The sequence below is a fragment of the Streptomyces violens genome (assembly GCF_000717745.1).
Lineage (GTDB): Bacteria > Actinomycetota > Actinomycetes > Streptomycetales > Streptomycetaceae > Streptomyces > Streptomyces violens.
This window is the reverse complement of sequence record NZ_JOBH01000009.1, coordinates 288,358-346,028: the sequence shown is the minus strand read 5'-3', so window position 1 is coordinate 346,028 and position 57,671 is coordinate 288,358. Positions and strand designations below refer to the sequence as shown.

The following is a 57,671-nucleotide window of genomic DNA, read 5'->3' as shown; positions in this document are numbered from 1 at the left end:
TTCCGGCCGCTGTCCTTCCCCGGTGCCGCCGCCACGGACTGCCGGCTCGCCGCCGGTCCCGTCGTCAACTTCAACGTGATGGTGCGCGACGGGCGGTGCGCCGCCGAGGTGGCGATGGCCCGCGGCCGGTACGTGGTGCGCCCGGCGCCGGACCCGGACGGCGCGGTACTGGTCGCCGCGGTGGCCGGCGCGGTGCTGCTGACGCCCGCGGGGAGCGCCGAAACGGTACCGCTCGGCCGGTACGACGCCGCGCTGCTGCCCGCCGGGACCGGGGCCGACCTCGACGCGGGCCCTGACGGCGTCGCCGCCGTCGTCACGTTCACCGCGGGCGGCTGATTTCCGTACCCCCGCGCCGCCCGTAGGTGATCCTGTGCTCAGGAATGGCGAAGGGTACGGCCGGGGGAACCACCCGCTCGCCAGCGGGACTTCAGCACAGAGGCGGACATGGTCATACGGCAGCGACGCGCGCCCTTTTTCCCTTCGGCAACGGCAGGCGCGGCGGGCCGGCGGCGCACCGCCCGCAGGGCGGCCGGGCTGGCCGCCGCGCTGGCGCTGACGCTCACCGCGTGCGGCGGCGCGGGTCCCGCGGGCGACGCGGACGTCACGCTCGACCTGGTGGTCGCCGACTACGGCAAGCGCACCGCCCGGTCCTCGGCCGACTACTGGAAGCGCGTCGTCGACGCCTTCGAGAAGCGGCACCCGGAGATCGCGGTGCACATGGACCCGGTGCCGTACAACCGGCTGGACAAGACGGTCGCCGCGCGGGTCGCGGCCGGTGACGCGCCCGACATCGCACAGACCGGCGTCTTCGCCCCGTACGTGGCGAAGGGGAAGCTCTACAGCGCGGACGAGACGCTCTCCATCGGCACCCAGGCCGACTTCGTCCCCGCGCTGGCCAGGGCGGGCGAGATCCACCACGTGCAGTACGGGATGCCCTTCAGCGCCAGTACGCCGCGCCTCTTCTACAACAAGAAGCTCTTCAAGCGGGCGGGGATCGAGCGCCCGCCGGTTTCGTGGGCCGGGATCGAGCGCGCCGCGGCCGCGCTGAAGGACGCCGGAGTGCAGACGCCGTACGCGCTGCAGACCGGCCCGGAGGCCGCCGAGGACGAGACGCTGAGCTGGCTGCTCGGCAACAACGGCGGCTACGTCGGCATGAGCGGCGGCTACACCCTGGACTCCGCCGAGAACACCGCGGCGCTGACCGCGGTGCGCGACGGCCTGGTCGCCCCGGGCCTGACCGGCCCCAAGGGCTCCGCGCTCAACCGCACCGAGGCGTACCGCGGCTTCGTCGCCGGCAAGGTCGGCATGGTCCTCGCCCACCCGGTGCTGATCCCGATGGCCGAGGCGGCCCATGTCCCGTACGGAACGGCCCCCTTCCCCCGGCGCTCGGGCGGCGCGGCGACGTCCGCCGGGCTCTCGGACTGGCTGGTGGCCTTCAAGCAGCACCACCACGCCCGGCAGATCGGCACCTTCCTGGACTTCCTGTACGGCACCGACAACGCGGTGCACTACGCGGGCGGGCAGGGCACCCTGCCGGTGACCGTGCCGGCCGCGGAGAAGATGCGCGCGGACGCCGTGTACCGGCCGTTGTGGCCGTTCGTGGACCAGCTCCCGAAGGTCCAGTTCCAGCCGATGGCCACGCGGAGCTGGCCGCGGGTCCGGGCGGCGCTCCAGGAGAAGATCGCCGGCGCACTCTCCCGGGGCGGCGACCCCGCCGCCGTCCTGGCCGGCCTGCAGGACGAGGCGGACCATCACGCGGCCGGCGTCCACTAGTACGCGACGCGGATCGTGCTGATGCCCAGGGTGGTGGTCTTCGGGAGGTGGCCGGACTCGAAGACGGCGGTCAGCAGCGGGGTGATCAGCTGGGCGAGGCGGTCGGCGCGGGCGCGGCCCAGCGCCCGCCACGGGCCCGCGGCCAGCTGGTCCGTCAGCCGCTCGACCGCCTCCCGGCCCTCGCGGGCGCGGTCGGTGGCGCGGCCGTCGGGCGCGATCCAGCCGCGCGCGGCCAGCCGGTCGCGGGCCTCGTGCCACTCCTGCGGGGACCAGCCGCGGCTGCGGAAGTGCTCCTCCGGCGCCGCGCCCACCGCCGCGAACGAGACCAGCGACTCGCACGGGTCCAGTCCCGCGGTGAGCAGCGCGGCCAGGTGCCCGTCGCCGCGGTGCTCGCGCAGGACGGTCAGCGCCTGCCACAGCTCCAGGTGCGGCTCGGCAGGCCAGGGCAGGTCCAGATTGGCGGCGGCCAGCGGCCGGGCGGCCGGTATCGCGTTCTCCGCGGCCTGGCGGGCCAGCCGGGCCGCCTCCGCGAGCTGCTCCTTGGTCAGCCGGTCGCCGATCAGCCGGCGCAGTACGCGGTCCATCGCGTGCAGCCGGGCCTCCAGCACCTTCGCGGGCGCGGCCGTCGACCAGATCAGCGGCACGTACTGCTCGACCATCCGCGGGCTGAAGCTGTAGTACGTGGCGGCCACCAGCTCAGGCCCGGCGGCGCCCAACGGGGCGGTGCGCCAGGCGAAGTAGCTGGGCCAGCGGGTTCCGACGTCGTACCCGAGCGCCGCCGCCTCCTCGAAGGCCTCGGGAGCGAAGTAGAGGGTGGCGTGCAGCGGTTCGAGGTGGTGCCACAGCCTGCGGGCAACCGCGGGATACTCCGACATCGCATACCTCATGGCCTTCAAGTGACTTATGAATAAGGAGAGTTGAAGTCAAGCGTGGGCAAGGCCATGGGTCGGCGGAACGCCGCGGCCGGTCCGAGTACGGACGGCGGCCCTGCGAAGGGCCGGGTTCCCCGATTACCTGGGGTGAACCCGGCCCTTCGAAAAATAACCGTGAGTGATTACTGAGGGGGGCGTCGCAGCAGCGCGCCGATGTGTGCGGCGGCCGTCGCGAGGTGCTGCCGGGCCGCCGCCAACTGGGCTTCGTCCACGCCGTGGTCGCGCGCCGCGTCCCGGAGGTCGTCGCGGAACCGGTCCAGCAGCCGGTCCAGATCACGGGCCGGATCGCCGGTGGCCGGTTCGTGCACCCAGGCCGGCTCCGGAGGCGCGGAGTCGGCTGTACCGGACGCCGCGGATTCGGTGGTACCGGACGCCGCGGATCCGGCGGTACCGGATGCCGTCGGCCCGGAGCCACCGGACGCCGCCGCGAAGCCCTCCGTGAAGCGGCCGACCTCGCGCGAGACCTCGGACAGCACATCGCGCACCGCGCCCGGCCAGTCGCCCGAGCGCACCTGCTCCTGGGCCCGCTCCTGCACCCGGCGGATGACCTCCTGGACCTCCTCGCGCGCCGAGTCCTTGGCGTTCTTGGCCTGCTTACGGGCGCGCTGTGCCTCCTGCTTGGCCCGCCGGCTCTCCTCCTTCGCCCGCCGGGCCTGCTCCTTCCACTCCTCCTTGGCGCGCCGGAACTCCTCCTTGGCGTACCGCCACGCCTCGGGGTCGTCGGGGCCGCGGTCGAACGCCTCGGAGGGGCCCGGGAAGCCGGGGAAGTCGGGGCCGCCCGGCCTGCCGTTGCGCCCTGCCTGCCGGCGAGTGGCCTGCGCGGCCTCGCGCATCTCGCGGCGCAGGTCGCGCGCCGAACCGCTGACGTCCTCGCGGATGTCGGAGGCCAGCGCCGCGACGGACTCGCGGATCTCCAGCTCCAGTTCGGCCAGTTCGCCGCCGCGGGCCGCCAGTTCGGCGCGGCCCGCCTCGGTGATGGAGTACACCTTGCGGCCGCCCTCGGTGGCGTGCGTGACCAGGCCCTCGTCGGAGAGCTTGGCGAGGCGCGGGTAGACGGTGCCGGCGGAGGGCGCGTACAGGCCCTGGAAGCGCTCCTCCAGCAGCCGGATGATCTCGTAACCGTGGCGGGGCGCCTCGTCCAGCAGCTTCAGCAGATACAGACGGAGGCGGCCGTGCGCGAAGACGGGGGGCATGGCTCTACAGCACCTTCTTGTCGGCGGGCGGGTCGGCGGGGGCGTCCTCGGTGCGCGGGCGGCGCAGCAGGGCCAGTGAGCCGGAGACGGTGGTGACCTTCAGGCGCCCGGTGCCCGCGCCGAGCCGTCCGGTGATGTTCTTGGCGCCCCACTGGCCGCCGACCCGCAGGTCGTCGAAGGCATTGGAGACGGCGCCGCTGGTGGTGCTGGCCTCCACCTCGGTGTCGGCCGGTTCCGGCAGCCGGATGGCGACCTCGCCGGAGACCGTCGTGAGGTGCACGTCGGTGCCCTCCGCCGCCGGGTCCAGGTCCACGACCATGTCGCCGGTGACCGACTCGGCACGTACGGAACTGCCGCCGCCGTCGATGATCGTCAGATCGCCGGAGACGGAGTGGAACCGCAGGTCGCCGGTGACGGCCTGGGCCTCGACCCGGCCGGTGACGGTCTCGGCGCGCACCGGCCCGGTCAGCCGGACCAGGGTGGCGTCGCCGGAGACGCCGCGCAGCTCCGTACGCCCGGTGATGCCGGAGAGCACCGCGCTCGCGCCGACCGTGCCGACCTCGACCCGGGCGGCGGCCGGGACGGTCACCGAGACGACGGCGCTGCGCTGCCAGCCCTTGCGGTCGAGGAACTTCAGCAGTCCCCGCCAGGGGAGGTCGTCATAGCCGACGGTGAGCGTGCCGCGGTCGTGGGAGACGGTGAGCGGCGGGCCGTCGATCTCGGTGATCTCGACTCGGGTGCGGTCGGTCGTCGTGCTGCCGACGACATTCACCGTGCCGCCGTACACCCGCACCTGCAGCGTGTTCACCGGCGCGTCGATGTCGAGCGTGCGCGGCTCGGCCACCTCGGCCGGGCCGTCCGGCCACTCTTTGCTGGCTGACATGACGTGCCTCCCCTGTGTACGACAACGCAACATATCGTGTTCGTTGAGAACACGATATATCGCGGTACGGGGAAGTCAAGCGCCCTGCGCCGGCAGGTAGGCGCCCCTCGTCACTCGTCGTCGTCCTCGTCGTCCAGCCGCGCCAGCCAGGTCGCCAGCCGCTCCACCGGCACCTCGAAGTCGGGGTTGAGGTCGACGAACGTCCGGAGCTGCTCGGCGACCCAGCCGAGGGTCACCTCTTCCTCGCCGCGCCGGCTCTCCAGCTCCTCGATACCTCGGTCGGTGAAATACACGTGAGTGCTCCGCTAAGGGGGTAGGGGTAAGGACATTCCAGGTCAGGATAGGCAGCGGCGGTCCGGGACCGCGCATCGGCACCGGGCACGGGCCGGCCTCCTGGCGCAGGGGGCAGCGGGGGGTGGCATGAGCGAGGACGCGACGCGTGTCGCACGGATCGAACTGCCGGACGGCACGCCCGTCTGGGCCCGGATATCCGGCGCCGAGGATACGGAGGACTACGCCGACAGCGGCTTCTTCAGCGACCGCGTCGTCGGGCGGCTGGAGAGCCTGGACGGGCTGGTGCACGGCGTCGCCCGGTCGCTGGCCGGGGCGCTCCAAGGGCTGCGGCCCGACGAGGTCAGCGTGCAGTTCGGCATCGAGCTGAGCGGGAAGTCGGGGACCCTGGTCGGACTGCTCGCGGACGGCGAGGCCAAGGCCGCCATCAACGTCACCCTCACCTGGCAGGGCGGCCCGCCCGCCGACCTTGCGGAGGGCGGGACCGGGGGCGGCGCATGACCGGGGCGCACGATCCGGACGCGTACTTCTCCCGGCGCTTCGCCCCGCTCGTCAAGGCCGCGACGGTGCGCATCCACGCCGCCCGGGACGGGTATCCCCACGGAGGGCAGTCCGAGCCGCCGCTGTGGGGGAGCGGCTTCTTCGTCGCCCCCAACTGGGTGCTCACCTGCGCCCATGTCGCGCTGGAGGGCGAGGGGGGCGAAGTGGGCGTGAGCTTCGAAGGGGGCAGCGCGCGCGGCCGCGTCGAATGGGCCGAGCCCGCGGTGCGCACCGATGGCCTGCTGCCCGCCCCCGACCTCGCCCTGATCCGGCTGCTCCAGCCCACCGCGCACCCCTGCTGCTGGCTCTCGCCGCGCACGGTGCGGGCACACGGCGGCGAGCGCGTCGCGTACTTCGGGTACACGGAGATCGCCGGGACGGTCGGCGCGTTCGACGGACGGTGCACCGTGCGCGGCGAGTTCGGCGGCGAGGGCCTGCTGCGGCTCGGCAACGAGGACGAGATGCCGGAGGGGCTCTCCGGCGGCCCGCTGGTCGACGTCGAGCGCGGTGAGGTGATCGGCGTACTGAAGGGACGGCGCGGCGGTGCGCGCGACGGCGGGCTCGGCATCGCGCTGGCCCAGCTGCGCCGGATCGGCGTCCCCGGCACCCCGATCGGCCGCGAGGAGGACGACCCGTACCACCGTGTCCTGCACGCCCACGACCGGTACCACGCCGACCGGCACGCCGACGTCAGCGAGGCCCGGGACACCTGGACCGAGGCGCAGAGCGGGCTGCCCGCCTCGGCCGCCACGGTCGCGGCGCTGACCCCCAAGCGCCGGGTGGTGCTGCACGGCCTGCTCGCGCAACTGCCGCCGCCGGCCGGCACGCCCGCGCTGGTGGCCCTGGTCGACGAGCTGCTGCCGCGCCGCGGCGAGGGGCTCTCGCCCGCGCCCCGCGGCTGGCGCGAGGGGCTGGAGGTCTACCTCGACCGCCTCGAACTGCGCGATGAACACAGCGAGTTGGAGGCAGTGCTGCGGTACGCGGTGTACGCCGCGACCGCCGAGCATCCGTATCCGGCGACGACCGAGGCGGCGGACGCGGTCTGGGACTGGGTGCGCGATCTGGCCATGACCGAGCTGCCGCCGCTGGCCCGGAACCGGCTGGGCGCCGAGTGGCACGCCCGGGTGCGGGCCCGCGCGGTCGGCCGGGGCCGCCGCACCGGCGAGCACGCGGCCGCGGGCGGCCCACTGCCGTCCGTCCTGCTGGAGATCACCGAACGCGCCTGGGAGCAGGGCCGGTTCGACTGGTACCTCACCGCGAGCAGACCCTCCGGCGACCTGCCGCTGGGCGAGGGCCGGCACGGCACGGCGCTGGCCGACCTGCCCGCCGAGCTGGCCGGCCCGCTGGGCGAGGCGTTCCGCCGCAGCGACGAGCCCGGCCGCCCGGCCGTCCTCGAAGTCGCCCTCAGACAGGCGCTGCTGGACCTGGACGTGGACACCTGGCGGATACCGCCGGGCAGCAGACCGATAGGGGAGCTGCGGCCGGTGGTGGTGCGCTGCGCGGACCGGCCGCCGGGACCGGCGTGCGGCGAAGGGGACGGTACGGACCCGGGGACCGGGCCGCAGGAGCGCTGGACCCGGCTGCACGAGGACGGCATGGAGCACACGTGCGTCGACTGCGACGAGGGCCGCCCCGAGGAGGTGACGGCGGACCTGCTGCGGGAGCTGGGGCCGCGGTCCTTCCCCGTGCTGTGCCGGGTCCCCGGGGGCGACGGCGGGGCCGCGACGATCCGCCGGATCGTCGGCAGCGGCCACCCGGTGGCACTGTGGCGCAGGGAGCGCATGGACCCGGTGTGCGGGGAGTACCACCGCGGGATACTGCGCACGGTCAAGAGCGGCACGACCGCCCACCGGCTGCCCCTCGCCGTCCGTGAGCTGCGCGCCGGCATCGGCGCGGCGGAGCCGGAAGCGTACTGGTCACGCGGGATCACGCTGCTGTACGACGATCCGGGACGGCCGTTGCCGGGCGCGGACGATGTGCTGGAGACGCCGTGAGGGGCACCCGGTTCCGGGCGTGCTCCCACCGGTTTCCGTGTGCTTCTACCGGGTCGCGGTCCGTCCCGATACGGTCGGAGCGTGGCCGGTGCGCTACCGCCGATGACCCACCACCGACGAGGAGTTCGCAGTGAGCGGACCGAACGAATGGCTCATCTACCGCGGCACGGGCGAGCCCCACGACGGCATCGCCGCGCTCCCCGACCCGCCGCCCTGGCGGGACTTCGACGGCGGCCCGCTCGTCGCGCCCGGCCCCGCCACCGACAGCTCCTCCACCCGGCGGCTCGGCGAGCACGTCGCGGAGATGCACCGGCCCAGCGCCGAGGAGCTGGAGATCGTCAACGCCGCGCTGTACCTGCGCCGTCCGCTGCTGGTCACCGGCAATCCCGGCACCGGCAAGAGCACCCTCGCGCACGCCGTCGCCCACGAGCTGAAGCTCGGCAGGGTACTGCGCTGGCCGGTGGTGAGCCGGACGACGCTGGGCGACGGGCTGTACCGCTACGACGCGATCGCCCGCCTCCAGGACGTACAGATCGCCGCGAGCAGCCGGGCGGCCGGCGGGCCCGGCGCGCAGGCCGCGACGCCCGGCGGCATCGGCAGCTACATCCGGCTCGGGCCGCTGGGCACCGCCCTGCTGCCCACCGCGCAGCCGCGCGTCCTGCTCGTCGACGAGCTCGACAAGAGCGACATCGACCTGCCCAACGACCTGCTGAACGTCCTGGAGGAGGGCGAGTTCGCCATCCCCGAGCTGGAGCGGCTGGCGGAGCGGGAGCCCGAGGTGGAGGTGCTCACCGACGACGGGCAGAAGGTCCGCATCCGCGACGGGCGGGTGCGCTGCCACGCCTTCCCGTTCGTCATCCTCACCAGCAACGGCGAGCGGGACTTCCCCGCGCCGCTGCTGCGCCGCTGCATCCACCTGGAGCTGGGCCAGCCCGACCACAAGCGGCTGGCCACGGTCGTCCGGGCGCACCTCGGCGAGGAGGCGGCCCGCGCGGGGGACGACCTGATCGCCCGCTTCCTGGAACGTTCCCGCAGCGAACTGCTCGCCGCCGACCAGCTCCTGAACGCCATCCACCTCACCCACCAGGCCGCCCCCACCAGTCGCGACCGGCTCGCCGACCTGCTCATCCAGCGCCTCGACCGGCCGAGGTGAACGCGTGATGCGGGACCGTGCAGGACGCCCCACCGCCCCGCAGAGCTGGGCCGACGTCGTCGCGGCGCTGCGCGGCGCGGGCCTGGACCCGGATGCCGGGGAGCTGGCCGACGCCCTGTGGCTGGCGCAGTGGTGCCGGCCGCACGGGGCCGCCGCGGAGCAGGAGAGCGGCGGCGGCACGGCGGACGCCAAGGGCCGGGCGCCGGGCGCGCGGACGCCCGCGCCCCCGCGCACCGGCACCCGGCAGGACGCCCCCGGCGCCGACCGGGAGCCGCCCGGCAGCGGGTCCGCCGGGCCGCCCGGCGCCACCCATGTCGCGCTCTACCCGGCGGGCCAGGAGCTGCCCGGCAGCGGTGCGGGCGCGCCCGCCGGTCCGTACGGCAGCGGCCTGCCCGTGGGCGTGCCCGCCGCGCCCGCGCTGCCCGACCTGCTCGCCCTCCAGCGCGCCCTGCGCCCCCTCCAGCGGTACCGCAGCGCGGCACCCGCCGTGCACCACGTCCTGGACGAGACGGCGACGGCGGAGCGCAGCGCGCGGTCGGGCGGGTTGGTGATGCCGGTGTTCCGCGCGGTCCCTCGGGCCGAGGCGTCGCTCCAGCTGATCATGGACGCGTCCTCCTCGATGTGCGTCTGGGAGCGGCTGCTCCACGAACTCCAGCAGGTCTTCGCCCAGTTGGGCGCCTTCCGCGACGTACAGGTGCAGTTCCTGCACCAGGGCCCGGACGGCCGCCCCGCGGTCTCCCGCCGCTTCGAGACGGCGCACGCGCCGTTACGCTCCGCTGACCAGCTCAGCGACCCCACGGGCCGCCGCGTCACCGTCCTGGTCAGCGACTGCGCGGGCCCCCTGTGGCGCAGCGGCCAGGCGCACCGGCTGCTGCACCGGCTCGCCCGGCAGGGCCCGCTCGCCGTCCTCCAGCCGCTGCCGCAGCGCATGTGGTCCCGCACCCGGCTGCCCGTCTCCTACGGCACGCTGCGCCGCGGCGAGGGCCCGTCCTACGCCACGGCCCTGCACTTCACGGGCGACACCGCGCAGGCCGGCGGGGGCGCGCTGCCGGTCCCCGTACTGCCGCCCACCGCGGGCGCCCTCGCCGCCTGGGCCCGGCTGCTCTCCGGTACCGGCGCCGGCAAGGTGCCCGCCGCCGTCGGCTGGCTCCGCGCCGACCAGCCCCCGGCCCCCGCCCCTCGCCCCCGCGACCCGCTGCCCGCCGCCGAGGTCGTCGCCCGCTTCCGCCGCGCCGCCTCGCCCGGCGCGGCGCAGCTCGCGGTCTATCTGGCGGCGGCCCCGCTGTGCCTGCCGGTGATGCAGCTGGTGCAGCGCACGATGCTGCCGGGGACCGGCCCGGCGGAGCTGTCGGAGGTGCTGCTCGGCGGGCTGCTGACGCGCACGGACGGCGAGTCGATGGCCGGCGGCCCCTGGTACGAGTTCGTCAAGGGCGTGCAGGAGGTACTGCTCGGACCGCTCGGCAGGGACGAGGCGCTGCTGGTGCTCAAGCACTGCTCGGCGTATGTGGAGCAACGGTTCGGCAAGGGCGGCCCGAACTTCCCCGCGCTCGCCATCGCGCAGCTCACCGGCGACCGGCGCGCGGACCCGGCGGAGTCGGCGGCCCGGCTGCGCACCCATCCGCCGGGCGACGGGCCCGGCGTACGGGCCCCGCAGCCGTTCGCCGAGGTCGCGGCGCACGTCCTGGAACGGTTCGTCCCGCTGCGCACCATCACCACCGACGGGCACGAGGGCCCCGGCGGCCCGGCGTCCTCCGAGGCGGTGCGCCGCTCTCAGGCGCTGGTGCAACGGTTCGCCGCCGACGGCATGGTGCAGAACCTCCTCGACGCGGTACAGCTGCTGCGGCACGCCACCGGGCGCGAGCGGCACCGCGGCGCGGACACCGCGCTGTGGAGCGAGCTGGCGGAGACCCTGCTGCGGCTGTGGGAGCTGCAGGGCGGCCGGGCGCTGCTGCGCGAGGCGCGGGAGGCGGCGCGTACGGCGGCGCAGTCCGGCGAGGCGCGCGCCCGCACCGCGCTGGGACGGGTGCTGCACACCGAGGCGGGGGAGCGGCGCGCGGCCGGTGACGACCGCGGCGCGCTGGACCTGCTGCGCCGCGCCGACCGGGAGTTCACCGCCGTGTGCGCGACCGCCGGGCTGGAGCCGTGGCACGCCCTGGAGATCACCCTGGAACGGGTGCAGGTCCTGGAGGAGCAGTGGCGGCTGGGCGGCGACAGCGGGCTGCTCCAGGAGACCGTCGGGATGCTGGAGGCGTTCGCGGACGCCTGGCCGTACGACGAGGCGCAGCCGCACGGCCTGCCGCTGGCGCACGGGCGGGCGCTGCTGCGGCTGGCCGGTACGGCCGCCGACCGGGAACAGGCCGCGGCCTATGCCGAGCAGGCCGCGGCCTCGCTCACGCACGCGGCCGACGCGATGGCCGCCGAGGAAGCGCCCGAGGACGCCCGGCTGTGGGCCCGGCTGGACCTGACCGACGCGCTGCTGATGCTCACCGGTACCGCGCTGGACCGGGCCGGGCGGCTGGTCGAGGACATGGAGGAGGCGGCGCAGGGGCCGGACGAGCGGGCCGCCGTGCTGGTGCGCGCCGCCCGGCTCGCGGTGCGCCGCTTCGAAGCGGACGGCGACGCCGGCCATTTGGCGGAGGCCGACCGGCGGTACGAAGCGGCCTGCCGCGCGGTGCCCCGGGACCGCGAGGGCTACGGCGACCTGATCGAGGAGTGGGGCGACGCGCTGATGCGGCGGGCCCGCGAGCCCGGCGGCCGGGCCGTCATCCACCGTACGGTCCGGGTGCTGCGGGACTGCCGGATGGAGACCGCGGCCGGCGACCCGCGGCTGGCGCGCCGGCTGCTCATGCTCGGCCGCGCCCTGCTGCTGCGCAGGACCGACGACGACCGGGTGGACCTGCGGGAGGCCGAGCACCTCTTCGGGCTCGCCGCGCAGTCCGCCGCCGACCCGCTGGTCCGGGCGGAAAGCTGGCTGGAGCTGGGCGGCGCGCACCGGCTGGCGCACCGCCGCTCCGGCCTGGACGCGCAGCTCGAACAGGCGGCGGACGCCTATCGTCGCGCCGCCGACGCGGCACGCGCGGCCCAGGAGGACGCGGCGGACCCGGACGCCGCCGTACGGCTGTGCGCCCGCGCGTACCACCTGCGCGGCGAGGCGTACGAGGACGCGCGGCGGCCGCGTGCCGCGCGCGACGCCTACCGGCTGGCCCTGGAGGAATGGCGGCGGCTGCCCGACGAGGGCGGCCCGGCGGGCCGGGAGACCTCGCGCCGGCTCATGGACATCGGCGGGTGACAGACGGCAGATTGGAACATGCGTACCGGCGGGGGCAGTTGGCGGAAAGGGGCAAGGCGATGAGCGCGAGCCGCAAGGACACGGAGGCCGGGACGGCGGAGGCCGGGGCCACGGTGCCGCCGGCCGGCGAGCTGCCCGAGCTGCCCGAGCTGCTCGCCCTGGACCTCGAGGAGCTGCGGACGGTGGACCACCCGGTGCTGTCGGAAGTACTGGAACGGATCCGGACGCGGGTGGACGAACCCACGGAAATGCTCTGGGGATTCAATGCCGCCTTCTGACGCGCGCCTTCTGAAGTGAATCGGCAGCACCCGAACAGTTTCAGTCGTCGTTGCCGGGAGAACCGGACACCGGCGATCGCGGCCGGTTTGGTCACGCCGCCCCGCAGGGATACTCCGCCTCGGACCGGCGACGGGGGCCGTCCCTGCGCGGGCCGCGGCTTTGGGGGTGCGGACGTGGCGCAGCAGACCGTACGGGACACGGGCCCGTCGGCGGCGGACCGGCCGGACGTCCCCTCTTTCCGGCACCCTTTCCGGCAGTTCATCCTCAAGGTGCACGGCCACTGCAACCTCGCCTGCCGCTACTGCTACCTCTACGAGGCCGCCGACCAGGGCTGGCGGGACCGCCCCGCCACGATGAGCGACGCGGTCCTGGACCGCACCACCGCCCGTATCGCCGAGCACGCCGCGGCCCACGGCCTGCGGCACGCGGCGCTCGTCCTGCACGGCGGCGAACCGTTGCTGGCGGGCGCGGACCGCCTCGGCCGCGCCGTCGAGCTGCTGCGCACCCGCCTCCCCGGGGACTGCACCCTGCACCCCACCGTCCAGACCAACGGCACCCTGCTCACCCGCGCCCGGCTGCGCACCCTCGCGGACCACGGCATCCGGGTCGGCGTCAGCCTCGACGGCGGGCTGCCCGCGCACAACGCCGCGCGCGTGGACCACGCGGGGCGCCCGGCCTGGAGCCGCGCCGTCCGCGGCCTGCGCCTGCTCGCCGAGGAGCAGCCGGACGCGTACGCGGGCATCCTCGCCGTCGTCGACCCGCGCACCGACCCCCTGGAGACCTACGCCTCGCTGCGCGCGCTCCGCCCGCCGCGCCTGGACCTGCTGCTCCCGCACGGCAACTGGACCGCCCCGCCACCGGGTCTCACTCCCGGCCCCGACCGCCCCACCCCGTACGGCGACTGGCTCTGCGCCGTCTTCGACGCCTGGTGGGACGGCGGCGCCGGGCAGCCGCGGGTCCGGCTCTTCGAGGAGTGCCTGGCCCTGTTGCTGGGCGCGCCGGCCGGCGGCGAGTCGCTGGGCCTGACCCCGTTCACCGCCGTCGTGGTGGAGACAGACGGCAGCATCGAGCAGGTCGACTCCCTGAAGTCCGCGTACGAGGGCGCCGCCGCCACCGGGCTGGACGTCTTCCGCCACCCCTTCGACGAGGCCCTCGCGCACCCGGGCATCGCCGCCCGGCACGCGGGCGCCGCGGCCCTCGCCCCCGTGTGCCGCGCCTGTCCGCTGGTGCGGGTCTGCGGCGGGGGCCAGTACGCGCACCGCTACCGGCACGGCAGCGGCTTCGCCAACCCCTCGGTGTACTGCGCCGACCTCCAGCGGCTGATCCGGCACGCCGCCGGGCGGCTGGCGAGCGCCACCCGGGGGCCCGCCCGATGAGCAGCCCCGTACCCGCGGGCCTGCTGCGTGAGCTGGGCCGGTCCGAGGGCGGTGCGGAGGCGCTGCGGCTGCTGGTGGACGACCAGCGGACGCGGCTGCTGCTGTTGCTGCGCGCGCTGCTCGACGCGGTGGACTCCGCCCGCGGGCCGAGCGTGCCGCGGCCCGCGGGGGCCCGGGTGGCGGAGCACTGGGCGCTGCTGGAGGACGCCGACCGCGCCGACCGGGACGCCACCCGCCGGGTGCTGTACTACCCGCTGCTCGGGCCCTGGGTGCGGCGCGCCCTGCGCGGCCTCGCCGCCGCCGTACCGCCGCCCGGCCTCCTCCCCGACCTCGAACACCTCGGCGCCGTCGCCGCCGCGGCCGCCGCCCGCGCCCGGCTCCCGTTCGCCCTGAAGCTGCGCGCTCCGACTGGCGTACTGGCCCTGCCCACCCTCGGCGCGTACACCCTGCACGGGCGGGCGGCCGGCCGCGAGGGACCGCCGCCCGATCTCGAACTCGCCTACTGCAATGGCAGGTTGACCATCCGCCCGCCAGGCGGGCCGGCCGCCGTGCTGCTGCACCGGCCCGACGGGTCCTGGGAGTCGGCCGACCCCGCTTGGCGGCCGCTGCGCCCGCTCACCGGCGGCCCCCACTCCGTACTCCTCGACGACCTCGACCCGTTCCGCACGGCCGACAGCGGGCTGGAGCGGCACGGCCTGAAGCCCGCCGAGCCGCTCACCACCGCCGAACGGGCCCGCTGGCAGGCGGCCTGGGCCGGGGCCCGGCCGCTGCTGGAGCGCGGCGGCCCGACCCGCGCCCTGGAGGCGGACGTCCTGCTGGACTGCGTCGTGCCGCTCGCCCCGCCCCCCAACGCCAGCCCGCACGCCGCGGGCCCCGCGCACTGCAGCGGCACCCGCCGCGAGGCGTTCGGCGCGGTCCTCAGCTCCACCCCGCAGACCCCCGCCTTCCTCGCCGCGACGCTCGTCCACGAACTCCAGCACGCCAAGCTCGCCGCGCTCGCCGAACTGGCGCCGCTGCACCACGACACCGGCACCGCCCTGCACTGGGCCCCCTGGCGGCCCGACCCGCGCCCCTTCGACGGACTGCTCCAGGGCACGTACTCGCACCTCGCGCTCGCCGACTACTGGCAGCGCTTCGCACTCACCGCCACCACCGCGCTGGAGCGCCACACCGCATGGGCCGAGCACTCCCGCTGCCGCGAACAGGTCGGCGCCGCGCTGCCCACGCTGCTCGGCTCGCGCACCCTCACCCCGGCCGGCCGCGTCCTGGTCGGCGCGATGGCCGACCGGCTCACCCGATTGCGGGAACGCCCGCCTCCCGAGGGGTACTTGGCCCGCGCGAGCGCCTACGTGGAGACCTCGCGGACGATGTGGCGACGACAGCACGCGCGATGACCGCCGACGACCGGTTCGCCGGTGTATGTTCCCCAGCAGGGCAGCTCTGACGGTCCTTGCCCGGCCGTTCGTTCGTACGCAAGACGAGGGAGTCGTTCGAATGCCCGCAGCGCGCAGGAGCACCGCACCCACCGGCCGGCCACCGGTCACGGTCAGTTTCGCCGGTTTCAACCGCGCGTGGGCCGCCTGGATCGGCGACCGGCTGGAGCGGCACGGGATGCGGGTCTCCCTCCAGCGCTGGGACACCCGGGCCGGCACCCCGCTGGAGGACGCGCTGCGCGACCTCGCGCTCGCCGAGGGCACCGTACTGATCGTGCTCAGCGACTGGTACATCCAGCTCGGCCCGCGCAGCCACGAGGAGTGGAACGCCGCGCTGCGCACCGTCGTCGCCGACCGCCAGGACAAGTTCGCCGCGGTCTCCATCACCACGAACGCGCTGCCCACCGCCACCGCCGTCTTCGGCGCCGCCGAGCTGGCCGACGTCGGCGCCCGCGAGGCCGAGCGGCGGCTGCTGGCCCGGCTCGGCATCGAACCGGACCCGCACGCCGAGCCGGAGGAGGACGGCGAGGGCCCCCGCTACCCGCAGGAGCAGCCGCGCGTCTGGGGCGGCGTGCCGCGCCGCAACACCCGCTTCACCGGCCGCGAGAACCTCCTCGCGGACGTCTACCACCGCCTCCAGCAGGCCGAGCGCGGCGCCGCCGTGTGCACGCTGTACGGCATGTCCGGCGTCGGCAAGACCCAGCTCGCCACCGAGTACGTCTACCGCTTCGGCTCCGAGTACGACGTGGTCTGGTGGGTCGCGGCGGGCGAGCGCACCCCGATGCGCCAGCGGCTGGCCGAGCTGGCGCCCGCGCTCGGCCTGAGCACCGGCCAGGAGTACGGCGAGCGGTTGCGCGCCGTCCGCGACGCGCTCCGCCGGGGCGAGCCGTCGAACCGCTGGCTGCTCGTCCTGGACGGCGCCGACCAGCCCGAACACGTCGCCGACATGCTGCCCTCCGGGCCCGGGCACGTGCTCCTCACCTCGCAGAACCGCGAGTGGAGCGAGCACAACACCATGATGTTCGAGGTCCCCGTCTACACCCGCGAGGAGTCCATCGCCTTCGTCCGGCGCCGCGCCCCGCGCCTGGACCGTGCCGAGGCGGGCCGGCTGGCCGAGGCGCTGGAGGACCTGCCGCTGCTGCTCGACCAGACGGCGGGCTGGCTCAGCGACTCCACGATGACCGTCGACGAGTACGTCGAACTGCTGGAGAGCGGCGCCGACGCCGAGGTCGTCCGGGTCGCCCACGACTTCCCGATGACCTACCAGACCTCCTGGTCGATACTGCAGAACCGGCTGGCCGAGGCCGTGCCCGCCTCCGTCGACCTGCTGCGGCTCTGCTCCTTCTTCGCGCCCGCCGCCATCCCCGTACGGCTGCTCCGCGAGATCCCGCCCGGCGACCTGCCGGAGGAGCTGACCGGGCTGATGAACGACCCGCTGCTGTGGAACCAGGCCATCAGCAAGCTCCTGCAGTACTCGGTCGTCCGCATCGAGTCCCACGACGTCACCGCCGACGACGCGTCCCCAGGCGGCGAGATCCTCTACATGCACCGCATGGTCCACCAGACCGTCCGCGCCCTGATGCCGGACCGGCAGCAGGAGGAGTACAGCCGCGTCGCGCAGCGCGCGCTGGCCGCCGCCGACCCGCTGCGCCCGACCGACACCCGGCTGTGGCCCCGGTTCGCCGAGCTCGCCCAGCACCTCAAGGCGGCGAACGTCCTGGTGAGCCGGGACCCCGACGTGCAGAACCTGGTCCTGAACGTGCTGCGGTACATGTACCTCTCCGGCGAGTACCGCTCCGGCCTCAAGCTCGCCGAACGCGCCCTGGCCGCCTGGCGGGAGCTGCTCGGCGACACCCACCCGCGGATCTGGGACCTCAGCTACCACTACGCCAACCTGCTGCGCGCCACCGGCGACTACGCCGCCACCGAGGCGCTGGACCGCGTCGTCCTGGACCATCTGCGCGAGACCCAGGGCCCGCGCGACCTGGACACCCTGCGTGCCGCCGCCGGGCTCGCCGCCGACCTGCGCGGCCTCGCCCGCTTCGAGGAGGCCCTGGAGCTGTCCACCACCGTCCTGCAGGGCTACACCGAACTGGTCGGCGAGCAGGACTCGCGCACCCTGAACGCGCAGAACAACCTCGCCGTCTCGCTCCGCCTCCTCGGCCGCTACACCGACTCCCTGGCGCTGCACCGCCGCACCCTGGAGGCCCGCCGCGAGCTGCTGCGCCCCCGCCACAACTGGTCGCTCTTCTCCGAGATCCACGTCGCCACCGACCTGCGCCTCCTCGGCCGCTACGCCGAGGCCACCTCGGTACAGGAGCACAGCGTCCGGGTGCACCGCATCGTCATGGGCAACGACAACCCCCAGACGCTGCGCGCCGAGCACAACCTCGGGCTGTGCTTCTACCGTTCCGGCGACCGCACCAAGGCCGGCCGCCTCCTCGGCCGGGTACTGGAACGGTCCGAGCGGGTCCTCGGCGAGACCGACCCGCTCACCCTCATGGTCGCTGTCAGCTACTCCTGCTTCACCCGCGAACACGGCAGCCTGGACCAGGCCCGGGAGATCGGCGAGCAGGTCGCCGAGCGGTACCTCTTCCAGCTGGGCGCGGCCCACCCGTACGCGATCGGCGCACAGGCCAACCACGCGCTCGTACTGCGTGCCGCGGGCGAGCGGCAGCAGGCGCTGCTGCTCTCCGAGGAGGCGCTGGCGGGGATGCGCCGGGCCGTCGGCCCCGACCACCCCTGGACGCTGGGCTGCGCGCTGAACGCCGCGGCGGCCCGCAACTTCTCCGGCGACCCGGAGGCCGCCGCCGAACTCGGCCGGGACACCGTCACCCGCGCCACCGCCACCCTCGGACTGCGCCACCCGCTGACCCTCTCCAGCCAGATCGCGCTCGCCGCGGACCTGCGCGGCCTGCGCAAACGCCAGGAGGCCGACAAGCTGGAGGAGGAGGCACTGACCGGCCTGAGCACCGTCCTGGGCCCCCAGCACGCCCACACCCTCTCCGCCCGCGCCCGTACCCGGCCCTACTGGGACTTCGAGCCGCAGATGACCTGATGTGGCGTCAGCTCCGGCGGGGCGTCCCGTACTAGGCCGGAATCCGCTCGCGGCGGCCGGGCGCGGTGGGATACGGAAGAACAGGGCCGTATCGACGGTCCCCCGGAGGAGAGCAGGACCGTAATGGCGCAGCCGGCGGAGTCGACGTTCCCGCAGCGGCAGGCGGACGCCGCGTCCGCGCGGGTGCCGCGGCCCGCCCGGCCGGTACGGCCCGGACCGCCGCCCGGCCCGCGGGTCACCGTCAGCGTCGCCGGGGACGGCCGGGCCTGGGGCGACTGGATCGCCGACCGCCTCGAACGCCACGGGCTGCGCGCCCCGCTGCACCACTGGGACCCGCCCGCCGCGATGGAGCTGCGGGCCGCGCTCGGCGGCCTCACGCTCTCCGGCGGCCAAGTACTGCTCGTCTTCAGCGCCGGCTACTTCCAGCCCGGCGTCCGCACGGGGCGGGAGTGGGACGCCGCCCTCGCCGCCGTCACCGCGGCCCACCCCGGCCGCTTCGCCGCCGTCTGCGTCACCGACCCCGGCAATCTCCCGCGGGGCGCCGCCGCGCTCGGCCCCGCCCAGCTCACCGAGGCCGGCGCGCACCACGCCGAGCGCCTCCTGCTGCGCCGCCTCGGGCTCCCGGACGCCCCGGCGCCCGGCACCGGCGGCCCGCGCTTCCCGCTGGACGCGCCCGACGTCTGGGGCGGGGTGCCGCGCCGCAACCCCCGCTTCACCGGCCGCGCGGCCCTCCTCGCCCGCATCCACCGCCGGCTGGCGGGCTCCGTGCGGGGCGCCGCGGTCTGCACGCTGCTGGGCATGGCGGGCGTCGGCAAGACCCAGCTCGCCGCCGAGTACGTGCACCGCTTCGCCACCGAGTACGACGTGGTGTGGTGGATCGCCGCCGGTACGGGGGAGGAGGCGCGGCGGCAACTGGCGGACCTGGCCCCGGAGTTGGGCATCACGGGTGTTACGGGGACCGCCGAGCGGCTGCGCGCGGTCACCGACGCGCTGCGCCGCGGCGAGCCGTACCACCGCTGGCTGCTCGTCCTGGACGGCGCGGACGACCCCGAAGCGGTGGCCGGCCTGCTGCCCAGCGGCTCGGGCCACGTCCTGATCACCTCGCGCAATCGCTCCTGGGACACCTACAACACCCTCCTCCTCCCGGTCCCCGTCCTCGACCGCCCGGAGAGCATCGCCTTCGTCCGCCGCCGGGCCCCGCGCCTGACCGCGGAGGACGCCGGCCGGCTGGCCGCGGCCCTGGAGGACCTGCCGCTCCTGCTGGACCAGACGGCGGGCTGGCTGAACGACTCCGACATGAGCGTCGGAAGCTATCTGCGGCTGCTGGAGGGCGGCATCGGCGACGCCCGCACGGTCGTCGCCGAGGACTTCCCGATGACCTTCGCCGCGGCCTGGACCGCCCTGCTGGACCGCATCGCCGAGACCGCCCCGGACGCCGGCGAACTGCTGCGGCTGTGCGCCGTCCTCGCACCCGGCACCGTGCCGGTCGCCCTCCTCGGCCGGATCCGCGGCGACTTCGCCCCGCTGACCGGCGACCCCCGGCGGCTCCAGGACGCGCTGCGACTGCTCGCCCGCTACTCCGTCGTGGACGCCATGGAGACCCCGGACGGCGACCGGATCACCGGCGTCCACCTGCACCGCATGGTCCGCCTCCTGGTCCGCGAGGGCGTCCCCGCGCCGGAGCGGGAGCGCTACGCACGCGCCGTACGCGGCGCGCTCGCCGCCGCCGACCCCGGCCGCCCCGACGAGCCCGCCGACTGGCCCGCGTACGCCGCGCTGCTGCCGCATCTGCTGCCCTCCGGCGCGCTGGAGGCCGACCCGGCGGAGACCGCGCGGCCGGTACTGAACTGCCTGCGCTACGCCTACCTCGCCGGAGTCCAGGACACCGGACTGGCCCTGGCCCGGCGGGTGGACCGGGCCTGGCGGCAGCTGCTGCCCGAGGACCACCCGCACCGCCTGGACCTGCTGCACGCGCACGCCAACCTGCTGCGCGCCGCCGGACAGTACGCGGCCTGCGAGGAGCTGGACCGGGCCGCGCTGGAGCGGCTGCTCGGTGGCAGCGCCACCCCGGACACCGACATCCTGCGGGCCGCCACCGGCCTCGCCGCCGACCTGCGCGGCCTCGCCCGCCTCCAGGAAGCCCTGGAACTCTCCCGGTACGTGCTCGACGGCAGCCGGCAGACCTTCGGCGAGGGCGACGCGCGCACCCTCGCCGCACAGAACAACACCGCGGTCTCCCTGCGGCTGCTCGGCGCCTACGACGAGGCGCTGGACCTGGACCTGCGGACCCTGCGGGCGCGCCGCCGGCTTCTCGGGCCCAATCACCCCTGGACGCTCTACTCCGAGCTGCACTACGCCACCGACCTGCGGCTCACCGGCCGCGTCGAAGCGGCGCTGGAGCTCCAGGAACGGACCGTGCGCAGCCACCACCGTGTACTGGGCGCCGACCACCCCCAGTCGCTGCGCGCCGGGCACGGCCTCGCGCTCTGCCGCCGGGGCGCCGGGCAGGGGGAGCGGGCCCGGCAGGGCATGGAACGGCTGCTGGAGCGGGCGGTGCGGCTGCTCGGCCGCCGGGACCCGCTCACCCTGATGACGGCGGCGGGCTTCGGCTGCCTGGAGCGCGAGTCCGGCGACCCGGAGCGCGCCCTCGCCACGGCCGAACTCACCTACACCGGCTACCGCGAACTGCTCGGCCCCGCCCACCCGTACACCGTCGGCAGCGACGCCAACCACGCGCTGGCGCTGCTCGCGGCCGGCGACCGCGCGGCGGCCCTGGGGTCCCTCAGCCGCGCGCTGCCCGCCATGGAGGCGGCGGTCGGCCCGAGCCACCCGTGGACCCTGGACCTCGCCCACAACACCCGCTCCACCGAGGCGGACCTGCCGCCGTACCAGCTCCGCGACTTCGAGCCGCTGACGATCTGAAGACAGCAGAAGGGCGGGGCCCCACCGGAGTGATCCGGTGGGGCCCCGCCCTGTCAGCCGGTGGCTCAGGCGTCGAACGCCTCCGCGATGAGCTGGACCTGCTCGGCCTGGTGGCGCTTGGCGGAGCCGACCGCCGGCGACGAGCTGTGCGGCCGCGAGATGCGGCGCAGGCGCTCGCCGTGCGGGATGTCGGCGCCGACCGCCAGGTCCAGGTGGTCGATCAGGTTCAGGCCGAGGAACGGCCAGGCGCCCTGGTTGGCGGGCTCCTCCTGGACCCACAGGAACTTGCCGGCGTTCGGGAACTTGGCGATCTCCGCCTGCAGCTCCTTGCCCGGCAGCGGGTACAGCCGCTCGATGCGGACGATCGCGACGTCGTTCGCACCGCGCTTCTGCCGCTCCGCCTCCAGGTCGTAGTAGACCTTGCCGGAGCAGAAGAGCACCTTGCGGACCGCGTTCGGGTCGACCGTGCTGTCGCCGATCACCGGGCGGAAGCCGCCGGTGGTGAACTCCTCCGTCTTCGACGCCGCGGCCTTCAGACGCAGCATCGACTTCGGGGTGAAGACGACGAGCGGCTTGTGGTGCGGGTTGTGCACCTGCCAGCGCAGCAGGTGGAAGTAGTTGGAAGGGAGCGTCGGCATCGCGACGGTCATGTTGTTCTGCGCGCAGAGCTGGAGGAAGCGCTCGATCCGGGCCGAGGAGTGGTCCGGGCCCTGGCCCTCGTAGCCGTGCGGCAGGAGCAGCGTGACGCCGGAGGTCTGGCCCCACTTCTGCTCGGCGGAGGAGATGAACTCGTCGACGACGGTCTGCGCGCCGTTGACGAAGTCACCGAACTGCGCCTCCCACATGACCAGCGACTCGGGACGGGCCAGCGAGTAGCCGTACTCGAAGCCCATCGCCGCGTACTCGGAGAGCAGCGAGTCGTACACGTTGAACCGCGCCTGGTCCTCGGAGAGGTACAGCAGCGGCGTGTAGTCGTTGCCGGTCTCGCGGTCGATGAGGACCGCGTGGCGCTGGCCGAAGGTGCCGCGGCGGGAGTCCTGGCCGGCGAGCCGGACCGGGGTGCCCTCCATCAGCAGCGAGCCGAAGGCCAGGGTCTCGCCCATGCCCCAGTCGATCGTGCCGTCCTCGACCATGGCCGCGCGGCGCTGCAGCTGGGGCAGCAGACGCGGGTGGACGGTGACCCGGTCGGGGATGTTGACCTGGGACTCGGCGATCCGCTTGACGACCTCCTGGGAGACCGCGGTGTCCACGTGGACCGGGAACTCGGCCTGCGGCTGCGGGACCTCGGGCGCCATCGGCGTCGTGGTGGCCTCGCGGACCTCCGTGAAGACCTTCTCCAGCTGGCCCTGGAAGTCCTGCAGCGCCTGCTCGGCCTCCTCCAGCGTGATGTCGCCACGACCGATGAGGGACTCGGTGTAGAGCTTGCGCACCGAGCGCTTCTTGTCGATCAGGTCGTACATCAGCGGCTGGGTGAAGGCCGGGTTGTCCGACTCGTTGTGGCCGCGGCGGCGGTAGCAGATCAGGTCGATGACGACGTCCTTGTTGAACGCCTGGCGGAACTCGAAGGCGAGGCGCGCGACGCGCACCACGGCCTCCGGGTCGTCACCGTTCACGTGGAAGATCGGCGCCTCGATCATGCGGGCCACGTCCGTGGCGTACATGGAGGAGCGGGCCGACTCCGGCGCGGCGGTGAAGCCGACCTGGTTGTTGATGACGATGTGCACCGTGCCGCCGGTGCGGTAGCCCCGCAGCTGCGACATGTTCAGCGTCTCGGCGACCACACCCTGGCCGGCGAACGCCGCGTCACCGTGCAGCTGGACCGGCAGGACCGTGAAGTCCGTGCCGCCCTTGCCGATGATGTCCTGCTTGGCGCGGGCGATGCCCTCGACGATCGGGTCGACCGCTTCGAGGTGCGAGGGGTTGGCGGCCAGCGAGACCTTGATCTGCTCGCCGTCGAGACCGGTGAAGGTGCCCTCGGCGCCCAGGTGGTACTTCACGTCGCCGGAGCCGTGCATCGACTTCGGGTCGAGGTTGCCCTCGAACTCGCGGAAGATCTGCGCGTAGGACTTGCCGACGATGTTGGCGAGGACGTTCAGCCGGCCGCGGTGGGCCATGCCGATGACGACCTCGTCGAGACGCGACTCGGCAGCGGAGTCGATGACCGCGTCCAGCATCGGGATGACGGACTCGCCGCCCTCCAGCGAGAAGCGCTTCTGGCCGACGTACTTCGTCTGCAGGAAGGTCTCGAACGCCTCGGCGGAGTTCAGGCGGCGCAGGATGCGCAGCTGCTCCTCGCGCTCCGGCGGGGTGTGCGGGCGCTCCAGGCGGTCCTGCAGCCACTTGCGCTGCTTGGGGTCCTGGATGTGCATGTACTCGATGCCGGTGGTACGGCAGTACGAGTCGCGCAGCACGCCGAGGATGTCGCGCAGCTTCATCATCGACTTGCCGGAGAAGCCGCCGACCGCGAACTCGCGCTCCAGGTCCCAGAGCGTGAGGCCGTGCTCCGTGATGTCCAGGTCGGCGTGCTTGCGCTGCTTGTACTCCAGCGGGTCGGTGTCGGCCATGACGTGGCCGCGCACCCGGTAGGCGTGGATCAGGTCGAAGACCCGGGCCGCCTTGGAGACGTCGTCGTCGTGGCTGACGTCGATGTCCTTCAGCCAGCGCACCGGCTCGTACGGAATCCGCAGCGACTTGAAGATGTCGTCGAAGAAGTCGTTCTCGCCGAGCAGCAGCTGGCTCATGATGCGCAGGAACTCGCCGGAGGCGGCGCCCTGGATCACGCGGTGGTCGTACGTGCTGGTCAGCGTCATGACCTTGGAGACGCCCAGCTTGTTCAGGGTGTCCTGCGAGGTGCCCTGGAACTCCGCGGGGTACTCCATGGCGCCGACGCCGATGATGAGGCCCTGGCCGGGCATCAGGCGCGGCACGGAGTGCACGGTGCCGATGCCGCCGGGGTTCGTCAGCGACGCGGTGACGCCGGTGAAGTCCTCCATCGTCAGCTTGCCGACCCGGGCGCGGCGGACGATGTCCTCGTACGCCTGCCAGAACTCGAAGAAGGACAGGGTCTCTGCCTTCTTGATGGCGGCGACGACGAGCTGGCGGTCACCGTTCGGCTTCACCAGGTCGATGGCCAGGCCGAGGTTGATGTGGTCCGGCTTGACCAGCGTGGGCTTGCCGTCCTTCTCGGTGAACGAGTAGTTCATCGAGGGCATCGCCTTGAGCGCCTGCACCATGGCGTACCCGATGAGGTGGGTGAAGGAGACCTTCCCACCGCGGGCGCGCTTGAGGTGGTTGTTCATGACGATGCGGTTGTCGAACAGCAGCTTCACGGGAACGGCGCGCACGGACGTGGCCGTGGGCAGCTCCAGCGAGGCGTTCATGTTCTTCGCCACGGCGGCGGCCGGGCCACGCAGGGTGACGTACTCCGGGCCTTCGGGCGCCTCGGCGGCGGGCTTGGCGTCCGCCTTCGGAGCGGCCTTCGCGGCAGGCTTGGCCTCGGCCTTCGCCGGGGCGGCCTTCGCCGGCGCGGGCTGCGCGGCGGCGGGCTTGGCCTCGGCCTTGGCCGGGGCGGCAGCCGCGGGTGCGGCGGCCGGCTCGGCCGGCGGAGTCGCGGCCGGCTTGGCTTCGTCGGATGGAGTGCCCGACGTCACCGGTGCGCCCGGCTTGTAGTCGGCGAAGAAGTCCCACCAGGCTCGGTCTACCGAGTTCGGGTCCTGGAGGTACTGCTGGTAGATCTCGTCGACGAGCCACTCGTTCGCACCGAATCCGGCTGCAGGGTTCTTACCCTGCCCGTCTTGGTCGGTCGAGGCACTCGAGGTGTTGGGGGACTGTGGCGACACGGCGGCAACCGCCCTCTTCCGCTTCCTAAAGGTGGTGGACAGCGGGAATAAAGGCTACGCCTCTGTCGACCAATGCTGCAGTCCGGGAGGGGTACTCGTCGCGCACGTCACATTTAGCGGTGGGTTTCGGGGAAGGAGATGGCGGGAAACATGCGTGGTTTGCTCGCGCCTGGGTAGGCGGCATCGCCATCGCACCCCCGGCAGGGACACGGGGAACACCCCGAATGAGTGGTTCCACCACCGACCCTACGTCACAGGGCGTCAAGGAGCGGCCTGACCGGTCCCCGGAAGGGTGACGCGGATACGGCAGCCACGTGGGGATTCGGCCACTCCGATACGCCCGCCGTGCAGATCCACCGCCCAGCGCGCGATCGCCAGGCCCAGTCCCGTGCCGCCGTCGGTGCCGGGGCCGGAGGGCGCGGGGCCGCCACGGTTGAACCGCTCGAAGACCCGGTGCCGCTCGGACGCCGGGATGCCGGGCCCCTCGTCCTGTACCTCCAGGACCAGGCTGCCGGGGCCCTCGCCGCGGCGCGCCCGTACGGTCACCCGGCCGTGCGGCGGGGAGTGCTTGATGCCGTTGTCGATCAGGTTGGCGACGACCTGGTGCAGCCGCTCGGCGTCCGCGTGCGCGGTCAGCTCCGGGGGCGAGACGTCCAGGTGGAGATGGACGTCCGTACGGCTGTGGTGGCTGGAGCCGACGGCCAGGGTGGAGGCGCTGCGGCTCATGTTGGCCTCCTTCAGCACCCCGGAGAGGTACGGCCAGACCTCGAAGCGGCGGGCGTGCAGCGGGATGACCCCGTTGTCCAGCCGGGAGAGGTCCAGCAGGTGCTCGACCAGGCGGCCGAGCCGCTCGGTCTGGCTCAGCGCGGTGCGCATCGTCTCCGGATCGGCCTCTGAGACACCGTCGACGACGTTCTCCAATACGGCGCGCAGCGCGGCGATCGGCGTGCGCAGCTCGTGCGAGACGTTGGCGACCAGCTCCTTGCGGTGGGTGTCCACCGCCTCCAGATCGGCGGCCATCGTGTTGAAGGCGTCGGCCAGCTCGCCGAACTCGTCCCGGCGGCTGCCCTGGACCCGCCGGGTGTAGTCCCCGGCGGCCATCGCCCGCGTCACGTCCGTCATCTCGTCCAGCGGGGCCGTCAGCCCCTGCGCGACGAACTGGGTGATCAGCAGCGAGGCGATGATCGAGAAGACCGTGATGACCCGCAGCTCCGTCGCCGAGTGGAACGCGACGAGGACCAGCAGCGTCGTGATGATCACCGAAACGGTGACCAGCGCGCCGAGCGCCGCCTTGACCGACCGGTACGGATCGAGCGGGCGCATCGCCTCCCAGGCCCGCTGCCAGAGCTCACGCGCCAGGGGAAGGGCCGACTTCATGCCGGCGGGGTCTCCAGCGCGTAACCGACGCCGTGCACCGTGCGGATCCGCTCGGCGCCGATCTTCCGGCGCAGCGCCTTGATGTGGCTGTCGACCGTACGGGTGCCGGAGGCGTCCGCCCAGTCCCAGACCTCGGCGAGCAGCTGCTCACGGGAGAGCACGGCGCGCGGGGTGTTGGCGAGGCAGACCAGCAGGTCGAACTCGGTGGGGGTGAGGTGCACGTCGGCGCCGCGCACCCGGACCCGGCGCTGCGCGTGGTCGATCTCCAGCTCGCCGAGGCGCAGGATGCCGCTGCGCGGGGTGTGCGCGGCGAGCGCGGCCCGCTCGACGCGGCGCAGCAGGACGTGCACCCGCGCGGCCAGCTCCCGCATGGAGAACGGTTTGGTCATGTAGTCGTCGGCGCCGACGCCGAGGCCGACCAGCATGTCCGTCTCGTCGTCCCGCGCGGTGAGCATCATCACTGGGACCGGCCGCTGGGCCTGCACCCGGCGGCACACCTCCAGGCCGTCGAAGCCGGGCAGCATGATGTCGAGGACGAGCAGGTCGGGCTGCCACGCCTCGGCGGTGTCCACGGCCGACGGGCCGTCGACGGCGGTCTGCACCTGGAAGCCCTCGGCGCGCAGCCGGGCCGCGATGGCGTCCACGATCGTCGGGTCGTCCTCGACGACGAGCACCCGCCGCTGGGCGCCGGGCGTGGCCGCCGCCGCGGCGCCGTGGGTGGTCTGAGTCTGGTCCATCGCCCGCCCCTGAATTTCCCCGTGCGTGGTCGCGTTCTGACTTGCTGTACTGGCGTACTGACTTGCTGTACTGCTGTGCTGACTCGTTGTACTGAGTGGTCGCATACTGCTGGGCAGCAGCGTAAAGGCACTATGTGACCCGCGGCTACGCGCGTTTCCTCGCGAGGTGGACCACGTCGGGGACGCCTCGGACAACGGGGATCTCTTCGGTGCGAACCTCGCTGAACCCGGCATTCCGGAGCGCGTCCTCGAAGGCGGGGGAGGGCTGCGCCGACCAGACGGCGAGCACGCCGCCCGGTGTCAGCCGGTCCCGGCAGGCCGCCAGTCCGGCCGGGGAGTACAGGCCGCCGTTGTCCTCGGTGACGGTCCAGTCCGGCCCGTTGTCGATGTCCAGGCAGAGCGCGTCATAGGTCTCCGCGCCCGCGCCCTCCCGTACGTACGCCACCAGATCGGCCTGGACGATCTCCGTCCGCGGGTCGGCCAGCGCCGGCCCCGACACCGCCTCCAGCGGCCCCTCGCGGTGCCAGTCGATGACCGCGCCCTCGCGCTCGACGACCGCGATCCGGCCCCAGCGCGGCTCCGCGGCGGCGCGCGCCAGGGAGAAGCCGACGCCCAGCCCGCCGATCAGTACGGACGGCCGCGCGCGGTCACCGGGCAGCGCCGCGAGCGCGGCGTCGATCAGCAGCCGTTCCGACCGTCCGTCGGAGGTGTCCATCAGGAAGCACCCGTTGGCGATGATCTCGAAGTGCGGGCCCCGCCGCCGCAGTACGACCTCTCCGTACGGCCCGTCCCGGCGCTCCAGCGTGACGGGCGTCTCGTCGGTGGCGTACGGGGCTGACATGGGTGCGGGGCCTCCGGAGTCGGGATGGATGCCGGACGGGCCCCACTTTATGAGCCTGTACGCCCCTTACGCGCGTCCCTTTCGGGCGCCTCGTACCGCGCGTCCGCGTCTGATCGCTCACAGCGAACAATGCCCGGGGAACATTCATCGGCTCATGACCATTGAGTGAGTACAGCTCAACTTGCCTGCCGAAGGGGAGATCATGGCTTCGACGTCCACACCGCTCACCCTGCCCGTGCTGCCCCTCGACGACGAGGTCGTCCTGCCGGGCATGGTGGTGCCACTGGACCTGTCCGACGCGGACGTACGCGCCGCGGTGGAGGCCGCGCAGGCCGCCGCCTCACCCGGTAACAAGCCACGGGTGCTGCTCGTTCCACGTATCGACGGCACGTACGCGGGCGTCGGCACGCTCGGCAAGGTCGAGCAGGTCGGCCGGCTGTCCGACGGCGACCCGGGCGCGCTGATCCGCGGCCTGGGACGCGTGAAGATCGGCTCGGGCACGACCGGGCCCGGCGCGGCCCTCTGGGTGGAGGGCACGACGGTCGAGGAGACCGTCCCCGACCCGCTGCCCGGCGCGGTCACCGAACTGGTCAAGGAGTACAAGGCGCTCGCCACGAGCTGGCTGCGCAAGCGCGGTGCCTGGCAGGTCGTGGACCGTATCCAGCAGATCGAGGACGTCGGCCAGCTCGCCGACAACTCCGGATACAGCCCCTTCCTGACCACCGAGCAGAAGGTCCGGCTGCTGGAGACGACCGACCCGGTGGCCCGGCTCAAGGACGCCACCGAAGCGCTCCGCGAGCACCTCGCCGAGCAGGACGTCGCCGAGTCCATCGCCAAGGACGTCCAGGAGGGCGTCGACAAGCAGCAGCGCGAGTTCCTGCTGCGGCGCCAGCTGGAGGCGGTCCGCAAGGAGCTGTCGGAGCTGAACGGCGACGCGGACGACGAGAGCGACGACTACCGCGCCCGCGTCGAGGCCGCCGACCTGCCCGAGGAGGTCCGCAAGGCGGCGCTCAAGGAGGTCGACAAGCTGGAGCGGTCCAGCGACCAGAGCCCGGAGGGCTCCTGGATCCGCACCTGGCTGGACACCGTCCTGGAGCTGCCGTGGACGGAGCGCACGGAGGACGCGTACGACATCAAGGGCGCCCGCGCCGTCCTGGACGCGGACCACGCGGGCCTGGACGACGTGAAGGAGCGGATCACCGAATACCTGGCGGTGCGCAAGCGCCGCGCGGACCGCGGCCTCGGCCTGGTCGGCGGGCGTCGCGGTGGTGCCGTGCTGGCCCTGACCGGTCCGCCCGGCGTCGGCAAGACCTCCCTCGGCGAGTCCGTCGCCCGCGCCATGGGCCGCAAGTTCGTCCGCGTCGCGCTCGGCGGCGTGCGGGACGAGGCGGAGATCCGCGGCCACCGTCGTACGTACGTCGGCGCGCTGCCCGGCCGCATCGTCCGCGCCATCAAGGAGGCGGGCTCCATGAACCCGGTCGTCCTCCTCGACGAGATCGACAAGGTCGGCTCCGACTTCCGCGGCGACCCGGCCGCGGCGCTCCTCGAAGTGCTCGACCCGGCGCAGAACCACACCTTCCGCGACCACTACCTGGAGGTCGAGCTCGACCTCTCCGACGTGGTCTTCCTCGCCACGGCCAACGTCCTCGAAGCGATCCCGGAGCCGCTCCTGGACCGCATGGACCTGGTCCGCCTCGACGGCTACACCGAGGACGAGAAGGTCACCATCGCCCGCGACCACCTCCTCCCGCGCCAGCTGGAGAAGGCCGGTCTGGAGCCCGGCGAGGTCGTGATCGAGGACGCCGCGCTGCGCAAGCTGGCCGGCGAGTACACCCGCGAGGCGGGCGTGCGGAATCTGGAGCGGTCCATCGCCCGGCTGCTCCGCAAGATCGCGGCCAAGCACGAACTGGGCGAACAGGACCTCCCCTTCACCGTCGGCGTGGACGAGCTGCGCCCGCTGATCGGGCGGCCGCATCACGTCCCGGAGTCCGCGCAGGACCCGGAGGAGCGGCGCACGGCGGTGCCCGGTGTGGTCACCGGCCTGGCCGTGACCGGCGCGGGCGGCGACGTGCTGTACGTCGAGGCGTCGCTCGCCGACGCCGAGACCGGCGGCTCGGGTCTCCAGCTCACCGGCCAGCTCGGCGACGTGATGAAGGAGTCGGCGCACATCGCGCTCTCCTTCCTCCGCTCGCACGGCGCGGAGCTGGAGCTGCCCGTCGGCGACCTGAAGGAACGCGGCGTGCACCTGCACGTACCGGCCGGCGCGGTCCCGAAGGACGGCCCGAGCGCGGGCATCACCATGACCACGGCCCTGGCCTCGCTCCTCAGCGGGCGTCAGGTCAGGCCCGACGTGGCGATGACCGGCGAGGTCTCCCTCACCGGCCGGGTGCTGCCCATCGGCGGCGTCAAGCAGAAGCTCCTCGCGGCGCACCGCGCGGGAATCACGACCGTCGTGATCCCGAAGCGCAACGAAGCCGACCTGGACGACGTCCCCGCCGAGGTTCTGGAAAAGCTCGACGTCCACCCGGTCTCCGACGTCCGCCAGGTCCTGGAACTGGCCCTGACCCCGGCGTCCACGTCGGCTTCACCGGAGGTGCCGGTGGCGGCTTAACACCCTGAGACGAGGCCCGGAGCCCCCGCCACGCGGGAGCTCCGGGCCTCGCCCTGTGCCGGGGACGGTAGTCACCCCGTCGCCAGCTTCCGGAGCTGGTCCAGGGAACCGTTGAAGACGTTCTGGTCGCCGGGGAAGCGGCCGCGGTCGGAGTACTGCCAGATGGTGTGCGCCGACCAGCCGGCCGGGAGGGGGCCGGGGGAGGACGAGTAGCGGGCGATCCACAGCGGGTGGTTCATGCCGAAGGACCCGTTGTCACCGACGCACTGCCGCCACCAGTTGGTGGAGGTGTAGATCATCGGGTGCCGCCCGGTACGCGCGTGCACCGTCCTGCTGAAGTCGCCGATCCAGGCGGCCATCGCCGCCCGGCTCAGGCCGTAGCAGGTCGCGCCGTACGGGTTGTACTCGATGTCCAGCGCGGGCGGCAGCGTCCGGCCGTCCGCCTTCCAGCCGCCGCCGTTGTCGACGAAGTAGTTGGCCTGGGCGGCGCCGGAGGAGGAGCTGGGGATCGCGAAGTGGTACGCGCCGCGGATCATGCCGACGTTGTAGGACCCGCCGTACTGCTGCCCGTACTTGGGGCTGCGGTAGCTGGTGCCCTCGGTGGCCTTGACGATGGCGAAGCGGGCGCCGGCGCGCCAGGCCGCTGCCCAGTTCACATTGCCCTGGTGGCTGCTGACGTCCATGCCGGCCACCCCGGCGAGCGGCTGCGCCGCCGGGCCGGACGCGGCGCCCTCGTGGGCGCGGAGCGTGGAGCCGGCGTGGTGTCGGTCGGTGTCGGCCGAAGAGGTGGGGGACGTGGGGGAGGCGGATGCGGCGGAGGCGGGCACGGCCACCGCGAGGGCCGTGCAGAGTGTGGAGAGCAGCGTGATGCACCGGCGTATGCGCATAGGGGGGAGCCTCTTTCGAAGACGCGCAAGGGGGAGGGGGAGACAGGGCGCCGTGCCGCGAGGGCCTGCGGGAGGGGCCCGGCGCAGGTCCGCGCGGCACGGTGGGGGAGCCCTGTCGGCCTCTTACCCGTTCGCGAGCGCCTGGAGACGGTCGTACGAACCGTTGAAGAGGTTGTGGTCGCCCACGGTCGGCCCCGTCGACGTGTACTGCCAGATGGTGTGGAAGCCCCAGCCGGCCGGGAGTTCACCCACCGAGGAGCCGTACCGCGGGATCCACAGCGGGTTGATGCTGCCGAAGCCCGCGTAGTTGCCGGTGCACTGCTTCCACCAGTTGGTGGAGGTGTAGAGCACGGCGTCCCGTCCGGTGCGTGCCTTGTAGGTGGCGAACCAGTCCTTCATCCAGTTCACCAGGGCGGTTGCGCTCTTGCCGTAGCAGGTGGCGCCGTAGGGGTTGTACTCCATGTCGAGCGCGCCGGGCAGCGTCTTGCCGTCCCTGGACCAGCCGCCTCCGTGGTCCACGAAGTAATTGGCCTGGGCCGCGCCGGAGGAGGTGTTCGGGAGCGCGAAGTGGTAGGCGCCGCGAATCATGCCGACGTTGTAGGACCCGTTGTACTGCTGAGCGAAATACGGGTTGATGTAGCTGGTGGATTCGGTCGCCTTGACGTAGGCGAACTTCACCCCGCTGTTCCACAGCGTCGACCAGGCGACGTTGCCCTGATGGCCGCTGACGTCCACGCCTTCCACGGACGCCTGGACGGACGGCGCGACGGGTGCCCCCGTGCCGCCCTCGTGCTTGGCGACCTGCGAGCCGGCCCAGTCCTGGCCGGGATGGGTGGGCTCCGGCGCGTCCTGGCCGGGGGTGGCGGCGGGCCCGGCGGCGGTCGCGGTGCCGACGGTGCCGCAGAGCAGGGCGAGCAGGGTGAGGAGGATTCCGGCCACCGTGGCGGTGGGGCGCCGGAGGTGGCGGGCCGGGCCGGATCTGTGCACGCGCATACGTGACTCCGTAGATCTCGGTGGGACCTGGGAGGGAAGGGGCCGACTTGGTGTGGTCATGCCATAAAGGACGATACGCGCGTAGAACAGGCGCGGAAAGGGGGACCGGATGATTCCGTTGGTCTAATCCTGCGAAATACTGGCTCAGCTGCGGAATCGGCCGCCGCTGAAAAATTCTTCCATCGTCCGGAAAACGGGAAAGGGCGCTGACGTGCACAACACCGGAACCGACGGGGCGGCGGCGAAGCGGCCCGGCGCCATCGACGACCTCTTTCTGTCGCTGGAACACGAGTTGGCCGTATTCCTGCGCCGCGCCCGCGCCTCCTCCGGTGAGATGGCCCGCGAGGTCCACCCCGACCTGGAGCCCTCGGCGTACGGCCTGCTGCTCCGGCTCGCCGAGGCCGGCGAGCAGCGCGCCACCGAACTGGCCTGTTACTTCGGCGTCGGCAAGGCGACCATCAGCCGTCAGCTGCGGGCCCTGGACGATCTGGGCCTGGTGGCCCGCGAGAAGGACCCGGCCGACGGGCGCGCCGTCCTGGTCCGGCTCACGGACGAGGGGCTGGCCCGCTTCACCCGGGTACGCAGCGCCCGGCGCGACCGCTATGCCCGCCGGCTCGCCTCCTGGGACCGAGGGGAGATCGCCGAACTTGCGCGCCTGCTCCATCGGTTGAACGATGAACAAGAGCCGGAGCAGGATGAAGCGCAGGAACAGGACGAGGTGCAGGAACAGGGTGAGGCACAGGAAGGCGAGCGGGACCAGGGCTGACGGCGCCGCCCCCGGTCACAGCTCCGCGAACACCACCGCCGCGTCGTCGTGCATCTTGCCGCGCGGGAAGTCCAGCCCGTCCGCGTCGGCGTTCTCGGCCGCCCGCACCCGGTCGATGAGCGCCTGCGGCCCCTCCTTGCGCACCACGCCCAGGCAGTCGGCCCACGAGCCCTCGCGGAACACCTCCACCCACCGCCCGGCCCCGTCGCTCAGCGCGGTCAGCGAGCGGACCCGGTCGCGCGGCACGGTGCCGGTGACCGCGCGCGCCGCCACCGAAGGGTCGGCGGCCGCGGTCCAGAAGCCGCCCTCGGCGTTGCGCAGCGCCTCGACCGCCGCGACGTACTCACGGGCCGCGGCCGCCCGTTCGGCGGAGCCCTCCGGCAGCGCACGTACCGCGGCGCGCAGCTCGCCGACCGCGGCCGGCAGCTGTTCGAGGCGCTCGTCCAGTACCGCCTCGACCGTGCCGTCCGGCGCCTCGATGAGCAGCGCCGAGTCGGACAGTACGAGGTACTCCACGGCGTAAGGGGACCAGCGCGCGGCGATGGCCGTCGCCTGCGGTGTCCGCCTGTGAGAAAGGTCACACGTGTCGCGATGGGCTGCGGCGGTGCGCCCGATGGCTTCGGAGAGCGCTTCGGCGAGCGTCATGTCGCGGAGCGAACCGGACAGTTCGAGCATCGCGCCCCCGAGGCGCGCGGTGAACCACGGCACGTCGTGGCGGCACCCGAAGTCCTCCGGCGGCGGCGTCACGCCGTCGAGCAGAACGAGGACGCCGCCCTGCCCGGAAGCGGGCAGCGCTACTGATGCGTAGTCCTCGTTGGGGCGTTGGGGGTCGCCGGGCTCGGTGGCGAGTTCGATACGCATGCGAGCAAGCATGCCGGAGCGACGGGAACGACCGGGGGAGGAGCCGGAGAAGGGCGCCCGGAATGCGGGGAATCGGGGGCGTGGCGCGCCAACGCCGCCAATTCCGGCCCCGGGAGGGGTCAAAGCGCCGCTCCGTAAAATGCGGGCGGGCATCCTGCCAGGACCCGGACGGTTCTCCAAACCCGCCCGCCGATGGCCTACTGTTGCGCCCCACAGCGGAAGTTGATGGTCAACTTCCGATTGATGTTCACTCATTCAGGTGGCCGGGCAGGCGTTGCCGGGCCACCGCGCGGCGCCGGTGAAATGGTCGTATTCCGGATCATGGGTGGGGCCATTCCCTCATCGCGACGCGCACAGCCGGACTGTCTGCCCGGCGGGGGCGTGAGGTGCTGAGGATGCGCCGCAGATCCGCCTTCCGGGGAGATCGGCCGGGTCCGCAAGGCCACACACGGCGTGGGCAGGCGAGACAGGATTGCGAGCAGCGGTGCGGAAGAAGCGGCTTCGGGGTGACGTGGTGGAGCCGGGAACACCGGCCGACCCGGCCAGGTCCGGTACGGACGGTGACCGCGCGGGCGGACGTCCCGCGCGCGTGCGCAACAGGCTCATGGGGGCCGTGGCGGTGGTCGCCGTCGCTGTCATGGCGGTCGGCACGCCCGTCATCGCCTCGGCGACGCAGGACGTGGACGGCTCCCAGGAGCTGGTCGACCTCGGCGAGCTGAACGCCCGCGCGGTGACCCTCTCCCACTCCCTCGCCGACGAGCGCGACGCCATGACGGTGTATGTCGCGGGAGGCCGGACGACGCGCGCCGGGGGCGGCGTCTCGGAGGCCCAGCGGGCCCGCGTGGACCGGCAGATCAAGGACCTGCGCGCCGAGGCGGCGGAGAGCTCCGCGGAGACCGCGGCGTTCGGCGACGCCGGCAAGCTGCTCGACTCGCTGCCCAAGGTCCGTCAGCAGGGGCTGATCGGCGCGGGCGGCGCCCTGGCCACGTTCAAGTCCTACACTGCCACCATTCAGGCACTGGACGCCATTTCGGCCGATATCGCCCGCCGGGTGCCGCCCCGGGCCACCGCGGCCGGCTCCCACGCCGAGGCCCTGCCGCTCCTCGCCCGCGCCACCGAACAGGCGTCCGCGACCCGCGCGCTGCTGCTCGCCGGGCTGGCGAGCGAGGGCCGGGAGACCGACCTGTCCGCCGCGGCCCAGCAGTCGCACGTACGCGAACTGGCCTCGCTCGCCGACTTCGCGCAGAACGCCGGTGACGACACCAGGGACAGCTACGACCGCACGGTCAACGGCACCGACGTCGACACCGCCGAGCGCTATCTCGACAAGCTCACCGACCAGCCCCGGCTCTACCCCCTGGACCTCCAGCTCGACCGGAAGCGCATCGAGTCCACCACCGCCACCCGCGTCGGCCTGATGCGCAGCGTGGAGTCCTCGCTGAGCACCGCCGAGGTCAAGGCGATGGCGAAGCTCCGGGACGACGACGTCACCTCGCTGGAGATCCGCATCGGGCTGGTCGGGCTCTGCCTGCTGCTCGCCGTCGGCATCAGCATCTGGGCGGCGCGCACGATGACCCAGCCGCTGTCCGCGCTGCGCCGCGGGGCCGCGCGGGTCGCCAAGGACCCGGCCGACGAGCAGTCCATCGAGTACAAGGGCCGCAACGACGAGTACGCGCAGACCGTGCGCTCCGTCAACGCGCTGCACGCGCAGGTCGCCGAGCTGGCGCGGACCGCCGCCGAGGCCGAGAGCGAGCGCGCCCGGATGGCGAGCGGCCGCAAGCGGCTGGCCGCCGAGCGCGACGTACTGCTGGAGGAGCGCGCCGACCTCACCGAGCGGCTGGCCGCGCTGCGCTCCGGCGTGAACAACCGGTTCGTCAGCCTCGCGATGCGTACGGTCGGCCTCGTCGAGCGCCAGCTCGCCGTCATCGAGAGCCTGGAGGAGAAGGAGCAGGACCCCGAGCGGCTGGAAACGCTCTACAAGCTCGACCACTTCGCCGCGCGCGTCCGCCGGAACAGCGAGAACCTCCTCGTCCTCTCCGGCTCCGAGCACAGCAACCACAACGCCGTGCCGGTGCCGCTGCTGGACGTGCTGCGCGCCTCGATCAGCGAGATCGAGCGGTACGAGCGGGTGCGCATCCAGTCGCTGCCGCCGCACTCCCAGATCGCCGGCTTCGCCGCCGACGACGTCAGCCACCTCGTCTCCGAGCTGCTGGACAACGCCACGGCGTTCTCGCCGCCGGACGCCCACGTCGAGCTCTCCGGCTGGCTGCTGGAGAGCGGTGAGCTGATGCTCTCGGTCCAGGACCAGGGCATAGGGATGACCGCCGAGCGGATGGCGGAGCTGAACCAGCGGCTGGCGGACCCGGAGACCGCGACGTCCTCGGAGACGGTCGACGAGGCGCTCGGCCTCGGCCTGTACGTCGTCGTACGGCTCGCCGCGCGGCACGGCGTCCGCGTCCAGCTGCGCGACCAGCAGCAGGGCGGCGTCACCGCCGTCGTGGTCCTGCCGAAGTCCATCCTGCCGACCCGTCCGACGCCGGCCGCGGCCGCGCAGCCGGGCACGGTGCAGACCGGACCGACCCTCCCGGGCTCGGTCGCCGAGGCCAACTCCAACGCACTGCCGCCGCGCGGCCAGCGGGTGCTGCCGCCGCAGCGGGAACAGCAGGCCGAGCCGCAGCAGCCGAAGCACGCCCAGCCGCAGCAGCCCCAGCAGGCTCCGGCCCAGCAGCCGCAGCACCAGGAGCGGCCCGCACCGGCTCCGATGGGTGACCCGCTGACGGACCCGCTGACGGACCCCCTGCCGGAATCCCTCAGGGGCCCGGTGCCGGACCCCCTCACGGACCCCCTGCCCGACCCCCTCACCGATCCTCTGCCGGACTCCCTCACGGGCCCGTTCACGGACCCGCTGATCGAGGCCGCGGAGCGGACGATCGACGAGGCGGGCATCGGGACCGCCCCGGCCGCGCAGGCCCCGGGCGCGCCGAGCACCGGCGTGCCGGACTTCTCCGGTGACCCCGACGGCGGCCCCGAGACCGGTGCCGTACCGGTCGGCCGGTCGCCGTACGTCGCCGACGAAGCCCCGGCCGCGCCGGCCCCGGTCGAGGGTGACAGTGCCGAGCACAGCCGGGCCGAGGACGCCGAGGAGGAGCCGCCCGTCCGGCGGCTCACCGACATGGGGCTGCCCAAGCGCACGCCCCGCGTCGTGGCACAGCGGCCGCCGAGCGCGCCGCGGCAGGGCGGTGGGGTGAACGCCGAGGCGCTGCGGCGCCGGCTGGGCGGCTTCCAGCAGGGCGCGCGGGAAGGCCGCCGGGACGTGGAGGCCGAGATCGCGGAGCGCACGGCCGAACAGACCATCCCACAAACGGACACCGACGGAGCGGGGGCCCCGGGAGAGAGTCACGTTGTCGAGGAGGCACGCGATTGAAGGCGCAAGCGCCCACTGCTTACGGACTGAGTCATCAGGCACGGAATCTGCAGTGGCTGTTGTCCAATCTGGTCGACGAGGTGCCGGGCATCCGGTCCGTGGCCGTGGTGTCGTCGGACGGCCTGCTGCTGCTGGCTTCCGACCCGCACCTGGCGGAGGGGACCGCTGAGGCCGCGGGGCACCGCGGTCCGCGGGGTTCCAGCGCCGACCTGGCCACGATCGTGTCCGGCGTCGGCAGCCTCACCAACGGCGCGGCGAAGCTGATGGACGGCGGCACGGTCAAGCAGACGATGATCGCCATGGACGAGGGCAGTCTGTTCGTCAGTTACATCAGTGACGGTTCGCTGCTCGGCGTGCACGCCACCCCCGACTGCGACATGAGCGTCATCGCCTACCACATGGCGCTCTTCGTCGGCCGGGCCGGCCATGTCCTCACCCCCGAACTCCGCAGTGAACTGCGCAAGTCGATGGAGAGCGCTCAGTGAGTACCGCACCCAAACTCCCCACGCGAGGCGGGGACCGGAAACCCGCGCGCGTGCGGCCGTATTCGCTCACCGGCGGCCGCACCCGCTTCGGCCACGTCCTGCTGGTCGAGACGTTCGTGGCCGCGCTGGAGGCGCCGGAGGAGCGCCGCGAGCTGACCTCCGGCAACTGGGCCGACCGGGTCATGCCCGAGATGCGCGCCATCGTCGAGCTCTGCCGCCGGATGCGGTCCGTCGCGGAGATCTCCGCGCTGCTCAAAATGCCGCTGGGCGTGGTCCGCGTCCTGCTCAGCGACCTCGCCGACCAGGGAAAGATCCGCGTCTACGGCTCCGGGCACGGCACCGGCCAGCCCGACCGCGCGCTGCTTGAGAGGGTGCTGAGTGGACTTCGCAGGCTCTGAGACGATGACGGCGAGCGCCGGGACGCCTGCCGCCGACGAAGGGCTGCAGAGCTGGCAGACGGACCGTACGCAGGCCCCCATCGCCACCAAGATCGTGGTGGCGGGCGGGTTCGGCGTCGGCAAGACGACCTTCGTCGGGTCGGTCTCCGAGATCACGCCGCTGCAGACCGAAGCGGTGATGACGCAGGCCAGCGAGGACACCGACGACCTGACGGCCACCCCGGAGAAGACCACGACCACGGTCGCGATGGACTTCGGCCGCATCACGCTCGACCAGGACCTGGTCCTGTACCTCTTCGGTACGCCGGGTCAGCAGCGGTTCTGGTTCATGTGGGACGACCTGGTCCGGGGTGCCATCGGCGCGATAGTGATGGCGGACACGCGGCGTCTCGAGGACTGCTTCCCCGCTCTCGACTACTTCGAGAGCTGCGGTCTTCCGTACGTCGTCGCCGTCAACCACTTCGAGGGGACCGCCGAATACGCGGCCGAGGATGTGCGAGAGGCCCTTTCCGTACCGCATGGCGTACCCGTGGTGATCATGGACGCGCGCAAGCGGATCACGGTCGTGGAGTCCTTGCTCACCCTTGTCGGGCACGCCCTGGAGATGACCCCCGAATAGGTCCGCACCGCTCGCGGACCCCAGCAGAGAAGAGCACCACCATGCGGAAGATACTCATCATCGGAGCCGGCCAGTCCGGTCTCCAGTTGGCTCTGGGTCTCCAGTCCCAGGGCTATGAGGTCACCCTCATGTCCAACCGCACCGCCGACGAGATCCGTTCCGGCCGGGTCATGTCGACGCAGTGCATGTTCCACACCGCCCTCCAGTACGAGCGCGACCTCCAGATCAACTTCTGGGAGAGCCAGGCGCCGCGCATCGAGGGCCTGGGCGTCTCCGTGGCGGCCCCGGGCAGCTTCGAGTCGCCCGAGGGTTCCCAGCGCGCCATCGACTGGGTCGGCAAGCTGGACGGCTACGCCCAGTCCGTCGACCAGCGCGTGAAGATGGCCGGCTGGATGGAGACCTTCGCGCAGCGCGGCGGCCAGCTCGTGATCCACGGTGCCGCTGTCTCCGACCTCGACTTCTTCGCCTCCCGCTACGACCTGACGCTGGTCTCGGCGGGCAAGGGCGAGCTGGTGTCCATGTTCGGCCGGGACGCCACGCGTTCCCCGTACGACACCCCGCAGCGCGCGCTGGCCGTCGCGTACGTGCACGGCATGGGCCCCCGCCCCGAGCACCCCGAGTTCGACGCCGTCCGCTGCAACCTGGTCCCCGGCGTCGGCGAGCTCTTTGTCATGCCGACCTACACCAACTCGGGCCGCGCCGACATCCTCTTCTGGGAGGGCATCCCCGGCGGTCCGCTGGACGCCTTCCAGGGCGTCAAGGACCCCAACGAGCACCTGGCGCTGACGCTGGAGCTGCTGGAGAAGTTCCTGCCCTGGGAGTACGCGCGCTGCACCAACGTCGAGCTGACCGACGCCAACGGCACGCTGGCCGGCCGGTACGCGCCGACCGTGCGCAACCCCATCGGCAAGCTGCCCTCGGGCGGCCTGGTGCTCGGCGTCGCCGACGTCGTCGTGGCCAACGACCCGATCACCGGCCAGGGCTCGAACTCCGCCTCCAAGTGCGCCAAGGCGTACCTGGACTCGATCCTCGAGCACGGTGACAAGCCGTTCGACGCGGACTGGATGCAGGACACCTTCGACCGCTACTGGGCCACCGCCCAGCACGTCACCAAGTGGACGAACGCGATGCTGGCGCCGCCGCCGGAGCACGTGCTGAACCTGATCGGCGCGGCCGGCCAGCTCCAGCCCGCGGCCGATCGTTTCGCCAATGGCTTCAACGATCCGTCCGACTTCGAGAACTTCTTCTACGAGCCGGAGAAGACGAACGCGTACCTGGCGTCGCTGACGGCCTGACGGCGCGCGTCCGCACGGCGTACGTCCGCACGGTACGGCGGGGCGGTTCCCTCGGGGGGAGCCGCCCCGCCGCCGTGCGCGGGTCTGTTGTTCCGCGGGCTTTAGTTCCCGGGCGCCGACGCGTCGCCGTATCCCGTGTCGTCCCCGTCCGTGGCGCCCTCCGGCAGCTCCGGCGGGGTGTAGTTCTTCAGGCCGGCGGCGCCCTCGTCCGGGCGGACGGCGCCCAGCAGCGGGTTGGCGGCGATCGGGGAGATCTTGACCTTGGCGCCGGGGCGCGGGGCCTGTACGACCATGCCGTCCCCGAGGTACATCGCCACATGCGTCGCGCCCGGGAAGTAGATCACCAGGTCGCCCGGGCGGAGCTCGCGCAGGCTGACGCGCGGCAGCTGCTTCCACTGCTCCTGGCTCGTCCGCGGGATCGGCTTTCCGGCGTGGGCCCACGCCTGTGAGGTGAGCCCCGAGCAGTCGAAGGAGTCCGGGCCCTCGGCGCCCCACACATACGGCTTGCCGACCTGCGTCAGCGCGTACGCCATCGCCCGCCGGCCGTCCTTGGACGGGGCCTGCGGGCCGCCGAGCCGGCCGGAGCCGAGGAACGCCTGCTGCGACTTCTCCATGCCGGCCCGCTCCAGCCGGCTCAGCTCCGCCAGCTGCTCCGGCGAGAGCGAGGAGAGCATCGCCTCGACCTCCCGCAGCCGCTCCTCGACGTTCGCCTTCTGCTTCTTCCGCCGGTCGGCCAGGGACTTCTTCTTGTCCAGCGCCTTCTTCGCCTCGGTCGCCAGCTTGTCCGCCTTCTCGGCGCTGCCGGCGAGCCGGGTGACCGTGTCCGCCTGGTGACCGGCCGCCTCCTTGAGCAGATGGCCGCGGTCCAGGGCCTGCTCGGGGTCCTTGGAGAGCAGGAACTGCACGTACGGCGAGAGGCCGCCGGGCCCGGAGCCCGTGTACTGCTCGCGGGCCAGCCGGCCGGCGTCCGCGCGCCCCTGCGCCAGGTCGGAGCGGGCGGCCCGCAGCCGTCCGTCCAGCTTCTTGGACAGCCTGGCCTGCGCCTCGAGGTCCTCCTCCGTGGCGTTGTACGCCTCGGTGGCCGCCTCCGTCTGCTGGTAGAGCTTCTGCAGCCGCGTCAGCAGCTCGCTCACGGGGATGTCGGGCGGCGCGGCGGGCCCGGCCATCGCGTACACAGGCGTCGCGGGCAGCGCCACGGCGGCGGCGCCCAGCATCGCCACCGTCCCCACCGATCGCCGGAACCGTCCCCGCACCGCGCCACCTCCGCTCTGGTCCGACCATCCGACTGGTTCGGATGGTTTCACGGGCCACGCCTTCCCGCCGGGGGAGCGGGCGAACCGGGGGACGGGCATCACCCGATCGGCGGCCGACACACAGGCCGTCGAGTACCGGAAGAACGCCCGGCGGAGGAGAGGAGTTCCCTCAATGTGCGCGCTTCCACGGCCACTTGGGCCGTCCCGCGCCGGGTTCGGCATCCGCGTCGTAGGCGTACACCCAGCCGCGCGGCAGTCCCAGCCGGCCGGCCGGGCCGGGCTCGCGCCGGTAGACGTGCACCGTCTCCGGCGCGCCGGCCTCCCCGGGGACGGGGATCTCGTACCGGGCGGGCGGCCGGCCGGTCGCGCCGACCAGGACGGGGAGCACCCGCCCGTCCAGCGGGCCGCCGACGAAGGGCGTGTTCTCGCTTCTCACGCGGCCAGTGTCACATCACGGCCGGCGGGGCGGGATCAGAGCAGGTGGGCGGCGTCCGAGAGGGCTGGGGCCAGCCGCCGCGCGAGGAGGCCGACCGGCCCGTCGGCGGTCTCCGTGGCCAGCGCGGCGGCCGCGGCCCGCGCGGTCTCCTCGTCCGTCGCCGAGGTCGCCACGAACAGCGCGACGAAGTGGTCCACGAGCCAGTCGCGCAGCTCGTCCAGCGGTACCTGCTTCTCCTCGTCGACCCAGATCAGCGAGGCCGCCTCGACGGCGGTGATCCACGTACGGACCATCATCCGCAGCCGCGGGCCCGGCTCCGGGGCGCCCAGGTGGTGCAGGATCTGCTCGGCGGCGGTGCGCCGCACCTCGTCGACGATGGCGTTCGTGCGGACCGTCTCCACGACGCTGCCGCCCTGCAGCAGCGCGCTGAACCCGGTGTCGTGCTGGTCGACGAAGGCGAGGTAGCGGTCCAGCGCGCGGGCCAGCCGCAGCGTGAGCGGGCCGGTCTCGGCCTCGGCGAAGCAGCCTTCGAGGTTGTCGGCGGCACTGCGCAGGGCCGCCTCGTACAACTGCTGCTTGCCGCCGGGGAAGTACCGGTAGACCAGCGGCCGGGAGACCTGGGCCGCGTGCGCCACATCGTCCAACGACACGTCCTCCGGCGCCCGTTGGGCGAAGAGGCCGAGGGCCGCCGCCAGCAGCTGGGCGCGCCGCTCCGCCACGCTCAGCCGCCGGTACGCGGGGCGGGGTACTGCTGGTGCGGTGCCGCTGCCGTTCATGGACAGCAGCGTAACTGCCCTTCGGTCCGGGCCGCCTGGGAGTCCAGGGCAGCGCGGAGCCAGTCGTGGACGGCGCCGAGGGTCGGTTCGTGGCCGGACAGCTCGGCGTGCAGCTCCCAGTAGCGCCCGATGTACGGGTCGCCGGCGAGCTGGTGGCTGAGCCGGTGGCGGAAGTCCGGGGTGTCGCGCAGACCTCTGGCGCGGGCGTGGGCGGCGACGAAGCAGTCGAGCGCCTCGCCTTCGTGCGGTGACCGCCGTGCCCGCAGCGCCGGTGCGGCGAGTGCGGCGGCCTCGGTGAGGCCGTCGTAGAGAATGCCCAGGTCGTAGCCCAGCTCCGGCCGGTGATGCGCGGGCTGGCAGTAGTCGGCGCCGGGATGGGGGATGCCCGCGAGGAGAGCGTGCAGCCGGGCGAAGGCCAGTACCTGGGCGGGCGTCGGGTCCGCGGGCGGCTGCGGAATCGACGTGTCGACGATCGCGGAGGCCAGCCGGGCCGGGACCCGTGCGGGCAGCCAGGACCGCCAGAAGCGGGCCGGAGCCGCCGTGCTCGGCGGGGCGGTCACGGAGCCGAGGAGGCGCAGCCGCTCGGGGCGTTCTTCGGGGGCGCAGTCCCGGAGGAGGTGGAGGGCGGCCTCCCGCCAGCGCAGGGCGGCCAGCCGCGGGCCGAGCTCCCGCAACTGCCCGGCGACGACGTCCTCCAGTACGTCGCCCAGCGCGTCCTCCCGTTCCAGCACCCGCCCCACGTCCGGGACCGGCAGGTCCAGGGTGCGCAGCGAGCGGATCAGGCGGAGCCGGTCGAGCGCCTCGGGACCGTACCGGCGGTGGCCCCCGGCGCTGCGCGCCGTCTCGGGCAGCAGGCCGCGGTCCGAGTAGAAGCGGACGGTCTTGACGGTGACGCCTGCCTGTTCGGCCAGCTCGCCGATGCTCCACATGCCGTCGGACAGCACTGCTTGAACCTCCCTCAGGGGGAGCTCCTACGGTACCGGCGAGCGCGGCCGGCCGATGGGGCCGGGCGCGGGGGACCGACGCGCGCGAGGAGAGATTCATGACGGCATTCGTCCTGGTGTCGGGCAGCTATACCGGCGACTGGGTGTGGCGGGAGGTGGCCGACCGGCTGCGGGAGTCGGGTGCCGAGGTGTACCTGGCGGCGCTCACCGGCATGGGGGACCGTCGCCATCTGGCCGGTCCCGGCACGGACCTGGAGACCCATGTCGAGGATCTGGTGCGGCTGCTGGACCAGGTGGCGGAGCCGGAGGTGGTGCTCGTCGGGCACTGCTACGGCATCCACCCGGTGCTCGGCGCGGCGGGCCGGCGCCCGGAGCGGATCGCCCGGGTCGTGTACCTGGACGCGGGGATGCCCCAGGACGGCGATCCGGCGCTCCAGTTGGTGCCCGATCCGGTGGTCCGCGACCGGCTGCTGGGCGGGGGCGGGGGTGACGGGGCGGCCGACGACTGGCGGCTCGACCCGCCGGCGGCCGACGAGTGGCAGCGCTGGGGCAGCACCGCCGGTCTCTCCGAAGCCGATCTGGCGCGGCTGACCCGCCTCGCCGCACCGCAGCCGCGCGGCACGCTCACCCAGCCGCTCCGGCTCCCGGAAGCGGCCTCCGCGCTGCCGGCGACCGGTGTCTTCTGCACCGCCAACGGGGCGAGCATCGCGATGGCCGAGGCGATGGTCGGGCTGGGGGACCCCCGCCTCCAGGCGCTCGTCGACCCCCGGGTGACCTTCTTCGAACTGGACACCGGGCACTGGCCGATGCTCTCCGCGCCCGGCGAGCTGGCCGGGGTACTGCTGAAGGCCGCGGCGGGTGAGGGGTACCGGCTGGCCGCGACCGTGCGCGAACAGCCCGGCCATCTGCGGCCGTTCCTCCTGGACGTACCGGAGCGGCGCCGTGAGCGCATCGGGCGGGTCGATCTCCACCTGCCGGACGACCTGCCCGCCGACCCGGCCGAGGTGGACCGCCCGCGCCCCGCTGTGGTGTTCGTGCACGGCGGCCCGGTGCCGCCCGGCGTCGACCCGACGCCGCGCGACTGGCCGGCCTTCGTGGGCTACGGACAGTACGTGGCGGGCCTGGGCGCGATCGGCGTCACGCTCGACCACCGGCTGCACGCCCTCACCGACTACCCGCTTGCCGCCGAGGACCTGGCCGAGGCGATCGAGCTCGTACGGGCCGATCCGAGGGTCGATGGCGACCGCATCGCGCTGTGGCACTTCTCCGCGGGCGGGCTGCTGCTGGCGGACTGGCTCGCGGCGCCGCCGCCGTGGCTGCGCTGCGTGGCGGCCAGCTATCCGATTCTCGCGCCGCTGCCGATCTGGGGTCCGGTCGAGTCCCGGTTCCGTCCCGTGGCGGCGGTGCGCGGCGCGGGACGGCTGCCGGTCGTGCTGACCCGGGTGGGGCTGGAGCGCCCGGAGATCGCGGCGACGGTCGAGGAGTTCCTGACGGCCGCAGCGGACTGCGGCGCCGAGGTCGAGGTGGTCGACATCCCGCTGGGCCACCACGGGTTCGAGACCAGGGACCACACCGACGAGGCGCGCGGGGCCGTGGAGCACGCGGCGCGCTCCGTACTGGGGCATCTGCGCGGCTGAACCGGGGCCGGGTGGCGACTGGGCCGGGGCCGGGCGGCGGCCGGTCCCACGACCGTCACCGCCGCCGCCCGGTACCACTGTTCCGCCGTCCGGCTCACGCCAGCAGGCCGGAGCTCTTCCAGAGCTTGCGGCCCACGCCGCGCATCACACCGATCTCGTCCAGGAAGTCGGTGAGCCGCTTGGCGCCGGTCTGCATGACCTCGCGGCGGTGGCCGCTGGCCTTCACCTGCGCGACGGCCTCCCGGCGGTCCAGGCCGACGTTCGTGTACACCTGCGGGTTGACGAAGGCCACGGAGAAGACGCGGGCGGCCTCGCCGGAGGAGATCCGGGTCAGCTCCTGCTCCCAGCGGGGCGCGCGGACCATCTGGCGGCGCAGCTCCTCGCGGGCGTACCGGACGTGCCGGGCCTCCTCCACTACGTGGATGCGGGTGACGCCGCGTACGAGGGTCTGTACCCGCTCGTCCGGGAAGGTGAGCCGCTGCATCCAGTCCAGGATCTCCTCGCCCAGCAGCGTGCAGGCGAAGGAACCGGGCGTGGTGGAGACGGTCTTGAGGATGCGCGCGAGGTTGTGGTTGAAGCGGGAGACGGGGTACGTGGGCGCGCCGCCCGTCTGGATGAGCCGCGCGAACATCTTGGAGTGCCGGCACTCGTCCGCTATCTCGGTCAGTGCGTACCGAACATGGGCGCTGGTGACGGACTTGTCGTAGATGTGCCGGACGAGGAGCTGCATGAGGATGATCTCGAACCAGATGCCCAGCGAGGCGAGCGACGCCGCCTCGTGCCGGGCGAGGTCCATCCGCTGCTCCTCCGACATCTTCTTCCACAGGGGCGTGTCGTAGAGCGAGACGAGCTCCGGCGGCCAGAACCACTTGCCGTCCTCGATCGGCGCGTCCCAGTCCAGCTCGGTGTCCGGGTCGAAGGAGTGCTTGGCGGAGGAGTCCAGCAGGCGCTCGGCAACCTGCTCACGGTCCTTGAGCAGCCCGAGTGCGTCCCGCAGTGCCTCGGTGTCCGCCGTGCTGATGTCAGGAGCTGTCGTCATGGCTGTGGCTACCTCGCTCGTGGGGTTACCGGCGGTCACGTCTTATGAGACTGCGCGTCAGTAAGGGCGTCAATCCCCCGCACACGACTTCTTGACCCTCCGGTAAGGAGCGTGTGAGCCTGCCAACTACCGCACGCGCTGCGGCATTCGGTGATCCGAGGAGGCTCCCCATGTCCACCCGCGAGCTCTACACGACCGACCCCGGCGACCCGCTGTGGCAGGTGCCGGCCACCGGTGCCGCCCGCTTCACCTGGGAGTACGACGACGGCCGCGACCGCCTCCTCGCCCTGTACAAGAAGGGCAAGGACAAGCAGTGGGACGCCGATCTGCGCATCGACTGGGACCTGGAGGTCGACCCGCACGACCCGCTCGGCACTCCCGATGAGGCCATGTCCCTGTACGGCACGAAATATTGGGACCGGATGACGGCGAAGGAGCGCGGGGAGCTGCGGCAGCACTACGCCTCCTGGCAGTTCAGCCAGTTCCTGCACGGCGAGCAGGGCGCGATGGTCTGCGCGGCGCGGATCGTCGAATCCGTCCCCGACCTGGACGCGAAGTTCTACTCCGCGACCCAGACCATGGACGAGGCGCGGCACGCCGAGATCTACAGCCGCTTCCTCCAGGAGAAGATCGGGATGCTCTACCCGATCAACGACAACCTGCAGTCGCTGCTGAACGACACCCTCAAGGACTCCCGCTGGGACATGCCCTACCTCGGCATGCAGGTCCTCATCGAGGGCCTGGCCCTGGCCGCCTTCGGCATGATCCGCGACACCACGAACAAGCCGCTCCCCAAGCAGATACTCGCCTACGTCATGCAGGACGAGGCCCGCCACGTCGCCTTCGGCCGCATGGCCCTCCGCGACTACTACAAGCAGCTCACCGAGGCCGAGCTCCGCGAGCGCGAGGAGTTCGTCATCGAGGGCTGCTACCTGATGCGCGACCGGCTGCGCGGCCTCGAAGTACTGGAGAACTGGGGCATACCCAAGGCCGAGGCGGCCCAGTTCACCGAGCAGTCCGAATTCCTGCACCTCTTCCGCAAGCTGCTCTTCAGCCGCATCGTCCCGTGCGTGAAGGACATCGGCCTCTGGGGCAAACGCCTCCAGCAGGCATACCTCGACATGGGCGTCTTCGACCTCGGCGACTCCAACCTGGACCTGCTGATGGCCCAGGACGAGGAGCTGGCCGAGAAGCTGGACGCGGAACGCTTCGCGGCCGAGGAGACGGCCCGCACGGCCGAGGTGGCGGAGGCGATCACCCGCGGCGGCCCGAGCGGGCCAGCCAGCGGCCCTCGTGGCGGGTGACCTCGATCGGGCGGCCGAAGCAGGTCGTCATCCCTGCGTCGGTCAGTACGTCCGCCACCGGGCCCTTCGCCTGGAGGCGGCCGTCGCGGAGGAGGACCGCGTGGCCGATGGCGGGGGAGAGCTCCTCCAGGTGGTGGGTGACGGTGACCGTCGCCAGTTCCGGGCGGTTCAGGGCCAGTTGGTGCATGGTGTCGATCAGGTCCTCGCGGGACGGCAGGTCGAGCGCGTTGAACGGCTCGTCGAGCAGCAGCAGCGAGGGGTCGGCCATCAGTGCGCGGGCGATCAGGAGCCGGGCCCGCTGGCCGCCTGAGCACACCCCGTACGGCCGGTCCGCCAGCTCCTTGCAGTCCAGCTCGGTCAGCAGCGCGTGCGCGCGCTCCCGCGTGGCCTCGTCGTACTTCTTCCACAGCGGCTGCACCGTGCCGGTCGCGCCGGTGAGGACGACGGTGTGCCCGGGCAGGTCCACCGGTACCTTCTGTGCGCTGGAGACCAGGCCGATCGCGGCGCGCAGCTCCCGTACGTCGACCGTGCCGAGCCGGTGCCCGAGCACCTCGACGGTGCCGGTGGTGGGGAACATCAGCGCGCCGACGAGGCGGAGGATCGTGGTCTTGCCCGCGCCGTTCGCGCCGAGCAGCGCCCAGTGCTCCCCGCTGCGTACGGACCAGTCGATGCCGTCGAGGATGGTCTGGCCGGTGGTGACGCGGCGGACGCTCGCCCCCGAGAGGGCAGCGATCACACGCGCCTGGGTGTCGTCCGTGTCGTCCGATGGGCTCATGCGCGGCAGGTTAGCTGCATGGGCCATGTTTGTGCGGGGGTGTCCGGCGGGTGGACGAGTTCCGGCCGGTCGGGCCGGCGGGCCGGCCCCGGACCGGGCCCGTTCAGCCGGCCAGACCCAGCAGTGCCCGCATCCGTGCGTACTTCGCCGTCAGCCGCTCCCGGGTCGCCGCGTCCAGGACCGCCAGCCGGTCCGGATCCGCGTTGTGCCCGAGGTCGGCCTCCTTGACCAGCAGCGCGCCGGGCGTGGCCAGAATGCGCGCGGCGTACTCCTCCGGCGGCTCCCCGGCCCGCTTGGTCACGGCCAGGACCATGTCCTTCGTGGCCGGCGAGAGCGCGGCCCCCGCCAGCCACTCACCCGACAGGGCGGCGTCCTCGACCGAGTCGTGCAGCCAGGCCGCCGCGATCTGCTCGTCGCTGCCGCCGCGCGCCCGCACCCCGGCCGCCACGGCGGCCAGATGCTCGGCGTACGGGCGCCCCGCCTTGTCGGTCTGCCCCTCGTGCGCCCGGCGCGCGAGCGCCTCGACCTCGGGCAGTGTCAGCAGTGTCACGTCACTCATGGGGCCATTGTGGCGGGCGCACTCAGCGCGCGGCCCCCGGGTCGTACTTCGCCAGCGAGCTCTTGACCTCCTTGGCGTGCGGGCCCTCCCACCAGGGGATCGTCTCGACGAGTACGGGTTTGGTGCCGGAGGCCAGGACCAGGGCCCGGCCCGGCGGCATGGAGCCCAGGTCGGAGACGTGCAGGACGCGCTCCCGGCGGGTGGACTCATTGACCGTACGGTGGCCCGACCAGCCGCCGAACTCCGACTCACGCGTCGTCTGGTAGCCGGTGAGGTCGAACTCGCCCGCCAGCTCCGAGAGATCACCGAGGAACTTGGTGTCGGAGACGCCGCCGCCGTACACCCGGACGTTCGCCGCCGACCACAGCTTCTCCATGCCGCGCTCGCCCCAGACCTCGATGCCCTGGGCCCAGGACTGCAGGATCGTCATCAGGATGATGCCGCGCGAGCCGTAGTGCGAGTACAGATCGGGGAGGTTCCGCCAGCGGCAGACGTTCGCCGCCTCGTCGAGCACGCCGACCATCGGCACCGGCAGCCGGCCGCCACGCTGCGTGGTCGCGTACTCCTCGGCGGCCTCCACGACCGCCACGGTCAGCGCCGTCACCAGCGGACCCGCGGAGTCCCGGCCCTCGCGGGAGAGCGAGTACAGCGCCCCACCGGTCCGGACGAACTCGTGCGGGTCGAACACCGGCAGCGGCGCCCCGGGCGACGGCGTCACCCAGCGGTTGACCTCCGGGTTGATCAGGCAGGACGCCATCTGCTGCGCGACGCCGTAGATGCCGCTGCGCTGCTTGTCGGGCGCGTTGACCACGCCGTACACCCCGTCGGCGGGCATGACGTGGCCCGCGCCGCGCAGAATGCGCTCCGGGGTGTCGTCCTTGGGGTTGGACAGCCAGGTGTAGATCTGTGTGATCGGCATTCCGGCGGTGGCCGCCGCCAGCAGCAGGTTCGCCAGCAGGTCCTGGCCGGCCGGGTCGAAGAAGGCGTCGGTCGACGCCTCGGCGTCCCGCGAGCCGGACGCGAAGTGGTCCGCCATCTTGCGGGCCTTGGCGATGTCCGTGACGTAGCTGAGGGGGTTCCACCACCAGCTGGGCGCCTCCTGCGCGACCTGCTGCGGGTCGAACACCCACACAGGGCCGCGCGCCGCCCGCGGCCCGCGCGTCGCGTCCACGATGTCCCGCTTGTTGGAGGTCACCAGCACCGCGCCGGGCGCGTCCAGGATCGCCGGAATGGCCCGCCGCGTGGTCTTGCCCGTACGCGGCCCCCAGATGTCGACATGCATGTCCTCGAACGAGCCGAACAGCGGCTGCTTGCCGCGCACCGACCGGCCGATGAACACACCCGGCACGCCGACCTGGGCCCCCAGCCGCTCGGCCGTGGCCGCCGCGCCCTGCATGGTGAGCTTCCCCAGCTCCTCCCGCTGGGCCAGGTGCCGGGCCGCGCCGTCGACCTTGGGCTTGTTGCGCCGCTTCTGCACCACGCGGTGCACCGCGAGCCCGGCGAGGGCCAGTACGACCGCCTCACCGGCGGCGATGGCGCTGGCGGCACCGCCCGGCCAGGTGTAGTCACCCTTGATCAGGGCGACGACGAACGTCAGCGGATTCCCCGCCGGCGCGGGCCCGCCCGAGGCCGCCGCACCACCCATCGCCGCCAGCCACGCGGCACACACGGCCAGCAGCACGACCGCGACGAGAATGAAGATCTCCACCGTCCAGTCGTCCTCGGCCCGAGGCTTCTTCTGCTGTTCCACGGTCACGTGCGCGGGGTCCTTTCTGCGTGCTGGGTCGCGAAGACGAAGAAGCCGTTGTCGGCATTGATGACGGCGTAGCCGTTGTTCGAGAACTCGGGGAGCTTCTCCAGCCCGGTGCGCAGGACCTTCTTGTCGCGCATGCCGAGCGCGGCGGGGCCGCTGTCGTCCAGCTCCGCGTAGAGCACTCCGTTGCCGGGCAGCGCCACCGGGCGGATGTTCTGCTCGCCCTCGGCCTGCCGCCACAGCTCCTTGCCCGACTTGGTGTCCCAGGCCACGGCGCCTTCGCCGTACTGGGTCACGACGGTTCCGCCGTCGGGCGAGAGGACGGAGGCGTCGTCGTCGGCGCCGGTGCTGTAGTCGCTCGCCGGCCCTTCGGTGAGCCGCCGGCCGGTCTTCGCGTCGATGATCGTGAGGACGCCGCCCTTGCTCTCCTCGGCGTAGACGGACCAGCCGAGTACGGCACTGCCCTCCTGGAGCGGAGCGATCCAGGAGCTCGTCCCGGTCTCCTCGTCCAGCCGCTCACGGAGGGCGGCCGGCGGCTCCAGGTCCTCGGTGCTCCACAGCTTCTTGCCGGTGCGGGCGTCGGTGGCCACCAGCCACTCGGCGAACGGCTGGTAGGAGACGTCGGAGGAGATGCTGACACCGAAGCCCGCGTCGATCCGCGTCCCGAGCTCGGTCTCGCCCTTGAGCTCGGTCTCGACCGTCTTCCCGCCGCCGATCGGTAGGTACTTCTGGCCGTCCCCGTCCCCGTCCGCCACCACGTACCCCCTGCGGACCGGCAGCCCGTCGTAGGCGTCGTCGTCGAAGGCGGAGCTGCCGAGCTTCCTGCCCGACGGGTCGTACATAGTGAAGACGCTCCGCAGCCGCTCCTTCGCCAGTCCGTCGGCGGGGGTGTGCACACGGCTGCGCACCAGCAGCGCGGGGGAGCCGTCCTTCCACTCGCTGACCTGGACGTGTTCCGCGGCGGTCGCGTCGGTGGTGTCCACGGTGTCGCCGGGGTCCGCCGCGACCCGCACCGTCAGCTTCTTGCGGACGGTGCCGGTCTTCAGCTCGCGGAGCCGGACGGTGAACCGGGTCTCGGCGGCGCCCTCCTTCCGAGGCTCCTCCACGACCAGCGCCGAGACGTCACCCACGACGCACCGCTCGTCCTCCGCCCGGCCGTTGCTCACCGTCCCCGCATAGCCCGGGCAGGTACCGGCCTCTTCGGACGACAGGCTCCAGGACGGCTTCCCGGCCAGCCCGGGGACGGCCTTCCCGGTCCATGCGGGGCCCTTGCGCGCCGAGGGCGAGCCGTCCTTCCCGGACCGGTCACCGCTCACCGGCGCGTCCGCGCCACCGCACCCGGCCACCAGTCCCAGGACCACGGCGGCCCCGATGACCGCCGTACTGCGTGTCTGCCACTTCACGGTCCACTTCACCGTCTTCACTCTGCTTTCCCGTGCCCGGCTCAGGCGTCCCCGTGGCCGTCGCCCTCGACGGCGTTGGTGCCCTGGGGGATCGGTACGCGGTACACGTGCGTGATCTTGTCCTGGACGTCCCAGGTGCTGAACTCCACGGACTTGCCCGGCCGCGGCGCGTGAATGATCTTGTGGCCCTTGGGGTCCCAGACCATGCCGACGTGCTCGGAGCCGCGCGAGCTCGGGTTGAAGAAGATCAGGTCACCGGGCTGCGCCTCGCTCAGCGAGATCTCGTACTTCTTGAGGTACGGCTCCTGGGAGAACGTCGTGCCGGTGATATCGATCTTGCCGCCGCTCGCCTGGTAGTACGCCCACTGCACGAAGCTGGAGCAGTCGAAGCTGGTGGGGTTGCGGCCCTGCAGACGCGGCGCGCCCAGCACGTACGGGACGCCGACGCCCCGCTGCGCCCAGCCGAGCACCGCCCGGATCACCGGGTCGTCCGAGTCGGGCAGCACACCGGACGCGCCCGCGCCGTCGGGGGCGACCGCCGGACCGTCGTGGTCCTTCGCGCAGTTGGCGAACTGTGCGTCCCGGCCCTCCTGGCCGTCCTCCGAGCCGGGCACCGGGCCGTAGTCCGGGTTGGCGGTGACCTTGCCGGCCATCCACTGCTCCGGGTCGACCATGCCGGGGCCGTTGTCCCGGCCGCCGACCCAGGGGCTGTCCACGCCCGGCTGCAGGACCTCCCAGTGCAGGTGGGGGCCGGTGACATTGCCGGTCGCGCCGACGGTGCCGATCTGCTGCCCGCGCTTCACCTGCTGGCCGACCTTGACCATGATCCGGGTCTGGTGCGCGTAGAGGGTGATCACCCCGCCCGCGTGCTCGAGGTTCGTCTCGTTGCCGTACGAGCCGCCGCTGCCGGCCTTGGTGACCTTCCCGTCGGCCGGTGCGTAGATCGGCGTACCGCTGTCCGCGACGAGGTCGAGCCCCGTGTGGTAGCCGAGGCTCCACATGTTGCCGCGCTGGTGGTACTTGGTGCCGATCTGGTAGGTGCCCTTCTTCATGGGCCACTGCCAGTCCTTGCCGCCGGCCGCCGGCCGCGGCTTGGCGAGCGGCTGTGCGTGGGCGGCCGGAACCATGGCGGTGGCGGCCGAGCGGGAGACCTCGTACGCCGCCTGCTCGGTGGAGCCTTCGTCACCGTCCAGCGGCGGGGTGGACCAGGACCGGGCGGCCGTCGCGCTGATGCTCAGCGCCCGGCCGGGGTTCGCGTTGTTGTTGACCGGCTCGGGAATGTCGGACTGCTGTCCCAGGGTGGGGAAGTCCGGGTTCTTCTCGATGGTCTCCTTCAGGTGCGCGTACCAGCGCTTGATCAGGTCCTTGTCGCCGGTCAGCGTGCCGCGGTAGCGCGCCGCCTGGGTGAGGACCACCCGCATGTAGATCGTGTTGCTCGTCGACGAGCCGGAGTAGATGCGGAGCGCCTCGGCCGCGTTGGTCTCGGCGTGCTTCGCGTGCAGGTAGTTGGCCGCGGCGTAGGCGGCGTCGTCGATGTTGTAAAGGTCCTGCTTGCCGTCGCCGTTGCCGTCGGCGCCGTAGTCGTGCCAGGCCGGCTTGCCGAACTGGAGGATGCCCATGTACCCGAGGCTGTTCTTGCCGCCGGGCGCCGCGGACTTGTCCTGGCCGAACTTGGTCTCCTGGTACATCTGCCCGGCGATGAGCGTCCAGTCGAGCCCCTTGTAGCGGGCGGCGGCCCGCATCGAGGCGAGGATCATCCTGGGCGGTATCTCGTTGCGCGCCGTTTCGCTCGGCATGTACATCTTGCCCGCCGGCATGATCGGGTTGGTCGCCGCCGCGGGGCCCGTACTGCCGGAGTTGGCGTTGTCGTTGTAGTCGGCGCAGGCCGCGCCCGCCGTGCCGCCGCCCATGCCGCCCACCAGCGAACTGATGAGCACCAGGATCAGGAAGCCGATGCCCGCCATGGACAGCGCGCTGCCGCCGCCCCCGATGATCAGCAGCCATTTGGTGCTGCTGCTCTTCTTCTCGTTGCCCCCGCCCCCGTCACCGGCAGCAAGCTGAGCCATCTTCTTGGCTGTCTTGGCTGCCTTCGCGGCCTTGGCGGCGGCGGCCAGAACCGCTGGCGCCACCATCAGCGGCTCACTCTCCCGTCTGGTCGGAGGCGCCCACGTTGCCGAGGCCGAAGATGTCGAATCCCGAGACGCGCCACTGGCCGTCGCTCTTCTGCACGGTCACCAGCCAGGTGTTGGTCTCCTCGCTCGCCTCGCCGTCGAGGGTGCGCCGCGCGGTCACCTCCACGACGCTGGAGACCGACTGGCCGCTGCCGCGCGTCAGATCGTCGGCGATCATGGCGTCGCGCTTGACCACGGCGGTGCCCTTGGATACGCACTTCGACGCCTTGCAGGTGGCCCACTCCTTGCCGCTCGGCAGCCTCGTCTCCTGCTTCATCGCGCTGTCGCGGTTGGTCAGTTCGAGGAGGGGCGGTACCCAGGTACCGGCTGCCGAGGTGTGGCTGTAGGTCGAGATGCCGGCCATGTACCGGGCCATGACGTCGTGCGCCTCGGCGAGGTCGGCACGGGACATGATCGGGGCCGGGCCGTCGCCGCCCGCACTCGCGCCGCCGGTACCTTCCGCCGCGGCGTCTCCGGAGGCCGTGGGCGACGGGGTGGCCGGACCACCCGCCTCGGAGTCGTCCTCGTCGTCGAAGAGGGTGAATACCGCCAGCACCACGACCAGAAGAAAGCCGAGCAGTCCGAGGGCGAGCAGCCCCTTGCGCTTGTTTTCCGCGTCCGACTCCACGGCCCCGCGTCCCCCTTGTGTTCTGCTGCCGGTCCGGCGGTGGGCGATGTTGACCGGAACACGATAGGTCGGGGCTGTAGCAATGCGGCTGCCGCGCTTTCCGGAGCACCGCGGCACTTTCCTCTTCGGGGAATTCCTTTCCTCGAATTTCCTCGGCGAGGAAAGCCGGGGGTGGAAATCAGGACGGCCGCGGATCCACCGGCAGCGGATCGAACGGGTAGGCCGTGTGCCCGTCCTTGGGGGAGCAGGCGGCGAACGGCCCCACGTCCGGATCCATCAGTACGCGCAGATGGGGATCGGCGTGATGGAGCCACCAGGTCGACATGCCCAGCGCGGTGTCGTGCCGCAGATGCTCGAAGGCCAGCCAGACCGCCGACAGCCGGGCACCCGCCTCCGGGTGCTCCCACCAGCGCGGACACCAGGTCGCGACGGAGCCGTTGAGCCGCCGTCGCAGCACCTGGGCCAGGTAGTCGGACACGAACGCGTAGACATCGGGAAAGAGGAACTCCGCCTCGCCCTGGGAGGCTTCTGCTGCTGCGGACATGAGGTCTCCGGAGGTCAGGCGAGTCAGGCGAGGAAGACGCCGAGTACGAGGAGTGCCACGACCACCGCGCCCATGACGATGCGGGCCGTGGGGTCGTCCCGTTCCCAGAGGTCGTGGACCAGCGCCCAGCCGGTGAGGCGGGCGGCCCGGCCGTTGTGCATCGTGGCGTCCTCGGAGTCCTCGTCCGGCCCCTCCGTGTGCTCGGCGGCGCCGGGGGAGGCGTCGAGACCGGCGGGCACGCCCTGCTGCTCCTGCGCCACCAGCACCAGGGACTCCAGGAGTTCGGGCATGGTGTGCGGAGTGAGGGGGTACGCCACCGTGCCGTACGGCGTCTGCATGCAGAGCTGGGCCTGCCAGGGGTTGCCGGGCTGATAGCCGGCGACCCAGGCGTGCTGCGCCGCCAGCGTCTGCGGCGCGGCGGCGGGCGGCTGCGCGTAACCCTGGGCACGCGGATCGTCCGGCTGCGGGTGCGCGTACTGCTCGCTCAACTCTCGTCCTTCGCCAGGGCTGTCGGATCGGGGGCACCGGATGGACGGGCCCCGCCGCATTGTCGCGAAAGGCTGTGTCAGCGGCGGCGGACACGTCTTCGGTTTTCCTCAACCCCATTCCTCGCGTTTTCCTCTCGTCCGCCGGACGAGGAAAACAACGGCATTGCTGCGACAAGTATTTGCCACACTGCACAGGCACCTGGCTGAACGGGGGCCCGCCACGAACAATGCGGCGGCCGGTGACGGAACGCGTTGGAGAAACCGACTCGATGACAGACCACAACAGCCCTGCTGGCGCGGTCGGCGGTGGCCAGCCTTCCGGGCACCCCGCTCCCTTCGGTCATCCTGCGGAACAGCGCGGTGCCCAACAGCCGCCCCAGCAACAACAGCCGCAGCAGTACAGCCTGCCCTCGGACGCCGCGCGGGCGCAGGTCGCCGCGGCCTGGGTGCGCAGGGCGCCGCAGGCCGCCGTGCCGCCGAGCCAGGCGGCGGTCCCCACACTCCCGCCGCGCAGCTCCGCCGGCTCCGGCAAGGACGCCAAGAAGGAGAAGCGGGAGCGGGCCAGGGCCGAGCGCAAGGCGGAGTACGAGCGCAAGAAGGCGGCCCGGGAACAGCGCAGGACGGGCGGCAAGCCGGGCGCCGCCACCGCGGCGGCGGGCACCCCGGACGGCGCCACCGGCACCGGGAAGTCGTTCGACGTCCCCAAGGCCGGCGGCCGCATCCCGTCGGGCCGGCGTACCCACGTCGCGCTGCGTGCCACGCTGATGATCGCCACCTGTGCGCTCGCGCTCGGCTCCTGCGGCGTCATGGGCCTGGTGATCGGCAAGTCCGGCGCGCCGCAGGCGGCCGCCCTGGACGCCGCGGAGGCCGAGAAGTACCGGCTGACGCGGTTCCCGACGCAGGCCGCCGCCACGTTCGCCGAGCACTACGCCCTGCTGTGCCTGACCTACTCGCCGCAGACGTCGGAGAACCGGCGCAAGGCGCTGGCGCGGTTCGCCTCGGCGGGTGTGGACGCGGACTGCGGCTGGAGCGGGGACGGCAGCCAGCGGGCCGTCGTCGCCAACTGGGACGGCACCGTCGAGAAGCTGCCCGAGTACGGGGAGCACGGCCGCTACCTGGGCATCCAGGTCCGGCTGAGCGACGGCCGGCTCACCACCCTCTCCGTACCGGTGTACGTGAAGGACCTCGCGCACGGCGAGGGCCTGCGGATTGCCGGCAACGTCGGCGAGATGCCGCTGCCGGCCCGCGGCCCGGTCCCGCCGGTCGACGAGGACGACCAGGTCGTCGACGACGTCCTGTCCGCGCAGCTCCAGAAGAAGGTGCTGCCGGGCTACTTCGAGGCGTGGGGCCGCTCCGACGCCACGGCGATGACCCGCTTCACGACCCCGGACGCCACCTCCGCCGCCACCTCCGGCCTGCAGAGCGCGCTCGCCGAGCCGCAGGTCAACGAGGTCCAGGCGCTGGCGCCCGAGGGCTCCGACGACGGCGACACGATCTCGTACAGGACGGACCAGGCCGTACAGGCGCGGGTGACGGTCGACTGGACGGACGCCGACGGCGGCACCGTCCGGCGCGCGTACCGGATGACGGTCGTCAACACCGAACAGGGCTGGTTCATCAAGGACATCAGGGGTGGCGTCCTCGACCCGGAGGGCGGCGCCGCCGACGCGGGCGAGGCGACCCCGGCTCCCGAGGAGAGCGCCGGCGCCGGC

Annotated in this window: 44 protein-coding genes and 1 pseudogene (2 of these 45 only partly in view); 21 read left to right on the top strand and 24 right to left on the bottom strand. The window is 73.0% G+C overall.

From position 1 onward, the window contains the following. Positions 1 to 336 carry the 3' portion of a HutD/Ves family protein gene (locus IF04_RS0119190; RefSeq protein ID WP_030258854.1) on the top strand. 258 nt of this gene lie to the left of the window's left edge, so only the last 336 of its 594 coding nucleotides appear in the window; its start codon lies beyond the left edge, outside the window; its stop codon occupies positions 334 to 336. Positions 337 to 444: 108 nt separating this feature from the next. Then, entirely contained in the window at positions 445 to 1,773 is a 1,329-nt protein-coding gene (locus IF04_RS0119185; protein ID WP_051831371.1) for an extracellular solute-binding protein, read from the top strand. On the opposite strand, the gene IF04_RS0119180 is transcribed toward IF04_RS0119185, so the two are convergent. The 4 genes from IF04_RS0119180 to IF04_RS0119165 form a co-directional block, all read right to left on the bottom strand. Beyond that, the gene (locus IF04_RS0119180; protein WP_030258846.1) at positions 1,770 to 2,648 is read right to left on the bottom strand and encodes an SCO6745 family protein; all 879 of its coding nucleotides are present in this window, start codon (positions 2,646 to 2,648) and stop codon (positions 1,770 to 1,772) included. The genes IF04_RS0119185 and IF04_RS0119180 overlap by 4 nt on opposite strands. Positions 2,649 to 2,827: 179 nt before the next feature. Further along, entirely contained in the window at positions 2,828 to 3,898 is a 1,071-nt protein-coding gene (locus IF04_RS0119175; RefSeq protein WP_030258844.1) for a PadR family transcriptional regulator, read from the bottom strand. 4 nt (positions 3,899 to 3,902) lie between these two features. Continuing rightward, entirely contained in the window at positions 3,903 to 4,781 is an 879-nt protein-coding gene (locus IF04_RS0119170; RefSeq protein WP_051831370.1) for a DUF4097 family beta strand repeat-containing protein, read from the bottom strand. 110 nt (positions 4,782 to 4,891) lie between these two features. Then, complete coding sequence (locus tag IF04_RS0119165) at positions 4,892 to 5,074, bottom strand: DUF6104 family protein (RefSeq protein WP_030258837.1); 183 nt, start codon at positions 5,072 to 5,074, stop codon at positions 4,892 to 4,894. 127 nt (positions 5,075 to 5,201) lie between these two features. Between IF04_RS0119165 and IF04_RS38345 the strand changes: the two are divergent. The 9 genes and pseudogenes from IF04_RS38345 to fxsT (IF04_RS0119120) all read left to right on the top strand — a co-directional run. After that, positions 5,202 to 5,540 (top strand): annotated as a pseudogene (locus IF04_RS38345) (CU044_2847 family protein); the annotation flags it as partial. Between the two features lie 29 nt (positions 5,541 to 5,569). Continuing rightward, a complete protein-coding gene (locus IF04_RS0119155) occupies positions 5,570 to 7,606 on the top strand; it encodes a VMAP-C domain-containing protein (RefSeq protein WP_051831368.1) in 2,037 nt (678 codons plus the stop codon). A 130-nt stretch (positions 7,607 to 7,736) separates the two neighbouring features. Continuing rightward, a complete protein-coding gene (locus tag IF04_RS0119150; RefSeq protein ID WP_030258826.1) occupies positions 7,737 to 8,759 on the top strand; it encodes an AAA family ATPase in 1,023 nt (340 codons plus the stop codon). 7 nt (positions 8,760 to 8,766) lie between these two features. Then, the gene (locus tag IF04_RS0119145; protein WP_051831367.1) at positions 8,767 to 12,048 is read left to right on the top strand and encodes an SAV_2336 N-terminal domain-related protein; all 3,282 of its coding nucleotides are present in this window, start codon (positions 8,767 to 8,769) and stop codon (positions 12,046 to 12,048) included. 59 nt (positions 12,049 to 12,107) lie between these two features. After that, the gene (gene fxsA, locus IF04_RS38785; protein WP_037959904.1) at positions 12,108 to 12,326 is read left to right on the top strand and encodes an FxSxx-COOH cyclophane-containing RiPP peptide; all 219 of its coding nucleotides are present in this window, start codon (positions 12,108 to 12,110) and stop codon (positions 12,324 to 12,326) included. Between the two features lie 174 nt (positions 12,327 to 12,500). Beyond that, positions 12,501 to 13,703 (top strand): FxsB family cyclophane-forming radical SAM/SPASM peptide maturase, encoded by a 1,203-nt coding sequence (locus IF04_RS0119135; RefSeq protein ID WP_078600473.1) that lies wholly within the window; start codon positions 12,501 to 12,503, stop codon positions 13,701 to 13,703. Beyond that, positions 13,700 to 15,097: an aKG-HExxH-type peptide beta-hydroxylase gene (locus tag IF04_RS0119130; RefSeq protein ID WP_030258816.1), complete on the top strand. Its 1,398-nt coding sequence runs from the start codon at positions 13,700 to 13,702 to the stop codon at positions 15,095 to 15,097. The genes IF04_RS0119135 and IF04_RS0119130 overlap by 4 nt, the downstream gene beginning before the upstream one ends. Positions 15,098 to 15,197: 100 nt before the next feature. After that, the gene (gene fxsT, locus IF04_RS0119125) at positions 15,198 to 18,194 is read left to right on the top strand and encodes an FxSxx-COOH system tetratricopeptide repeat protein (RefSeq protein WP_030258812.1); all 2,997 of its coding nucleotides are present in this window, start codon (positions 15,198 to 15,200) and stop codon (positions 18,192 to 18,194) included. A gap of 123 nt (positions 18,195 to 18,317) precedes the next feature. Then, positions 18,318 to 21,116, top strand: coding sequence for an FxSxx-COOH system tetratricopeptide repeat protein (gene fxsT / locus IF04_RS0119120; protein WP_051831366.1), 2,799 nt, complete (start codon positions 18,318 to 18,320; stop codon positions 21,114 to 21,116). 65 nt (positions 21,117 to 21,181) lie between these two features. On the opposite strand, the gene IF04_RS0119115 is transcribed toward fxsT (IF04_RS0119120), so the two are convergent. From IF04_RS0119115 to IF04_RS0119100, 4 genes are all read right to left on the bottom strand, one after another. Next, entirely contained in the window at positions 21,182 to 24,955 is a 3,774-nt protein-coding gene (locus IF04_RS0119115) for a multifunctional oxoglutarate decarboxylase/oxoglutarate dehydrogenase thiamine pyrophosphate-binding subunit/dihydrolipoyllysine-residue succinyltransferase subunit (protein WP_030258804.1), read from the bottom strand. Between the two features lie 261 nt (positions 24,956 to 25,216). Next, positions 25,217 to 26,332, bottom strand: a complete 1,116-nt coding sequence (locus IF04_RS0119110) for a HAMP domain-containing sensor histidine kinase (RefSeq protein WP_037959901.1) — start codon at positions 26,330 to 26,332, stop codon at positions 25,217 to 25,219. Continuing rightward, positions 26,329 to 27,069, bottom strand: a complete 741-nt coding sequence (locus tag IF04_RS0119105) for a response regulator transcription factor (protein WP_030258798.1) — start codon at positions 27,067 to 27,069, stop codon at positions 26,329 to 26,331. Before IF04_RS0119105 ends, IF04_RS0119110 begins: the two co-directional genes overlap by 4 nt. A gap of 145 nt (positions 27,070 to 27,214) precedes the next feature. Further along, positions 27,215 to 27,910, bottom strand: coding sequence for a spermidine synthase family protein (locus tag IF04_RS0119100; RefSeq protein ID WP_030258795.1), 696 nt, complete (start codon positions 27,908 to 27,910; stop codon positions 27,215 to 27,217). 202 nt (positions 27,911 to 28,112) lie between these two features. Between IF04_RS0119100 and lon the strand changes: the two genes are divergently transcribed. Then, positions 28,113 to 30,521, top strand: coding sequence for an endopeptidase La (lon, locus tag IF04_RS0119095; protein WP_030258792.1), 2,409 nt, complete (start codon positions 28,113 to 28,115; stop codon positions 30,519 to 30,521). Positions 30,522 to 30,592: 71 nt separating this feature from the next. Here lon and IF04_RS0119090 read toward each other — a convergent pair whose 3' ends face one another. Next, the gene (locus IF04_RS0119090; protein WP_030258790.1) at positions 30,593 to 31,408 is read right to left on the bottom strand and encodes a lysozyme; all 816 of its coding nucleotides are present in this window, start codon (positions 31,406 to 31,408) and stop codon (positions 30,593 to 30,595) included. Between the two features lie 123 nt (positions 31,409 to 31,531). After that, positions 31,532 to 32,401 (bottom strand): lysozyme, encoded by an 870-nt coding sequence (locus IF04_RS0119085; protein ID WP_030258788.1) that lies wholly within the window; start codon positions 32,399 to 32,401, stop codon positions 31,532 to 31,534. 211 nt (positions 32,402 to 32,612) lie between these two features. Between IF04_RS0119085 and IF04_RS0119080 the strand changes: the two genes are divergently transcribed. Next, a complete protein-coding gene (locus IF04_RS0119080; RefSeq protein WP_078600471.1) occupies positions 32,613 to 33,167 on the top strand; it encodes a MarR family winged helix-turn-helix transcriptional regulator in 555 nt (184 codons plus the stop codon). Between the two features lie 15 nt (positions 33,168 to 33,182). Here the strand turns inward: IF04_RS0119080 and IF04_RS0119075 are convergent, their stop codons facing one another. Next, entirely contained in the window at positions 33,183 to 34,028 is an 846-nt protein-coding gene (locus IF04_RS0119075; protein ID WP_030258786.1) for a hypothetical protein, read from the bottom strand. 589 nt (positions 34,029 to 34,617) lie between these two features. Here IF04_RS0119075 and IF04_RS0119070 point away from each other — a divergent pair. Genes IF04_RS0119070 through IF04_RS0119050 form a run of 5 tightly spaced genes read left to right on the top strand, consistent with a single transcriptional unit; the run spans position 34,618 to position 40,249 of the window. After that, complete coding sequence (locus IF04_RS0119070; protein WP_030258784.1) at positions 34,618 to 37,452, top strand: nitrate- and nitrite sensing domain-containing protein; 2,835 nt, start codon at positions 34,618 to 34,620, stop codon at positions 37,450 to 37,452. Next, positions 37,449 to 37,937, top strand: coding sequence for a roadblock/LC7 domain-containing protein (locus tag IF04_RS0119065; protein WP_030258782.1), 489 nt, complete (start codon positions 37,449 to 37,451; stop codon positions 37,935 to 37,937). The genes IF04_RS0119070 and IF04_RS0119065 overlap by 4 nt, the downstream gene beginning before the upstream one ends. After that, positions 37,934 to 38,335: a DUF742 domain-containing protein gene (locus tag IF04_RS0119060; RefSeq protein WP_030258778.1), complete on the top strand. Its 402-nt coding sequence runs from the start codon at positions 37,934 to 37,936 to the stop codon at positions 38,333 to 38,335. Before IF04_RS0119065 ends, IF04_RS0119060 begins: the two co-directional genes overlap by 4 nt. A gap of 4 nt (positions 38,336 to 38,339) precedes the next feature. Next, positions 38,340 to 38,954 carry a GTP-binding protein gene (locus IF04_RS0119055; protein ID WP_030258774.1) on the top strand — a complete coding sequence of 205 codons (615 nt, stop codon included), beginning with the start codon at positions 38,340 to 38,342 and terminating at the stop codon, positions 38,952 to 38,954. A gap of 41 nt (positions 38,955 to 38,995) precedes the next feature. Next, a complete protein-coding gene (locus tag IF04_RS0119050) occupies positions 38,996 to 40,249 on the top strand; it encodes a styrene monooxygenase/indole monooxygenase family protein (RefSeq protein ID WP_030258771.1) in 1,254 nt (417 codons plus the stop codon). A gap of 101 nt (positions 40,250 to 40,350) precedes the next feature. Here IF04_RS0119050 and IF04_RS0119045 read toward each other — a convergent pair whose 3' ends face one another. The 4 genes from IF04_RS0119045 to IF04_RS0119030 form a co-directional block, all read right to left on the bottom strand. After that, positions 40,351 to 41,502, bottom strand: coding sequence for a C40 family peptidase (locus tag IF04_RS0119045; protein ID WP_030258769.1), 1,152 nt, complete (start codon positions 41,500 to 41,502; stop codon positions 40,351 to 40,353). Positions 41,503 to 41,671: 169 nt separating this feature from the next. Further along, positions 41,672 to 41,938, bottom strand: a complete 267-nt coding sequence (locus IF04_RS0119040; RefSeq protein ID WP_030258766.1) for a hypothetical protein — start codon at positions 41,936 to 41,938, stop codon at positions 41,672 to 41,674. A gap of 35 nt (positions 41,939 to 41,973) precedes the next feature. Further along, positions 41,974 to 42,714, bottom strand: a complete 741-nt coding sequence (locus IF04_RS0119035; RefSeq protein WP_051831365.1) for a TetR/AcrR family transcriptional regulator — start codon at positions 42,712 to 42,714, stop codon at positions 41,974 to 41,976. After that, positions 42,711 to 43,643 carry a helix-turn-helix domain-containing protein gene (locus IF04_RS0119030; protein ID WP_078600487.1) on the bottom strand — a complete coding sequence of 311 codons (933 nt, stop codon included), beginning with the start codon at positions 43,641 to 43,643 and terminating at the stop codon, positions 42,711 to 42,713. Before IF04_RS0119030 ends, IF04_RS0119035 begins: the two co-directional genes overlap by 4 nt. Positions 43,644 to 43,756: 113 nt before the next feature. On the opposite strand from IF04_RS0119030, the gene IF04_RS0119025 reads away from it, so the two are divergent. After that, positions 43,757 to 45,295: an alpha/beta fold hydrolase gene (locus IF04_RS0119025; RefSeq protein ID WP_030258756.1), complete on the top strand. Its 1,539-nt coding sequence runs from the start codon at positions 43,757 to 43,759 to the stop codon at positions 45,293 to 45,295. A 94-nt stretch (positions 45,296 to 45,389) separates the two neighbouring features. Here IF04_RS0119025 and IF04_RS0119020 read toward each other — a convergent pair whose 3' ends face one another. After that, positions 45,390 to 46,334, bottom strand: coding sequence for an AurF N-oxygenase family protein (locus IF04_RS0119020; protein WP_030258752.1), 945 nt, complete (start codon positions 46,332 to 46,334; stop codon positions 45,390 to 45,392). A 170-nt stretch (positions 46,335 to 46,504) separates the two neighbouring features. On the opposite strand from IF04_RS0119020, the gene IF04_RS0119015 reads away from it, so the two are divergent. Next, entirely contained in the window at positions 46,505 to 47,638 is a 1,134-nt protein-coding gene (locus IF04_RS0119015) for a ferritin-like domain-containing protein (RefSeq protein WP_030258749.1), read from the top strand. Here the strand turns inward: IF04_RS0119015 and IF04_RS0119010 are convergent. The 8 genes from IF04_RS0119010 to IF04_RS0118975 all read right to left on the bottom strand — a co-directional run bounded on the left by IF04_RS0119010 (position 47,589) and on the right by IF04_RS0118975 (position 55,959). Further along, entirely contained in the window at positions 47,589 to 48,413 is an 825-nt protein-coding gene (locus IF04_RS0119010; RefSeq protein WP_051831364.1) for an ABC transporter ATP-binding protein, read from the bottom strand. The two genes, IF04_RS0119015 and IF04_RS0119010, sit on opposite strands and share 50 nt — an antisense overlap. Positions 48,414 to 48,516: 103 nt before the next feature. Continuing rightward, positions 48,517 to 48,972 carry an HD domain-containing protein gene (locus IF04_RS0119005; protein ID WP_030258744.1) on the bottom strand — a complete coding sequence of 152 codons (456 nt, stop codon included), beginning with the start codon at positions 48,970 to 48,972 and terminating at the stop codon, positions 48,517 to 48,519. A gap of 22 nt (positions 48,973 to 48,994) precedes the next feature. After that, the gene (locus IF04_RS0119000) at positions 48,995 to 50,728 is read right to left on the bottom strand and encodes a type IV secretory system conjugative DNA transfer family protein (protein WP_030258742.1); all 1,734 of its coding nucleotides are present in this window, start codon (positions 50,726 to 50,728) and stop codon (positions 48,995 to 48,997) included. Beyond that, complete coding sequence (locus IF04_RS0118995; protein ID WP_157847680.1) at positions 50,725 to 52,140, bottom strand: outer membrane protein assembly factor BamB family protein; 1,416 nt, start codon at positions 52,138 to 52,140, stop codon at positions 50,725 to 50,727. The genes IF04_RS0119000 and IF04_RS0118995 overlap by 4 nt, the downstream gene beginning before the upstream one ends. Positions 52,141 to 52,169: 29 nt before the next feature. Beyond that, positions 52,170 to 54,260 (bottom strand): peptidoglycan DD-metalloendopeptidase family protein, encoded by a 2,091-nt coding sequence (locus tag IF04_RS0118990; RefSeq protein WP_030258737.1) that lies wholly within the window; start codon positions 54,258 to 54,260, stop codon positions 52,170 to 52,172. Positions 54,261 to 54,267: 7 nt separating this feature from the next. After that, the gene (locus IF04_RS0118985; RefSeq protein ID WP_030258733.1) at positions 54,268 to 54,927 is read right to left on the bottom strand and encodes a hypothetical protein; all 660 of its coding nucleotides are present in this window, start codon (positions 54,925 to 54,927) and stop codon (positions 54,268 to 54,270) included. Positions 54,928 to 55,105: 178 nt separating this feature from the next. Beyond that, on the bottom strand, positions 55,106 to 55,471 hold the full coding sequence (locus IF04_RS0118980) for a DUF4913 domain-containing protein (RefSeq protein ID WP_030258729.1): 366 nt from the start codon (positions 55,469 to 55,471) through the stop codon (positions 55,106 to 55,108). Positions 55,472 to 55,494: 23 nt separating this feature from the next. Continuing rightward, on the bottom strand, positions 55,495 to 55,959 hold the full coding sequence (locus tag IF04_RS0118975; protein WP_245654438.1) for a hypothetical protein: 465 nt from the start codon (positions 55,957 to 55,959) through the stop codon (positions 55,495 to 55,497). Between the two features lie 269 nt (positions 55,960 to 56,228). On the opposite strand from IF04_RS0118975, the gene IF04_RS35830 reads away from it, so the two are divergent. Further along, positions 56,229 to 57,671: the 5' portion of a conjugal transfer protein gene (locus IF04_RS35830; RefSeq protein ID WP_078600465.1), read on the top strand. Its footprint extends 105 nt past the window's final position; 1,443 of the gene's 1,548 nt are visible here — the first part of the coding sequence; it begins with the start codon at positions 56,229 to 56,231; the stop codon falls past the right edge of the window.

Excerpts from the sequence above, each read along its gene's own strand:
- IF04_RS0119025 (WP_030258756.1), top strand. The coding sequence starts at position 43,757 with ATGACGGCATTCGTCCTGGTGTCGGGCAGCTATACCGGCGACTGGGTG.
- IF04_RS0119110 (WP_037959901.1), bottom strand. The coding sequence starts at position 26,332 with ATGAAGTCGGCCCTTCCCCTGGCGCGTGAGCTCTGGCAGCGGGCCTGG.
- fxsA (WP_037959904.1), top strand. The coding sequence starts at position 12,108 with ATGAGCGCGAGCCGCAAGGACACGGAGGCCGGGACGGCGGAGGCCGGG.
- IF04_RS0118990 (WP_030258737.1), bottom strand. The coding sequence starts at position 54,260 with ATGGTGGCGCCAGCGGTTCTGGCCGCCGCCGCCAAGGCCGCGAAGGCA.
- IF04_RS0119050 (WP_030258771.1), top strand. The coding sequence starts at position 38,996 with ATGCGGAAGATACTCATCATCGGAGCCGGCCAGTCCGGTCTCCAGTTG.
- IF04_RS0119175 (WP_030258844.1), bottom strand. The coding sequence starts at position 3,898 with ATGCCCCCCGTCTTCGCGCACGGCCGCCTCCGTCTGTATCTGCTGAAG.
- lon (WP_030258792.1), top strand. The coding sequence starts at position 28,113 with ATGGCTTCGACGTCCACACCGCTCACCCTGCCCGTGCTGCCCCTCGAC.
- IF04_RS0119155 (WP_051831368.1), top strand. The coding sequence starts at position 5,570 with ATGACCGGGGCGCACGATCCGGACGCGTACTTCTCCCGGCGCTTCGCC.
- IF04_RS0119130 (WP_030258816.1), top strand. The coding sequence starts at position 13,700 with ATGAGCAGCCCCGTACCCGCGGGCCTGCTGCGTGAGCTGGGCCGGTCC.
- IF04_RS0119005 (WP_030258744.1), bottom strand. The coding sequence starts at position 48,972 with ATGAGTGACGTGACACTGCTGACACTGCCCGAGGTCGAGGCGCTCGCG.
- IF04_RS0118980 (WP_030258729.1), bottom strand. The coding sequence starts at position 55,471 with ATGTCCGCAGCAGCAGAAGCCTCCCAGGGCGAGGCGGAGTTCCTCTTT.
- fxsT (WP_051831366.1), top strand. The coding sequence starts at position 18,318 with ATGGCGCAGCCGGCGGAGTCGACGTTCCCGCAGCGGCAGGCGGACGCC.
- IF04_RS0119055 (WP_030258774.1), top strand. The coding sequence starts at position 38,340 with ATGACGGCGAGCGCCGGGACGCCTGCCGCCGACGAAGGGCTGCAGAGC.
- IF04_RS0119185 (WP_051831371.1), top strand. The coding sequence starts at position 445 with ATGGTCATACGGCAGCGACGCGCGCCCTTTTTCCCTTCGGCAACGGCA.
- IF04_RS0119020 (WP_030258752.1), bottom strand. The coding sequence starts at position 46,334 with ATGACGACAGCTCCTGACATCAGCACGGCGGACACCGAGGCACTGCGG.
- IF04_RS0119090 (WP_030258790.1), bottom strand. The coding sequence starts at position 31,408 with ATGCGCATACGCCGGTGCATCACGCTGCTCTCCACACTCTGCACGGCC.
- fxsT (WP_030258812.1), top strand. The coding sequence starts at position 15,198 with ATGCCCGCAGCGCGCAGGAGCACCGCACCCACCGGCCGGCCACCGGTC.
- IF04_RS0119075 (WP_030258786.1), bottom strand. The coding sequence starts at position 34,028 with ATGCGTATCGAACTCGCCACCGAGCCCGGCGACCCCCAACGCCCCAAC.
- IF04_RS0119015 (WP_030258749.1), top strand. The coding sequence starts at position 46,505 with ATGTCCACCCGCGAGCTCTACACGACCGACCCCGGCGACCCGCTGTGG.
- IF04_RS0119085 (WP_030258788.1), bottom strand. The coding sequence starts at position 32,401 with ATGCGCGTGCACAGATCCGGCCCGGCCCGCCACCTCCGGCGCCCCACC.
- IF04_RS0119105 (WP_030258798.1), bottom strand. The coding sequence starts at position 27,069 with ATGGACCAGACTCAGACCACCCACGGCGCCGCGGCGGCGGCCACGCCC.
- IF04_RS0119100 (WP_030258795.1), bottom strand. The coding sequence starts at position 27,910 with ATGTCAGCCCCGTACGCCACCGACGAGACGCCCGTCACGCTGGAGCGC.
- IF04_RS0119035 (WP_051831365.1), bottom strand. The coding sequence starts at position 42,714 with ATGAACGGCAGCGGCACCGCACCAGCAGTACCCCGCCCCGCGTACCGG.
- IF04_RS0119180 (WP_030258846.1), bottom strand. The coding sequence starts at position 2,648 with ATGTCGGAGTATCCCGCGGTTGCCCGCAGGCTGTGGCACCACCTCGAA.
- IF04_RS0119170 (WP_051831370.1), bottom strand. The coding sequence starts at position 4,781 with ATGTCAGCCAGCAAAGAGTGGCCGGACGGCCCGGCCGAGGTGGCCGAG.
- IF04_RS0119145 (WP_051831367.1), top strand. The coding sequence starts at position 8,767 with ATGCGGGACCGTGCAGGACGCCCCACCGCCCCGCAGAGCTGGGCCGAC.
- IF04_RS0119030 (WP_078600487.1), bottom strand. The coding sequence starts at position 43,643 with ATGTGGAGCATCGGCGAGCTGGCCGAACAGGCAGGCGTCACCGTCAAG.
- IF04_RS0119010 (WP_051831364.1), bottom strand. The coding sequence starts at position 48,413 with ATGAGCCCATCGGACGACACGGACGACACCCAGGCGCGTGTGATCGCT.